The organism is Exiguobacterium sp. s150, from assembly GCF_018618435.1.
In the GTDB taxonomy this organism is placed as follows: domain Bacteria; phylum Bacillota; class Bacilli; order Exiguobacteriales; family Exiguobacteriaceae; genus Exiguobacterium; species Exiguobacterium alkaliphilum.
On record NZ_JACSMC010000007.1, the window covers coordinates 1 to 57,671 of the forward strand.

The 57,671-nt window shown below is 53.1% G+C and carries 54 protein-coding genes and 1 other annotated feature (1 of these 55 running past the window's edge); of the genes, 10 read left to right on the forward strand and 44 right to left on the reverse strand.

Features of this window, described 5'->3' with window-relative positions:
• Nucleotides 1–118 precede the first annotated feature (118 nt).
• From pheT to infC, 9 genes are all read right to left on the reverse strand, one after another.
• Nucleotides 119–2,491, reverse strand: coding sequence for a phenylalanine--tRNA ligase subunit beta (pheT, locus tag KNP76_RS05470; RefSeq protein ID WP_214843365.1), 2,373 nt, complete (start codon nucleotides 2,489–2,491; stop codon nucleotides 119–121).
• A gap of 12 nt (nucleotides 2,492–2,503) precedes the next feature.
• Entirely contained in the window at nucleotides 2,504–3,526 is a 1,023-nt protein-coding gene (pheS, locus tag KNP76_RS05475; RefSeq protein WP_034814798.1) for a phenylalanine--tRNA ligase subunit alpha, read from the reverse strand.
• 297 nt (nucleotides 3,527–3,823) lie between these two features.
• Nucleotides 3,824–4,570 (reverse strand): TrmH family RNA methyltransferase, encoded by a 747-nt coding sequence (locus KNP76_RS05480; protein ID WP_034814797.1) that lies wholly within the window; start codon nucleotides 4,568–4,570, stop codon nucleotides 3,824–3,826.
• A gap of 1 nt (nucleotide 4,571) precedes the next feature.
• Nucleotides 4,572–5,651, reverse strand: coding sequence for a M42 family metallopeptidase (locus KNP76_RS05485; RefSeq protein WP_034809358.1), 1,080 nt, complete (start codon nucleotides 5,649–5,651; stop codon nucleotides 4,572–4,574).
• Between the two features lie 23 nt (nucleotides 5,652–5,674).
• Nucleotides 5,675–6,157 (reverse strand): dUTP diphosphatase, encoded by a 483-nt coding sequence (locus KNP76_RS05490; RefSeq protein WP_034809356.1) that lies wholly within the window; start codon nucleotides 6,155–6,157, stop codon nucleotides 5,675–5,677.
• Between the two features lie 23 nt (nucleotides 6,158–6,180).
• Entirely contained in the window at nucleotides 6,181–6,435 is a 255-nt protein-coding gene (locus tag KNP76_RS05495) for a hypothetical protein (protein WP_034809355.1), read from the reverse strand.
• An 84-nt stretch (nucleotides 6,436–6,519) separates the two neighbouring features.
• The gene (gene rplT / locus KNP76_RS05500) at nucleotides 6,520–6,879 is read right to left on the reverse strand and encodes a 50S ribosomal protein L20 (RefSeq protein WP_021065642.1); all 360 of its coding nucleotides are present in this window, start codon (nucleotides 6,877–6,879) and stop codon (nucleotides 6,520–6,522) included.
• Between the two features lie 28 nt (nucleotides 6,880–6,907).
• Nucleotides 6,908–7,102 carry a 50S ribosomal protein L35 gene (gene rpmI, locus KNP76_RS05505; protein WP_012726697.1) on the reverse strand — a complete coding sequence of 65 codons (195 nt, stop codon included), beginning with the start codon at nucleotides 7,100–7,102 and terminating at the stop codon, nucleotides 6,908–6,910.
• A gap of 30 nt (nucleotides 7,103–7,132) precedes the next feature.
• Nucleotides 7,133–7,663: a translation initiation factor IF-3 gene (infC, locus tag KNP76_RS05510; RefSeq protein WP_034809354.1), complete on the reverse strand. Its 531-nt coding sequence runs from the start codon at nucleotides 7,661–7,663 to the stop codon at nucleotides 7,133–7,135.
• Nucleotides 7,664–8,001: 338 nt separating this feature from the next.
• Between infC and KNP76_RS05515 the strand changes: the two genes are divergently transcribed.
• On the forward strand, nucleotides 8,002–8,211 hold the full coding sequence (locus tag KNP76_RS05515; RefSeq protein WP_034809352.1) for a hypothetical protein: 210 nt from the start codon (nucleotides 8,002–8,004) through the stop codon (nucleotides 8,209–8,211).
• A gap of 29 nt (nucleotides 8,212–8,240) precedes the next feature.
• Here KNP76_RS05515 and KNP76_RS05520 read toward each other — a convergent pair whose 3' ends face one another.
• The 8 genes from KNP76_RS05520 to KNP76_RS05555 all read right to left on the reverse strand — a co-directional run bounded on the left by KNP76_RS05520 (nucleotide 8,241) and on the right by KNP76_RS05555 (nucleotide 16,387).
• Nucleotides 8,241–9,107, reverse strand: a complete 867-nt coding sequence (locus KNP76_RS05520; RefSeq protein WP_214843368.1) for a DUF1002 domain-containing protein — start codon at nucleotides 9,105–9,107, stop codon at nucleotides 8,241–8,243.
• A gap of 112 nt (nucleotides 9,108–9,219) precedes the next feature.
• Complete coding sequence (gene thrS, locus KNP76_RS05525) at nucleotides 9,220–11,157, reverse strand: threonine--tRNA ligase (protein WP_034809348.1); 1,938 nt, start codon at nucleotides 11,155–11,157, stop codon at nucleotides 9,220–9,222.
• A gap of 304 nt (nucleotides 11,158–11,461) precedes the next feature.
• On the reverse strand, nucleotides 11,462–12,376 hold the full coding sequence (gene dnaI, locus KNP76_RS05530) for a primosomal protein DnaI (RefSeq protein WP_214843377.1): 915 nt from the start codon (nucleotides 12,374–12,376) through the stop codon (nucleotides 11,462–11,464).
• Nucleotides 12,377–12,381: 5 nt separating this feature from the next.
• Nucleotides 12,382–13,734 carry a DnaD domain protein gene (locus KNP76_RS05535; RefSeq protein ID WP_211780853.1) on the reverse strand — a complete coding sequence of 451 codons (1,353 nt, stop codon included), beginning with the start codon at nucleotides 13,732–13,734 and terminating at the stop codon, nucleotides 12,382–12,384.
• A 40-nt stretch (nucleotides 13,735–13,774) separates the two neighbouring features.
• On the reverse strand, nucleotides 13,775–14,242 hold the full coding sequence (nrdR, locus tag KNP76_RS05540) for a transcriptional regulator NrdR (RefSeq protein WP_024371392.1): 468 nt from the start codon (nucleotides 14,240–14,242) through the stop codon (nucleotides 13,775–13,777).
• 15 nt (nucleotides 14,243–14,257) lie between these two features.
• A complete protein-coding gene (locus tag KNP76_RS05545) occupies nucleotides 14,258–14,596 on the reverse strand; it encodes a hypothetical protein (protein ID WP_251137362.1) in 339 nt (112 codons plus the stop codon).
• 141 nt (nucleotides 14,597–14,737) lie between these two features.
• Complete coding sequence (gene speD, locus KNP76_RS05550; protein WP_024371390.1) at nucleotides 14,738–15,124, reverse strand: adenosylmethionine decarboxylase; 387 nt, start codon at nucleotides 15,122–15,124, stop codon at nucleotides 14,738–14,740.
• Nucleotides 15,125–15,355: 231 nt separating this feature from the next.
• Nucleotides 15,356–16,387, reverse strand: coding sequence for a glyceraldehyde-3-phosphate dehydrogenase (locus tag KNP76_RS05555; protein WP_214843386.1), 1,032 nt, complete (start codon nucleotides 16,385–16,387; stop codon nucleotides 15,356–15,358).
• A gap of 154 nt (nucleotides 16,388–16,541) precedes the next feature.
• On the opposite strand from KNP76_RS05555, the gene KNP76_RS05560 reads away from it, so the two are divergent.
• A complete protein-coding gene (locus KNP76_RS05560) occupies nucleotides 16,542–17,024 on the forward strand; it encodes a site-2 protease family protein (RefSeq protein ID WP_034814791.1) in 483 nt (160 codons plus the stop codon).
• 45 nt (nucleotides 17,025–17,069) lie between these two features.
• On the opposite strand, the gene coaE is transcribed toward KNP76_RS05560, so the two are convergent.
• From coaE to dnaE, 15 genes are all read right to left on the reverse strand, one after another.
• Nucleotides 17,070–17,675, reverse strand: coding sequence for a dephospho-CoA kinase (gene coaE, locus KNP76_RS05565; RefSeq protein ID WP_214843388.1), 606 nt, complete (start codon nucleotides 17,673–17,675; stop codon nucleotides 17,070–17,072).
• Between the two features lie 12 nt (nucleotides 17,676–17,687).
• Nucleotides 17,688–18,512: a DNA-formamidopyrimidine glycosylase gene (gene mutM / locus KNP76_RS05570; RefSeq protein ID WP_214843390.1), complete on the reverse strand. Its 825-nt coding sequence runs from the start codon at nucleotides 18,510–18,512 to the stop codon at nucleotides 17,688–17,690.
• A 20-nt stretch (nucleotides 18,513–18,532) separates the two neighbouring features.
• Complete coding sequence (gene polA, locus KNP76_RS05575; protein WP_214843391.1) at nucleotides 18,533–21,130, reverse strand: DNA polymerase I; 2,598 nt, start codon at nucleotides 21,128–21,130, stop codon at nucleotides 18,533–18,535.
• 208 nt (nucleotides 21,131–21,338) lie between these two features.
• Nucleotides 21,339–23,066: a two-component system histidine kinase PnpS gene (gene pnpS / locus KNP76_RS05580; RefSeq protein ID WP_034814784.1), complete on the reverse strand. Its 1,728-nt coding sequence runs from the start codon at nucleotides 23,064–23,066 to the stop codon at nucleotides 21,339–21,341.
• Nucleotides 23,063–23,767, reverse strand: coding sequence for a response regulator transcription factor (locus tag KNP76_RS05585; RefSeq protein WP_214843393.1), 705 nt, complete (start codon nucleotides 23,765–23,767; stop codon nucleotides 23,063–23,065). Before KNP76_RS05585 ends, pnpS begins: the two co-directional genes overlap by 4 nt.
• A 185-nt stretch (nucleotides 23,768–23,952) precedes the next feature.
• The gene (gene mdh, locus KNP76_RS05590; protein WP_214843395.1) at nucleotides 23,953–24,888 is read right to left on the reverse strand and encodes a malate dehydrogenase; all 936 of its coding nucleotides are present in this window, start codon (nucleotides 24,886–24,888) and stop codon (nucleotides 23,953–23,955) included.
• Between the two features lie 30 nt (nucleotides 24,889–24,918).
• Nucleotides 24,919–26,187 (reverse strand): NADP-dependent isocitrate dehydrogenase, encoded by a 1,269-nt coding sequence (gene icd / locus KNP76_RS05595; protein ID WP_214843510.1) that lies wholly within the window; start codon nucleotides 26,185–26,187, stop codon nucleotides 24,919–24,921.
• Between the two features lie 113 nt (nucleotides 26,188–26,300).
• The gene (citZ, locus tag KNP76_RS05600) at nucleotides 26,301–27,413 is read right to left on the reverse strand and encodes a citrate synthase (protein WP_214843397.1); all 1,113 of its coding nucleotides are present in this window, start codon (nucleotides 27,411–27,413) and stop codon (nucleotides 26,301–26,303) included.
• A 185-nt stretch (nucleotides 27,414–27,598) separates the two neighbouring features.
• On the reverse strand, nucleotides 27,599–28,063 hold the full coding sequence (locus KNP76_RS05605) for a DUF441 domain-containing protein (RefSeq protein WP_214843399.1): 465 nt from the start codon (nucleotides 28,061–28,063) through the stop codon (nucleotides 27,599–27,601).
• Between the two features lie 66 nt (nucleotides 28,064–28,129).
• Nucleotides 28,130–29,872 (reverse strand): pyruvate kinase, encoded by a 1,743-nt coding sequence (gene pyk, locus KNP76_RS05610; protein WP_214843401.1) that lies wholly within the window; start codon nucleotides 29,870–29,872, stop codon nucleotides 28,130–28,132.
• Nucleotides 29,873–29,967: 95 nt separating this feature from the next.
• Nucleotides 29,968–30,936 (reverse strand): 6-phosphofructokinase, encoded by a 969-nt coding sequence (pfkA, locus tag KNP76_RS05615; protein WP_034814773.1) that lies wholly within the window; start codon nucleotides 30,934–30,936, stop codon nucleotides 29,968–29,970.
• A 160-nt stretch (nucleotides 30,937–31,096) separates the two neighbouring features.
• Nucleotides 31,097–32,032: an acetyl-CoA carboxylase carboxyltransferase subunit alpha gene (locus KNP76_RS05620; RefSeq protein WP_214843403.1), complete on the reverse strand. Its 936-nt coding sequence runs from the start codon at nucleotides 32,030–32,032 to the stop codon at nucleotides 31,097–31,099.
• Nucleotides 32,025–32,879, reverse strand: a complete 855-nt coding sequence (gene accD / locus KNP76_RS05625; protein ID WP_034814881.1) for an acetyl-CoA carboxylase, carboxyltransferase subunit beta — start codon at nucleotides 32,877–32,879, stop codon at nucleotides 32,025–32,027. The genes KNP76_RS05620 and accD overlap by 8 nt, the downstream gene beginning before the upstream one ends.
• Nucleotides 32,880–32,893: 14 nt before the next feature.
• Nucleotides 32,894–33,448: a FadR/GntR family transcriptional regulator gene (locus tag KNP76_RS05630; protein WP_214843412.1), complete on the reverse strand. Its 555-nt coding sequence runs from the start codon at nucleotides 33,446–33,448 to the stop codon at nucleotides 32,894–32,896.
• 77 nt (nucleotides 33,449–33,525) lie between these two features.
• The gene (gene dnaE, locus KNP76_RS05635) at nucleotides 33,526–36,696 is read right to left on the reverse strand and encodes a DNA polymerase III subunit alpha (RefSeq protein ID WP_214843414.1); all 3,171 of its coding nucleotides are present in this window, start codon (nucleotides 36,694–36,696) and stop codon (nucleotides 33,526–33,528) included.
• 101 nt (nucleotides 36,697–36,797) lie between these two features.
• On the opposite strand from dnaE, the gene KNP76_RS05640 reads away from it, so the two are divergent.
• Nucleotides 36,798–36,989 (forward strand): YtzJ family protein, encoded by a 192-nt coding sequence (locus KNP76_RS05640; protein ID WP_034809296.1) that lies wholly within the window; start codon nucleotides 36,798–36,800, stop codon nucleotides 36,987–36,989.
• Between the two features lie 16 nt (nucleotides 36,990–37,005).
• On the opposite strand, the gene KNP76_RS05645 is transcribed toward KNP76_RS05640, so the two are convergent.
• The gene (locus tag KNP76_RS05645) at nucleotides 37,006–37,971 is read right to left on the reverse strand and encodes a DHH family phosphoesterase (protein WP_214843416.1); all 966 of its coding nucleotides are present in this window, start codon (nucleotides 37,969–37,971) and stop codon (nucleotides 37,006–37,008) included.
• 77 nt (nucleotides 37,972–38,048) lie between these two features.
• Between KNP76_RS05645 and KNP76_RS05650 the strand changes: the two genes are divergently transcribed.
• On the forward strand, nucleotides 38,049–38,363 hold the full coding sequence (locus KNP76_RS05650; protein ID WP_034809293.1) for a YtpI family protein: 315 nt from the start codon (nucleotides 38,049–38,051) through the stop codon (nucleotides 38,361–38,363).
• A 41-nt stretch (nucleotides 38,364–38,404) separates the two neighbouring features.
• Here KNP76_RS05650 and KNP76_RS05655 read toward each other — a convergent pair whose 3' ends face one another.
• Nucleotides 38,405–39,715, reverse strand: coding sequence for a DRTGG domain-containing protein (locus KNP76_RS05655; protein WP_214843424.1), 1,311 nt, complete (start codon nucleotides 39,713–39,715; stop codon nucleotides 38,405–38,407).
• 160 nt (nucleotides 39,716–39,875) lie between these two features.
• Between KNP76_RS05655 and KNP76_RS05660 the strand changes: the two genes are divergently transcribed.
• Nucleotides 39,876–40,973, forward strand: coding sequence for a M24 family metallopeptidase (locus KNP76_RS05660; RefSeq protein ID WP_034814879.1), 1,098 nt, complete (start codon nucleotides 39,876–39,878; stop codon nucleotides 40,971–40,973).
• Between the two features lie 36 nt (nucleotides 40,974–41,009).
• On the opposite strand, the gene KNP76_RS05665 is transcribed toward KNP76_RS05660, so the two are convergent.
• Nucleotides 41,010–41,732: a metallophosphoesterase family protein gene (locus KNP76_RS05665; RefSeq protein ID WP_214843426.1), complete on the reverse strand. Its 723-nt coding sequence runs from the start codon at nucleotides 41,730–41,732 to the stop codon at nucleotides 41,010–41,012.
• Between the two features lie 10 nt (nucleotides 41,733–41,742).
• Entirely contained in the window at nucleotides 41,743–42,468 is a 726-nt protein-coding gene (locus KNP76_RS05670) for an SDR family oxidoreductase (RefSeq protein ID WP_211780843.1), read from the reverse strand.
• Between the two features lie 183 nt (nucleotides 42,469–42,651).
• Between KNP76_RS05670 and KNP76_RS05675 the strand changes: the two genes are divergently transcribed.
• Nucleotides 42,652–43,089, forward strand: coding sequence for a universal stress protein (locus KNP76_RS05675; RefSeq protein WP_034814761.1), 438 nt, complete (start codon nucleotides 42,652–42,654; stop codon nucleotides 43,087–43,089).
• Between the two features lie 49 nt (nucleotides 43,090–43,138).
• On the opposite strand, the gene KNP76_RS05680 is transcribed toward KNP76_RS05675, so the two are convergent.
• The 4 genes from KNP76_RS05680 to tpx form a co-directional block, all read right to left on the reverse strand.
• Nucleotides 43,139–43,678, reverse strand: coding sequence for a 3D domain-containing protein (locus tag KNP76_RS05680; protein ID WP_371816163.1), 540 nt, complete (start codon nucleotides 43,676–43,678; stop codon nucleotides 43,139–43,141).
• A gap of 493 nt (nucleotides 43,679–44,171) precedes the next feature.
• Nucleotides 44,172–45,383 (reverse strand): acetate kinase, encoded by a 1,212-nt coding sequence (locus KNP76_RS05685; RefSeq protein ID WP_034809278.1) that lies wholly within the window; start codon nucleotides 45,381–45,383, stop codon nucleotides 44,172–44,174.
• Nucleotides 45,384–45,508: 125 nt separating this feature from the next.
• On the reverse strand, nucleotides 45,509–46,396 hold the full coding sequence (locus KNP76_RS05690; RefSeq protein ID WP_034814755.1) for a class I SAM-dependent methyltransferase: 888 nt from the start codon (nucleotides 46,394–46,396) through the stop codon (nucleotides 45,509–45,511).
• A 98-nt stretch (nucleotides 46,397–46,494) separates the two neighbouring features.
• The gene (tpx, locus tag KNP76_RS05695) at nucleotides 46,495–46,983 is read right to left on the reverse strand and encodes a thiol peroxidase (RefSeq protein WP_034814753.1); all 489 of its coding nucleotides are present in this window, start codon (nucleotides 46,981–46,983) and stop codon (nucleotides 46,495–46,497) included.
• 152 nt (nucleotides 46,984–47,135) lie between these two features.
• Here tpx and KNP76_RS05700 point away from each other — a divergent pair, with 152 nt between their 5' ends.
• The gene (locus tag KNP76_RS05700; RefSeq protein ID WP_034814752.1) at nucleotides 47,136–47,954 is read left to right on the forward strand and encodes an NAD kinase; all 819 of its coding nucleotides are present in this window, start codon (nucleotides 47,136–47,138) and stop codon (nucleotides 47,952–47,954) included.
• Between the two features lie 40 nt (nucleotides 47,955–47,994).
• Here KNP76_RS05700 and KNP76_RS05705 read toward each other — a convergent pair whose 3' ends face one another.
• Together KNP76_RS05705 and ezrA are read right to left on the reverse strand one after the other, a co-directional pair.
• A complete protein-coding gene (locus KNP76_RS05705; protein ID WP_211780842.1) occupies nucleotides 47,995–49,566 on the reverse strand; it encodes an amidohydrolase in 1,572 nt (523 codons plus the stop codon).
• A 75-nt stretch (nucleotides 49,567–49,641) separates the two neighbouring features.
• The gene (ezrA, locus tag KNP76_RS05710) at nucleotides 49,642–51,372 is read right to left on the reverse strand and encodes a septation ring formation regulator EzrA (protein WP_214843434.1); all 1,731 of its coding nucleotides are present in this window, start codon (nucleotides 51,370–51,372) and stop codon (nucleotides 49,642–49,644) included.
• A 236-nt stretch (nucleotides 51,373–51,608) separates the two neighbouring features.
• On the opposite strand from ezrA, the gene KNP76_RS05715 reads away from it, so the two are divergent.
• Both KNP76_RS05715 and rpsD read left to right on the forward strand, forming a co-directional pair.
• Nucleotides 51,609–52,091: a GAF domain-containing protein gene (locus tag KNP76_RS05715; protein WP_214843436.1), complete on the forward strand. Its 483-nt coding sequence runs from the start codon at nucleotides 51,609–51,611 to the stop codon at nucleotides 52,089–52,091.
• A 222-nt stretch (nucleotides 52,092–52,313) separates the two neighbouring features.
• Complete coding sequence (gene rpsD, locus KNP76_RS05720; RefSeq protein ID WP_034814744.1) at nucleotides 52,314–52,913, forward strand: 30S ribosomal protein S4; 600 nt, start codon at nucleotides 52,314–52,316, stop codon at nucleotides 52,911–52,913.
• 42 nt (nucleotides 52,914–52,955) lie between these two features.
• On the opposite strand, the gene KNP76_RS05725 is transcribed toward rpsD, so the two are convergent.
• Nucleotides 52,956–53,582 carry a GTP pyrophosphokinase gene (locus KNP76_RS05725; RefSeq protein WP_214843443.1) on the reverse strand — a complete coding sequence of 209 codons (627 nt, stop codon included), beginning with the start codon at nucleotides 53,580–53,582 and terminating at the stop codon, nucleotides 52,956–52,958.
• Between the two features lie 102 nt (nucleotides 53,583–53,684).
• Nucleotides 53,685–54,932 carry a tyrosine--tRNA ligase gene (gene tyrS / locus KNP76_RS05730; RefSeq protein ID WP_214843445.1) on the reverse strand — a complete coding sequence of 416 codons (1,248 nt, stop codon included), beginning with the start codon at nucleotides 54,930–54,932 and terminating at the stop codon, nucleotides 53,685–53,687.
• 48 nt (nucleotides 54,933–54,980) lie between these two features.
• Nucleotides 54,981–55,178, reverse strand: a binding site (T-box leader).
• Between the two features lie 165 nt (nucleotides 55,179–55,343).
• Between tyrS and KNP76_RS05735 the strand changes: the two genes are divergently transcribed.
• Nucleotides 55,344–57,671, forward strand: partial view of a transglycosylase domain-containing protein gene (locus KNP76_RS05735; protein ID WP_214843447.1) — the 5' portion only. 87 nt of this gene lie beyond the right edge of the window; only the first 2,328 of its 2,415 coding nucleotides appear in the window; it begins with the start codon at nucleotides 55,344–55,346; its stop codon lies off the right edge, out of view.

A 57,671-nucleotide genomic window follows, 5' to 3' on the forward strand; every position in this document is an offset into this window, starting at 1 on the left:
GCAAAAACACCTCCGATGCTAGCACTTTTTTTAAGTGTACCACTGCGAAGGTGTTTTTATATTGTCTCAAAAATTTAGGTTAGCCCAATTCCTAAGCTTAGGAATCGCAGTTTTTGCGTTAAGCGCGAACGTCGGCGCCGTGTGTCGCTTTGACGGCGGCGATGATCGCCTCATACGAAGCTGTCACTTCTTCATCTTGAAGCGTGCGCGTCGGATCTTGATATTTAAGTGAAAAGGCGAGCGATTTCTCGTCTTCCCCGACGTTTTCACCTGTATAGACATCGAACAAGGCGAGGTCAATCAAGAGCGGACCGGCCGCTTGTTTCATCGTCGCCTCAACGTGACCGGCTGGGATGTCTCGGTTTAAGACGAGTGCCAAGTCTCGCGTGATGGACGGGTAACGTGGCACGTCTTCATAAATCGCTGTCGCTTCCGTATCGAACGCTTGGACATCGAGTTCGAAGACATAGACTTCTTTTAAACCGTAGATGTCTTTCGATACACCTGGATGCACTTGACCGACATAGCCGACGACCTCTCCGTCGACGAGGACGTTCGCCGTGCGGCCCGGATGCATGTCCGGAATCGAAGCGGCTTCATACGTGACTTCGGTGCGAAGCGTCTGTGCCAACGTGTCGACAATCCCTTTCGCGACGAAATAGTCGACCGGGACGCGTGTGCCTTGTGAACGATGGTCGTACCAAAGGCCTGTCACGACAGCGGCCACACGTTCTGTCTCGAGCGGTAACGTCTCCCCGACGTTCACATATACGCGTCCCGTTTCGTACAAGCCAACGTTCGCTTGTTGACGGGCCGTGTTATGTCGCACCGCTTCAAGGAGTCCTGGGACGAGTGATGTCCGAAGCACGGTACGTTCTTCACTCATCGGCATCGCCAATTGTACTTTTGTCGCCGATTCGCCGCCGAAGCGTGATGCGTGTGCCTCACTCGTCAACGAGTACGTAATCGCTTGCGATAGCCCTGCACCTTGGAGGATGCGGCGCACACGACGGCGCAAGACGTTGACATGCGGCAAGTAACCTTTCGTCGTCGAGGCCGGCAGTTTCGACGGTAGGCTGTCGTAACCGAACAGACGAGCAACTTCTTCTGTCACGTCCGCCGGTAGCTCGAGGTCGGGACGACGGGACGGGACGCGTACCGTCAACAGTTCGTCGCCTTCGACGTCGAGGCCGAGGCGGTTCAAAATCGAGACAATCGTCTCCCGGTCGAGCTCCATACCGAGACGTTCATTGATGTAAGCAACCGATACGTCAATCGTCCGTTCGGCCGACAGGATATCCCCGGACGTCACGGCGTCACTGACGGTCCCACCGCTGATTGACTGAATCAATTGCGCAGCCCGGTCGAGCGCACGCATGACACGCTCAGAGTCGACGCCTTTCTCGAAACGAGCGCTCGAATCGGAACGAAGCCCGAGCACACGACTCGTCTTCCGCACCGAGGCTGGAACGAAATAAGCGGATTCGAGCACGACACTCGTCGTCGTCGCGTCGACTTCGGTGCTCGAACCACCCATGACACCGGCGATGGCGACCGGCGCATTCCCGTCCGTAATGACCATCATCGATTCATCGAGCGTCCGTGTCACATCGTCAAGCGTCACAATCGTCTCGCCGTCGTGTGCTTGACGGACGCCGATGGCTCGGCCGAGCTTCGACGCATCGAACGCGTGGAGCGGCTGACCGAGTTCGAGCATGACATAGTTCGTCACGTCGACGACGTTGTTGATTGGGCGCACGCCCTCTGCGATCAAGACGTTCTTCAACCATTGGGGCGAGTCCTCGATTTTGACCCCATCCACGCGTCGCGTCGCGTAATACGGGCAGTTGTCTGTCTCAAGTGAGACCGTGACGTCATTATGACCAGTTGCCGCGACGTCCGTGTCCGGTAACGTGTACGGACGCTCCAAAATCGCTGCGACTTCGTGAATGATGCCATAGAGGCTGAGACAGTCCGAACGGTTCGGCGTCAAGCCGAGTTCGAGCACCTCATCATCGAGGTCAAGGAGACTGACGACGTCCGCACCGACTTCGACCGCTTCACGGAACGTATGGATTCCGTCTTGTTCGTCTTCGCGGATTTGCTTCTTCTCGAATCCGAGTTCCTCGAGCGAACAAATCATTCCGTGTGACTCGACGCCGCGCAGTTTGGCCTTCTTGATTTTCAAGCCAGGTAGCGTCGCACCGACCGTTGCGACGATGACGTGTTGACCAGCCGCGACGTTCGGGGCGCCACAGACGATTTGAGCCGTGTCACCACCGATGTCGACTGTCGTTACGTTCAACTTATCCGCTTCCGGATGCTTTTCGCACGTCAAGACGCGTCCGACGACGAGACCGCTCAATCCCTCGGCCCGATTCGTCACGCCTTCCACTTCAATCCCATTCTTTGTAATCAAATCGGCGAGCTGTTGCCCGCTCAAATCCGAGACGTCGATATATTGATTCAACCATTTTTTTGATAGTAACATGTGTGGTCCCCCTTAGAATTGCTCGATGAAGCGTAAGTCGTTTGTATAGAAGTGACGAATGTCGTCGACGCCGTGTTTGAGCATCGCCATCCGCTCGACACCGATGCCGAACGCGAAACCTGACATTTTCGTCGAATCGTAGCCCGCCATTTCGAGCACGCGTGGATGTACCATGCCGGCGCCCAAGATTTCAATCCAGCCAGTCCCTTTGCAGACGTTACAGCCTTTTCCGCCACACTTGAAACACGAAATATCGACTTCGACCGACGGCTCTGTGAACGGGAAGAAGCTTGGACGGAGACGAATCTCACGCGTCTCACCGAACAGTTGCTTGACGAACGCCTCGAGCGTCCCTTTCAAGTCGGCCATCGAGATGTGTTCATCGACGACGAGCCCTTCGATTTGCAAGAATTGGTGCGAATGGGTCGCGTCGTCCTCATCCCGACGATACACTTTCCCCGGGCAGATGATGCGAATCGGTTCACCGTTTGCGAGTAACATCGTCCGTGCCTGAACCGGAGACGTATGCGTCCGGAGTAACGTCTCGTCCGTGATGTAGAACGAGTCTTGCATGTCGCGGGCCGGATGGTCTTTTGGAAGATTGAGCATCTCGAAGTTATACAAGTCCGTCTCGACTTCTGGTCCTTCGGCAATCGTATAGCCGAGCCCGACGAACAAGTCTTCCATCTCGTCGACGATTTGCTGGAGTAGATGCGTATGCCCCGGGAGCGATGTACGTCCTGGTAACGTCACATCGATGGCCTCAGCGGCGAGTTTTGCTTCAAGCTCTGTCGCCTTCACCGACTCGATGCGTGTCTCGAGCGCTTCTTGGATTGCGGCGCGTACCGTGTTCGCAAGGTCGCCGACGACCGGGCGTTCTTCCGGTGAGAGCTTGCCCATGCCGCGTAACACCTCGGTCATTGGTCCTTTCTTTCCTAAGTACTTGATGCGGACTTCGTTCAACGCCTTTTGTGTCGAGGCGACCTCAATCTCTTGAAGGGCTTCCTGTTGTAACGCTTGTAATTGTTCTTTCATTAATAATTCCTCCTCTACAAAAAAAGTCCCTTCAGTCATTGACTGAAGGGACGAATCATCGCGGTACCACCCTACTTGGCCCGAAGGCCCACTTGAGAGCATCGGTATCGAGATGCCAACCCGGTGTTGTCTCCAACACGACTCCAGAGTGAATTCGGCGCCGCCCGAGGCGTCGGCTTCCAATCACGGCCGATGCTCCCTGTACTCGTTCGGTAGTTCGCGTACTATGCTCTTTCAACGTCTATCGTATATCGTTCAATATAATTAACCTATCATGAAACAGAATTGCTGACAAGATTAACGTAAGGCGATCCGGTACATGAGAATCCCAGCCGCGACCGCCGCGTTCAGCGACTCGGCGTCGCCGAGCATCGGAATGTGCACCCGGGTGTCACAGAGGGCAAGGACGTCCGCATGGACGCCTTGGGCTTCGTTCCCGATGACAAGCGCGACGCGGTCCCCAAAATCGATTTGGTCGTACGACTTGGCTTTTTCGAGCGCCGTCCCGTATACGTGGAACCCGTCACTTTTCAATTCCGGTAACGTCTCAAGTAAATCGACCGTGCGCACGTTCACGTGGAACAGTGAACCTTGCGTCGCCCGGACCGCCTTGGCGTTGTAGGGGTCGACCGTCCCTTTGCCGAGCAATACCGTATCGAACCCGGCGGCGTCTGCCGTCCGAATCATCGTCCCGAGGTTACCGGGGTCTTGAATCCGATCGAGGACGAGCACGTGTTTCATCTTCCGTTCGACCGGAGACATGTTGACGACCGCGAACACGCCTTGCGTCTTCTCCGTCTCAGACAAGATGTCCGCCACGTGATCAGAGAGCTCGAGGACGGGCATCTGATCAAGACGCCACGAACGCTTCGGCGTGTATGATTCGCCGACAATGAGCTGCACGAGCCGACCTGCACGAATCGCCTCGTCAACCAAATGCTCGCCTTCGACAAGGAACTGGCCGGACTCTTGTCTGCCTTTTTTCGTCATCAAGCGTTTCAATCGTTTAATCGTCTCGCTTTTCGTTGACGTGATTTTCGTCATATTATCCCTCTTTCAGCCATTGGACCGTCTTGTCGTCCAACCGTTTTGTGAGTGCGACGACGAGTTCGACGGCCGCCTCATAATCCGCTTTATGGATAATCGAGACGTTCGTATGCAAGTAACGGACCGGTACCGTGAGCGCGACCGCAGGCATCCCGATTCCAGATAAGTGGAAACGGCCTGCGTCCGTTCCGCCGCCTGGCGTCAAGTCGAGTTGATACTTGATGTCGTTTTCCTTCGCGACATCTACAATCAAGTCGATGAGTCGTGGGTTCGTGATGGTCGTCGCATCAAAGAAAATCACTTGAACCCCTTCGCCTAGCTTCGACAATCCTTCGGCAGCCGTCATGCCTGGCGTGTCACCCGGGATACCCGTGTCGACCGCGATGGCGACGTCCGGCTTGAGCATGTTGGCTGCCGTGACGGCACCACGCAATCCGACTTCTTCTTGAACGGTCGCGCCGGTGAAGACGACACCTGGGGCCTGATCTTCTTTTAATCGCTTCGCCGCCTCAATGGCGATGGCACAGCCGATTCGGTTATCCCACGCCTTGGCCATCAAGAAGTCTTCATTCTTCATGACCGTGAACTCGCAATGCGGCACGACCGTATCACCCGGACGAATGCCCCATTCCGCGACTTGCTCTTTTGACGTCGCCCCGATATCTAAGAACATGTCTTTGATCTCGACCGGTTTCTTCCGGGCTTCCATCGGCAAGACGTGCGGTGGTTTCGCCCCAATGACGCCAGGAATCTTTTCCCCAGAGCGCGTCACGACGTCCATCCGCTGGGCGAGCAGCACTTGATTCCACCAGCCCCCGAGCGCTTGGAAGCGAAGGAACCCGCCTTCTTCAATCCGTGTGACCATGAAACCGACTTCATCCATGTGGCCGGCAATCATGACACGTGGGCCATCGGCGTCTCCGGTCACACGACCGAACAAGCTACCGAGGCCGTCTTGTTCGAACGACTCGACGTGCGGTTCGAGGTATTCGCGCATGAGACTTCGCACTTCCCCTTCGTTCCCTGGTACGCCTGTCGCATCAGTCAATCGTTTCAACATATGTAAGGATTCATTCATCTCTAGATCGCTCCCTTGTCCGATTAATAGCCTTGATCTTGTCGCTCATGGTTTTGTTTATTTTTCGAGACATACGCCAACATAATCAATTCTTCATTGAAGCCTAACGTATATCCGAGTTCGAGATATGCCGCCATCAGCGTCTCGTACATCGCTTCCGTTTTCGACAAACCAAAGTTCGTCACTTTTCGGAATACGTCTAAAAAAGCATCAGTCGCATCAAGATACGAGCTACCGGCCGGGAACGACTCCCGTTCGTATCCGAGGGCGAGGCCGAGCGACAGTAAGAAGTGAATGCCGTCGACATACTCCTCTAAGATCACGTCTTGAGGCGACGGGCCTTTCGTCGACCAAAATTTAAAACTACGGGTCTCATTGGCGAGTTCCCCCAGTTCGACGAGCAAAGCGAGTAACCGCTCATCAAATTGGTTCCCGGATAATTGATGTTCTTCTTTGATCCGTTCGTCCAAACGACGTTGCTGATCAAATAATGTTGTCCAGTTCACCGGTTGCTCCTCCTATTCTCCACTTAAAGCAGTACTAAAATCATTAAAGACCAGCCCACTGCTAAAATCAATACTTGTAATTGGACGCTTTTTGGGGCATGAACGGACTTTTTCCGTGTCAAATGAAGCCCGAACAGCGCACCGATCGCGCCGCCCGCATAGGCGTATAGTATGTTGAATTCACCGTTGCCGTGCGTATAATTTTTCGCTTGGACGTACGTGAAGACGTTCAAGACGATGAGCGCTAACGCGACGATGGCCAGAACCGATTGATCCATGCGTTCCCCTCCTTCTCTTCATCTTAAGAAATTCACGAGAAAAAAGAAAGCGCCGAGATAAGGTCTCGGCGCTTTCGTTTGAACTTAAGCGTTCAATTTTGATTTAGCTGTGTCAGCGAGTGACGCGAACGCTTGTGCATCCGTCACAGCAAGCTCAGCAAGCATCTTACGGTTGATGTCGATCCCTGCAAGCTTGAGGCCGTGCATCATACGGCTGTATGAGAGGCCGTTCGTACGTGCTGCCGCATTGATACGTGTGATCCAAAGACGACGGAAATCACGTTTCTTCTGACGACGGTCACGGTATGCGTACATGAGTGACTTCATGACTTGTTGTTTTGCTACTTTAAAGAGAATGTGTTTCGAGCCAAAGTAACCTTTGGCCAATTTGATTTGCTTTTTACGACGTTGACGAGTCGTATATCCGCCTTTTACGCGTGGCATATGGTTTCCCTCCTAAATTCTTTCTGTATTACTTCGCGATCATGTTGCGAATGCGTTTGAAGTCTCCAGCTGATACGATAGCGCCTTTACGGAGCTTACGTTTTGCTTTTGTCGATTTGTTAGCGAACAAGTGACTTGTGTAAGCGTGCGAACGCTTGAGTTTACCTGATGCAGTACGTTTGAAACGTTTTGAAGCACCACGGTGCGATTTCATTTTCGGCATGAGTATTTCCTCCCCACTATGACTCGATGATTAATCTTCTTTCTTCGGAGCCAGCACTAAGAACATGCTGCGTCCTTCCATCTTCGGCTTTTGCTCAACAGTTGCCAAATCGGCACATTCCGCCGCCAATTTCTCCATGACGCGTTTCCCGATTTCAGAGTGCGTGATGGCACGTCCGCGGAAGCGGATTGACGCCTTCACTTTGTTTCCGTTCTCGAGGAACTTACGCGCGTTACGCAACTTCGTCTGGAAATCGTTTTCCTCGATCGTTGGGCTGAGACGCACTTCTTTCATCTGGATGACTTTTTGGTTTTTACGCGCTTCTTTTTCCTTCTTTTGAAGTTCGAAACGGTATTTCCCATAGTCCATGATTTTGGCGACCGGTGGGTTAGCTTTGTCGGCGACCAAGACAAGGTCAAGTTCAGCCTCTTCCGCTAAACGCAATGCCTCATTGCGCGATTGCACACCGAGTTGTGCACCGTCCGCTCCAATTAGGCGAACTTCACGGGCACGAATGTTTTCGTTGATAAAGAGCTCTTTGCTAATGGTTAGCACCTCCATCGTGCGAATGCACGAGTTTTAGATTGATAAGACAACATGGCAATAAAAAAAGCGTCGGCAGTTTCCCGCCCACACATCATTTCGGAGTCAACAGAGACGAATGCTCGGCTGCTTCACGTACATGATGGACCTGACCGAATCTGTTCGGACGAGGTGAGAAGCGGGCGCTTCTGCTTTGTTGTATTTAATCACTATGTCATCTTAACACTAGCAGGAAAAGATGTCAAGAATTCGCGCATGAATAATTGGTAGCTCACACTTTTATGATGATAACAGTCATTCCATCGTTTCGCAATACCTTTTGCGAGGGAATAAAAATAAAAAAGGGAGGGATGGCCATGAATTGGCGTAAAGATGTAGGCAGCGATCACGATTATCATGACCAAGTCGAACGCATCGTCACCGAGACGATGCGACACCATGGGTTAGAAGATGAAAAGTTAAAAGCCGTACTGACCGATTTATTAGAAGAGATGAACCGCATCACCCTTAAGATCGTCGATGACAACAAGAGCGCCCGCGACTACATTTATAAACGCTGGTATTAAAAAAGGGCTCGCGCCCTTTTTTTGTATAGTTAGTTCGTCAACGATTTGAAGAAGTTACTCAGTGCGGCGAACAACCGGGCGAAGAAGCCTTTCACTTCTTCTTGCTCGAGGAATGCTTGAACGTTTTGTCCGGCCCCTTTCAACCCGTCACTGATCGATGCCCAGTCAAGGTTCGCTTGTTGCATGTTTTCAAATAGCCCCGTCAATTGGTTCAACTGCGTGTCTGACAGTTGGACGTTGTTTTGATTGAGCACTTGAATGACGATGTCACGAATCTCGATGTTCGTCTCTGGCTTCTGGTTGGCGATCGCCGCCTTGATGTCGTTCATGAGCCCGGCGACATCCTCTTGTCCGACCGCTTTGCCGATCTCCGACGTGACGGCGAGCTCTTCTTGGGCGAGCGCCTTACGTTCTTCTGTCAGCTCGATGCCCGTCTCACTGGCGGTCACGTCATACGCCTTCACGATGCCTGTGAGAGCGGACGTACCGGTCACGCGAATCGGTGACGTGATGTAAATGTCCGCATCGGTCACGCCGGCCGTGACGAGTGCGTTCGCATACATGTCTTCTGTCACCCATGTGACGTTCTCTGTCTTAATGTTCAATCCGCTGCCTTCCTCCATCAATTTGATGCGGGCTGACGAGTACATGCCACCCCCGCGCTGGGCTTGTGGAACCGCGTCACCTAAATACTTCTCTTCATCGGCCACTGTCGTGATAATCGGGTCGATTCCGGCCGGTGCCTCGACACGTTCGAGCACCCACTGCTGCTGGTTCGAGGAAAGCGACTCCCCGAGCGTGACGATTGTATCGTCCACGATGGCTTCTGCGTTTACTTTTGGTATCATGCTCGTCGCGACGACCGAACCGACCGTCAGCGCTACGAATGGTTTCATAAAATTCAAAATGATCACTCCTTTCTTCTACCTTACGTGTTCTCACACCTATTCCGCATCCGTCTTTAGACCGAAAAGAAGACCATCCTTCGTCGAAGGACGGTCTCCTCAGTTAACGTGAACGGTTGGCGATTTCCGCAGTCAATGACGCGATAAATTCGTCAAGTGAAGCCGAAACTTGTTCTTGTTGGCCGTAACGGCGAATGTTGACCGCCCGCTCATCGCGCTCTTTATCGCCGAGCACGAGCGTCATCGGGATTTTCTTCATCTGTGCTTCGCGAATCTTATAGCCGAGCTTCTCGTCACGGAGATCCGTCTCGACGCGGACGCCGCGCTTGACGAGCTCCGCTTTCACTTCCGCGACATAGTCATCGTGGACATGCGAGACCGGAATCAATTTCACTTGAACCGGTGCGAGCCATGTCGGGAATGCGCCTTTATACTCCTCAATCAAGTAAGCGACGAAACGCTCCATCGTCGAGACGACCCCACGGTGAAGGACGATCGGGCGATGGTCTTTCCCGTCCGGTCCTGTGTACGTCAAGTCGAACCGCTCTGGGAGCAAGAAGTCGAGTTGAACCGTCGAGAGCGTCTCTTCTTTGCCGAGCGCCGTCCGGACTTGGACGTCAAGCTTCGGTCCGTAGAACGCCGCTTCGCCTTCGGCCTCGAAATACGGGAGGCCGAGCTCGTCCATCGTCTCTTTCAATTGACGCTGGGCCGTCTCCCAAATCGCATCGTTGTCGAAGTACTTCTCCTTGTCCGCCGGGTCACGGTACGACAAGCGGAAACGATAATCTTTAATCCCGAAGTCAGCGTACACTTCTTGAATCAAGTGGACGATGTCTTTGAACTCTTGCTTCATCTGTTCCGGTGTGACGAACGTGTGCCCGTCATTGAGCACCATGTAACGGACGCGCTGCAAGCCTGTGAGCGCCCCAGACATCTCATAACGGTGCATGCCGCCGAGTTCGGCGATCCGAAGTGGGAGTTCACGGTACGAACGTGGCTCGTGTTTGTAGATTGTCATATGGTGCGGACAGTTCATCGGACGAAGGACGAGTTCTTCGTTGTCCATCTCCATTTTCGGGAACATATCGTCTTGATAGTGGTCCCAGTGTCCAGACGTCTTATACAAATCGACCGAACCGAGCACCGGCGTATAGACGTGCTGATAACCGAGTTCGAGTTCTTTGTCGACGATATAGCGCTCGACCGTGCGACGAATCGAGGCGCCTTTCGGGAGCCACATCGGCAGACCTTGACCGACTTCTTGCGAGACGAAGAAGAGATCGAGCTCTTTCCCGAGTTTACGATGGTCACGCTCTTTCGCCTCTTCAAGGAGACGCAAGTGTTCTGCGAGCTGTTCTTTCGTCGCCCATGCTGTCCCGTAGATGCGTTGCAACATTTTGTTGTCGGAATCGCCTCGCCAGTAGGCCCCGGCGACGCTCATCAATTTGAACACTTTCAATTTCGATGTCGATGCGACGTGCGGTCCACGGCACAAGTCGAAAAATTCGCCTTGATGATACATCGTGAGCGTCTGGTCGGCCGGGATATCTTCGAGCAATTCGATTTTGAGTGGGTCACCGAGTGCCTGATAGCGGGCGAGCGCTTCGTCACGCGAAACGACTTCACGTGTGATGTCGAGGTTCTCATCGACGATGCGTTTCATCATCTTCTCGATTTCAGGCAAATCCTCTTCGTTGATACGACGGTCCATCTCGATGTCGTAATAGAAGCCGTTCTCGATTGTCGGTCCAATCCCGAGGTAAATCGAGCCTTCATCACCGTAAAGGCGCTTGATTGCTTGCGCCATCAAGTGAGCCGTCGAGTGGCGCATCAAGTCGAGGCCGTCCTCGGAGTCCGGCATGACGAGTTCGATGCGACCGTCTTGTTCGATCGGGCGACGATAATCGATCAATTCCCCGTCAATTTTTGCGGCGAGCGCTTTTTTACGGAGGCCCGGGCTAATCGAACCTGCTACTTCTTCTGCTGTGATGCCGGCTTCGAACTCCTTGACGGCACCGTCTGGAAATGTCAAATGAATCATGTAACTTCCCCTCTCTTTTCATAAAAAAATAAAAAAAGCCCATCCCTATGAAAGGGACGAGCTTTGATTCTCGTGGTACCACCCTCGTTCCCAAGCAGACGCTTGGCTCGAACACACGATAACGAGTGTGACTCGCCGCACGATTGACCCGTGCGGTGCTCGGAGGGAGTAAAACGTTCGGCGTGTCTAGGAAGCTCTCACCAACCTTCCCTCGCTTTGAAACCCGTGACGACGTCTCATGTCCTCTGTCATTGCATCCATTATATGCTATTAGTATAGTCAACCCGTTCGAGAAATACAATCCTTACCGGCGACGATTTTCACCTTTCAACTCGATTTGTGTCGTCGTCGTCGAGATGCGCTGCATGAGCCGTTGCGCTTTCATCTTATTTTGCGGGGATCCGTCAATCGAGAAATGGGTCTCGAGCTCTTCGCCACTGAAGTTCGAACTGTATAGCGTCGGTAACCGGTGCATCATCCGGTACTGCAAGATGATGCCGAACAGCTCGTCGCGCACCCACGGGCTAATCGCCTCGGCCCCGATGTCATCAATCAACAGCACGGGCACGTGTTGGAACGACGTCAAAAACGAATCGAACGAGTCGGTCCGGATTTTCCGTTTCGCTTCCGAAACGAAGCCAGGGGCGTGGACGAGAATCGTCTCGATGTCGGCCACTTTCAACTCGTTGGCGATGGCTGCGAGCAGATACGTCTTCCCGACGCCGAAGCTGCCGTGCAGATACAGACCGTTCACTTTCTGTCTCGTCTTCATCCCGGAGACGAACCGCATCGCCTCACGGAGTGCGATTTTACGGGCGTCATCCGACCAATCGAACGATTCAAAGCTCGCTTCACGCACTTCTTCCGGCAAGAACAGGCTCTTGAACTTTCGGTCCATCTCTTTTTGCCGACGCGCTTGACGATGTTTGACCGTTTCCTCGTAACGGATGGCGACTTGTCCGAGGTCGACATAGAGGACGGGCTGGTGGCCCGGAATGACGGCGTTCGCCTCGATGAGCACCTTTCCGTCCATCTGTTCGGCATACTCGCTCAGTTTCGTGAAGCCGAGCTCGATTGCCGCCTCATCTAGCTCCGGATGTTCCTTTAAGAAGGCGATCACGCCAGGATGGTCGAGGGTACGCCGACGAATCGACTCGTACGCTTCCCGAACTTCTTTCCGATTCATCATCTGGGCGAGCGTCTGATTGATACGTTCCATGTCCCTCATCCTTTCTCTTTCAACTCATTGAGCAACTTGACGAGTTCAGCGTCATCTGGCACCGACGCCTCGAGCTCTTGTTTTCGTTTCTGGTCGTACGAGCGTTGCTCTTTCGCGTCCTCTTCGAGCCACTTCGGCAGTTCGGTCTGCGGCGTCTTGCGGCGTGAGCCGACCGTCGTCCGTTGCACGTTCTCGCGCTTCTGTTGTTTCTTCTCAATCAACGCGTCTTGTGTCGCTTCTTGGTCGAGCGCATCTTTCGCATGCACATACCCGGCCGTCTTCCAGCTCGTGGCGATGCGCATCACGTAATTCTCACTAAGCCGCGTCTGCTTCTTCACTTCGATGCAGTAATAGAACAGTGCGTTGATGACGCCTGGGGCGAGTCCGAGCGTATCGACCATCTCGATGATGAGTTGTTCGTCGCTCTTCGATAATTGCGGCGTCTTCCGAAGCGTCGAGACGTATTGATGCGGATGCGCCGTCTCCATCACGTTCGGATCGTCCAAGTCCCCGAGTTCGGTCTTCGTCAACTCGTTCGCCTTCGCTTTTCGATGCCTTGTCTGCTTCTTCTTCAGCTGGAGCACCATCTGGCGACAGCCGTCTCGCTTCTCTTGTTCGCTGAGCGGCAGGTACGCTTCATGGACGAAATACTCTTTCAACATTTCGGCCATCAACTCTTCATCGATTTGAGAGACGTAGGCGAGTTTCGTGATGGTCTCATCCAACTTTTTCGTGAAAAAGCCTACCGGGAAGTTCGTCAACTTTTTGACGATGTCCATATCGAACGTATAGTTGATCTCGATTTTCGCACGGTCCGGTTTCTCATAGTTTTTTTGCGTGAACGCCATATGGTTGACGCCTTTGACGTCGAACACCTCGTTAAAATCTTTCGTCACTTCGACGATGCCGGCCGGAAGCGGGTCGATCGTGAATCGACCTTGCAACTGTTTGAAGCGGACCTCACCTACCTTGTAGAAGAGAAAACTCGACAACAGGCCGTCGTTCAAGAACGTGTGCGGCGCGAGCGGGACCCGCAACTGATACACGTACTGCGTGACGCGCGCGTCTTTCGTCTTATACGTTCGCACGAGTCCAATCGCTTCGAGCCGGAACAGGCTGTCCGTCAGCTCGTTAATCGAATACTCGAGCATTTCACATAAGGCGCTGTGTGACATATAATTCGATTTCATTTTCCCAGGTTTCAGTTCACTCCAAAGCGTCTGATAGAGCGCGAGCGCTTTTACCCCGATGACCGGTTGATACAGATGATAGAGCGATTGATAGGACTCGCGATCGACGAGCCCCGTGCTCATGATGAGCAGTTCATCGGTCCCAAAGATGGTCCGTTCTTTTTCCATAGTGATTCTCCCCTGAAAAAAGGCGACCAGAAGGCCGCCCTTAGTTGGTCGATTTTTCTTGCTTCATTAAATCTTCTAGTTCTTTAAAGAACACGGAAATATCTTTGAATTGGCGATACACCGAGGCGAAACGGACGTACGCCACTTCGTCGACGCGGGCGAGTTCGTTCATGACGAGTTCGCCGACTTGTTCACTCGGAATCTCGGACTGGCCGAGCGCACGTAACTGTTGTTCGACTTTCGTGACGACACCTTCAAGCTGTTCGAGCGTGACCGGACGTTTCTCACAGGCGCGAATGATCCCGCGAAGCACTTTCTCGCGACTGAACTCTTCTCGATTCCCATCTTTCTTGACGATGATGAGCGGCGTCTGTTCAACCGTCTCGAACGTTGTGAACCGATAGCCGCACTGCTCACACTCGCGGCGACGGCGAATCGAATAAAAATCCTGAACTGGACGGGAGTCGAGCACCCTCGTTCCGTTATGATCACATTTAGGACAACGCATGCTCAAGCCTCCTTATCATTCAACAGTTTTGTTTCCGATGGCTCGGAGCGGGAATTTTTGTTGTAACGCCTCATAATACGTCACCACGATTTGACGAAGGTCTGGACCGAAGCGGCTATCCCGGTTCAACGTGAAGTCGACCGCTGTCCGTCCCCCGTCGACTTGAATGACAGTCGCGAGTGCGTCCCATCCGTCACCTTGAAACGCGAGTTCACCTCGGTCTGCATCGACACGGCGAACCGTCTGCCCTTCTGTCTTGATTGTTTCCTCGAGCCACTTCAAGACGGCGTTCGGAGACGCGGCATAGTAACGGGTGCGCAACGCTTCCTGTTTATGCGAATCATCTGTCTGCATATGTGTTTGAAACTTATCGAATACTCCCATTTTCCACCTCAACAACTCATTTATATACGTTAAGCATATCAAAATTAAGGCGTTAACAAAACAATTAAAAGGGCTGACCGAAAATCGGCCAGCCTCAAAAGGTCAATCTGATTATTTGCTGATTGCCACTTGCGCTTCAGGAACACGGATTGGTCCCATTCCACGATCAAGTTTGACGTCTTCACGCACTTTCGCGTCCAAACCTTCAGCGATATACTGCGACGCTGTAGCCGGATCGATGCGGTCCCCACATGTGAACACATCGACTGATGCGTAGCCATGCTCCGGGAAGCTGTGAATCGTCAAGTGCGATTCTGAGATGATCACGACTCCACTCACACCGTGCGGCGCGAATTTGTGGAAAGCAACTTCACGGACTTCAGCGCCCGAGCGAAGTGCTGCATCGACGAACAAGCGCTCGATGTAGTCGATATCGTTCAATTTGTCGGGATTGCACTCCCAAAGTTCTGTAATAATGTGACGTCCCATAGTATCCATATTAGTGGATCCCCCTTTACATCAATGGTCTCAAAGTAGTTGATGATCACTCACTTTGTGCCTGAATCGCCCACAACCACGGGGGCAAGTTAGTCCAGAGAGGTCCTAACCCTTTAAGTTGCGTTTGTCAGACCAATTGAAGTTCACGAGTTAGAGTGTATCGTGTTTGGGACGTCGTTACAAGACATTTGTTTCATTTCTTTAAAAATATTTTTCGATAAATATATTTTTTTAGGCGTGGGTTTCTTGTTGCCCGATTTGAAGGTAGCTCGCGACCATGTCCAACAAATCGACGACACGGCATGAATAGCCCCATTCGTTGTCATACCACGCGAGTACTTTGACATGGTTCCCTCCAATCACCATCGTCGAATCCGCATCGATGATGGACGAGCGCTCATCGCCATTGAAATCGATGGAGACGAGCGGTTCGGTCGATACACCGAGAATGCCCGTCATCTCCCCATGGGCCGCACGTTCGAACGCTTCGTTCACTTCATCGACCGTCACGTCCCGGCGCAATTCGACGACGAGGTCGACGAGTGAGACGTTCGGGGTCGGCACCCGGAGCGCCATCCCGTTCAACTTACCTTGAAGCTCTGGCAGTACGAGGCCTATCGATTTCGCGGCCCCTGTCGAAGTCGGTATAATCGAAGTACCACAAGCACGGGCCCGACGTAAGTCTTTATGCGGGTTGTCGATGTTGTTTTGGTCGTTCGTGTACGCATGCACCGTCGTCACGAGACCGGTCTCGATCCCGAACGTCGAGTCGAGCACTTTGACGACCGGTCCGAGACAGTTCGTCGTACACGAGGCGTTCGAGATGATGTGGTCGTGCTCCGGTGTGTACTCCCGATCATTGACCCCCATCACGATCGTCCGCACGTCGCCTTTACCAGGCGCCGTCAAAATCACTTTCTTCGCTCCGGCCGTCAAATGTTTCGACGCACCGATGTCTGAATTGAACTTCCCAGTCGCTTCAACGACGATTTCAATGTCGAGCTCGCGCCACGGCAACTTCTCCGGGTCTCGCTCGGCCACGAGTTCGATTCGCTTCCCGTCGACGATAAGCGCATCCCCATGCGCTCGAACCGTCAACCCGAACGGTCCGTGGACCGTGTCATGTTTAATCAAATGCGCCAGCGTCTCGGCTGGATAACTCGCATTGATGGCCACGACCTCATGCCGGCCCTCAAGCATCAATTTCCGGAACACCATTCTCCCGATTCGTCCAAATCCATTGATCGCCACTTTCGTCCCCATTCTAGTTCCCCCTTTTTTCTGCGTTACGACACCATTATAACGGATAATTGGAAGCGTTTTCACTATCAATCGTCACATTTCTTTCACTTTTTTACAGTTTGAGTTTTATAAAAGAGGGAAATTCGTTCTAGAGCTCGGAAAGGAGCAATGTTTTATGTTTGGTTGGGGCGACATCGATAAATTCGTCATTTCATTTTTCATCATCTTGCCGATCGTGACATTGATTCATCAATTCGGTCATTTCTTTTTCGCGAAACTGTTCGGTGGATCACTCGACATGGAGATTGGTACGGGGAAAAAATTATTCAAAGTCGGCCGATTGCAGTTCAATCGCGTCTACTTTTATGATGCGTGGTGTCAATTCACCGATTTAAAAGTGAGCAATCGTCTGACGAGGAGCCTCGTCTACGCCGGAGGATCGCTTTTCAACTTGGCGAGCATCTTAATCGTGAACGGATTCATCTTGGCACGGGAAATCGAACCGACCATTTATACGTATCAGTTCGCCTACTTCTCGTTCTACTATATCTTCTTCTCACTTTACCCGATTTACTATTCCAACGGTCACCCGAGCGACGGTCGCGCCATCTATGACACGTGGCGAAAAGGTAGACCCGAATCCGACCCGCTCAATTAAAAGACGCACCCCTTGTATGAGGATGCGTCTTCACGAAAGAAGGCGTCAGACGCCTTCTTTTTTCGTGTCTCGAAACTGATTGACGAGCCGATCGACTTGAGGCGGCAGTTCACCGAGCGCCCCGTTATTGTTAATCAAGTAGTCCGCTTGATGTTTTTTCTCTTTAATCGGGATTTGGGCATGAATCCGGGCGAGTGCTTCCTCTTTCGTCAAGCCGTTCCGTTCCATGAGCCGCATCAATTGAATCTCTTCCCGGCAATAGACGACGACCGTGTAGTCGACAAGATCGCGCATCGTCCCTTCGAACAAGAGCGGGATGTCGAAGATGACGACCGTCTCGCCCGACTCTGCGTACCCTTTCATCTCTTCGACCATCTCTTCCCGGATGGCGGGGTGCATGAGTTGATTGAGGAGTTGACGTTTCGCATCGTCATGAAAAATCTCGCGCCCGAGCGCCGGTCGATTCAATCGATCCCCGTCGAAACACGCCGGGAACGCTTCACGGACTGCGGCGAATGCTTTTCCATTCGGCTCGATGACCTTACGGGCAATTTGATCGGCATCGATAATCGGGATGCCACGTTGTCGAAACAGGCGTGAGACGGTCGACTTTCCGGTCGCGATCCCGCCTGTCAAACCAATCTTCAACATCTTCTCCACCTCTTACTGTTGGCAGTGCGGACAGTAATGCGTACCCCGTCCGCCTAGTTTCATCTTCTCAATCGACCGGTCGCACTTCTGGCACGGGTTGCCGGTCTGTCCGTAGACGTAAAGTGTCTCTTGGAACGTGCCGGTCGCCCCGTCTGGATTCGTGTAGCTCCGAATCGTGCTCCCACCTCGCTCAATCGCCTCGGTCAAGACGGCAATCGCCTCTTGCCGGACCCTCTCGACTTCAGCATATGACAAGCTCGCTGCCGGTCGGGTCGGATGGACACCGGCCCGAAACAGCGTCTCATCGACATAGATGTTACCGAGTCCGACAAAAATGGATTGGTCAAGCAGCGCCGTCTTGATGGCGCGGACGTTCATCCGGCTCAGTCGTCTGTGTAACGCTTCGGCCGTGACTTCCGGATCGAACGGCTCGAGCGCGAGAAGCGACAGCGGGGGTGTGACGAATAGTTCCTCATTCGTCTTCAACTCCATCGTCCCGAACTTTCGGACGTCATTGTAATGGAGCGTCGTCCCGTCCGTGAACGTGAAGACGACATGCGAATGTTTGACCGGACTGACTCTTTCGTCATGCGGGAAGAATTTCCCTTCCATCCGTAAGTGCGAAACGAGATATCCGTTCGTCAATTTGAATAAGATGAACTTTCCACGCCGCTCGACGTCTAGAATCGTCTCACCGAGCAAGTGCTCGACGAACTGATCCGGCTCGTGCCCACGGATGATTTTTGCGTCAAACACGTCTACGGCTTCAATCGTTTTTCCGGAGACGAACGGCCGTAATCGACGACAGACCGTCTCCACTTCAGGTAGTTCAGGCATAACAAGTTCCTTTCTAGTCTTTATTTTGTATCAAACCACGTCTCGCCGAACGAACCGTCGGCGCGAAGCGGTACATCGAGTTGAATCGTGTGCTCCATCGCCTGTTTGACGAGCTTCTCGAGCGCCTCGGTCTCTTCTTTTGGTCCTTCAAAGATGAGTTCATCGTGCACTTGCAACAATAACTTCGACTGGAGTGTCGAAGTTCGAAGCGCCTGATCGACGTCAATCATCGCTTTCTTGATGATATCAGCCGCTGTCCCTTGAATCGGGGTGTTGATGGCTGTCCGCTCCGCGAACCCACGCAGATTGAAATTGCGTGAATGGATGTCTGGGATGTTGCGACGACGCTTCAGCATCGTCTCGACGTATCCGTGTTCACGTGCCCGTTCAATCGCCTCGTCCATGAATCGTTTCACGCCCGGGAACTGTTCGAAATACGTGTCGATGAACGTTTGCGCTTCTTTTCGACTAATCCCAAGGTTTTGTGACAATCCATAATCACTAATGCCATAGATGATACCGAAGTTGACCGCCTTCGCTTGGCGGCGCATGAGCGACGTCACATCCTCTTTGGCGACTTTGAAAACGTTCGCTGCCGTCGAGGTATGGATGTCTTCGTCATGCAAGAACGCATCGAGCATCTTCTCGTCTTGGGACATGTGCGACATGATCCGTAACTCGATTTGTGAATAGTCGACAGCGTACAGTACCCAGCCCGGTTCGCTTGCTGTGAACGCCTTACGAATCCGGCGTCCCTCCTCGAGTCGAATCGGGATGTTCTGTAAGTTCGGGTTGACCGAAGAGAGACGCCCGGTTTGCGTCAGCGTCTGCGTGTAACGGGTATGAATCTTCCCGTCTTCCTTCACGACTTTTTGCAACCCTTCGACATAGGTCGATTGGAGTTTTCCGAGCTCTCGGTAATGCATGATGTGTTCGATAATCGGATGGAGCGGTGCCAGCTTCTCGAGCACGTCCGCCGCCGTCGAATAGCCGGTCTTCGTCTTCTTGACCGGCGGGAGCGCCAACTTCTCAAATAAGATGACGCCGAGTTGTTTCGGCGAGTTAATATTGAACGCTTCGCCGGCAAGATGGTGAATCTCTGACTCAAGTTGTTCGATCCGGCCACCTAAATCTTGCTCCATCGCCTGCAACGTCGCCACATCGACGTGAATACCGGCCCATTCCATTTCGGCGAGGACCGAGACGAGCGGACGTTCTAAGTCTTCATAGAGCGACGTCTGTTCGTTCTCGACGAGCGCCGCGGCGACATGGTCGAAGAGCGACAAAATCGCCATCGCTTTCTCGGCGAGATGTTGCTCGAGCACGTCACGTTCCGGGATGTGGCGCTTCGCCCCTTTGCCGTAGACGGCATCGTCTTCCGGTAACGTGTGTTCAAAGTGGGCCGCAATCGAATCGAGCGTCGTCCCGCCTGACAAGTTGAGCAAATAACCGGCCACGAGCAAGTCCTCGTACCCGACAAGCTTGAGCCCGTTTCGTTTCAGCTGGATGATCGTCTGTTTCGCATCGAGACAGATCGTCCTGCGCGCTTCATCCGCCAGCCATTCTTTAACGATATCGGTCTTAAGGAGCGAGGCGTCACCGACCGTCACGCCCGCACTCGAGGCGATGGCGACACCGATCATCGGTTCTTCGAAATAATCTTCACGCAGTTGCTCGAGGAACAACACGGCACGCGACAAGTCCTGGGCGTCGAGCTCGATGTGCGTCACCTCCTGCCTCGGGGCAGGTTCGACTGCATCTTCATCCGTTTGAAGCTTGCCGATTAGCGATTTGAATTGCAGGCTCATGAAAAGTGGTTTCACTTTCGAGACGTCATACGGGTGGAACGCCAGCTGGTCGACGTCGACCTCAATCGGTACGTCCGTATGGATCGTGGCGAGCTGTTTCGACAGCTTCGCTTCATGCTCGTTCGCCTCTACCTTCTCTTTTTGTTTCCCTTTTAGTTCAGCCGTGTGGGCATACAACCCTTCGACCGATCCGTAGGCGTTCAATAGCTTCAGCGCCGTCTTCTCTCCGACACCCGGGATACCAGGAATGTTATCCGACTTATCGCCCATGAGTCCTTTTAAATCGATCATCTGGCGCGGGTTCAGACCGTCATAGCGCTCTTTAAAGGCCGTTTCATCCATCGTCTCGACATCGGTGATGCCCCGCTTCGTCAAGTAGACGGTGACGCGGTCATCAATCAGTTGTAACAAGTCTTTATCCCCCGTCACAATCGTCACGTTGTCGAACTCGTCTCGCTTCGAGAGCGTCCCGATAATATCGTCAGCCTCATAGTTGTCGAGCTCGAGCACTTGGATGCCAAACGCCTCACAAATCTCGCGGACGATCGGGAACTGTTCACGTAGCTCACCCGGCGTCTTCTCGCGTCCCCCTTTATAGTCCGCATATGTATCGTGGCGGAACGTCTTCTTCGAGGCATCGAACGCGACAGTGAAATGCGTCGGTCGCTCATCTTCCATCAATTTCAATAGCATCATCGTGAACCCGTACACCGCATTCGTGTTCCGGCCCGATGCATCCGTCATCGGAGGCAGCGCGAAAAATGCACGGTACGTCAGAGAATTCCCATCAAGGAGCAGCAATTTATTCATTCTAGTAACCTCCATTCGCTTCTGACTCCATCATATCATACGGGCACATGCGTTCGAAAAAAAAGACCCTTTTCTAGTGACTAGAAAAGGGTCTCCTTCGCGCCCGTGTGGAGATGAGCACCGGACACGACACGAGATGATGAAGAGGTCTCGTCTATAGAATAGCAAGTCTTTGTTAAGACGGTATGAACAGAACGTGAACTCCTTGTTAAGGCAAGGGGAATTCAATCGTGAACGTCGTCCCTTCCCCTTCCACGCTATCGACTTGAATCGTCGCATGATGGAGGTCGACGATGTGCTTGACGATAGCGAGTCCGAGTCCCGTCCCACCGGAGTTCCGACTCCGCGCCTTATCGACGCGATAGAACCGCTCAAAGATGCGGCTTATCTCTTTCTCGGCGATACCAATGCCATTGTCTTTGACGATCAACCTTCCTATCGCGTCATTTCGTTCGACAGCGATTTCGACCCGGCTGCCTTCCGGTGAATAGTTGATCGCGTTCGCGACGAGGTTTAAAATCACCTGCTTGATTCGGTTCATGTCGGCTTGGAGCATCACTTCCCCGTCGTGCCGCGTCTCGAGTTGAATCGATTTCCGCTCAGCCTTCTGGCTCAAGACGAGACTTACTTCTTCTACAAGTTGATTCAACTGCACTGGCGTGAACTCCAAATGAAAATCTTCCCGTTCGAGCCGCGACAATTCGAGTAAATCTTCGACGAGCATCTGCATCCGAGTCGCTTCTTTTTGAATGATATCGAGGAACTGGTCTCGCAGCTCCGGCACTTCTTTCGCCCCGTCGAGGAGCGTCTCACTGAAGCCACGAATCGACGTGAGCGGCGTCTTCAACTCGTGACTGACGTTGGCGACGAAGTCTTTGCGCATCTTCTCGAGCCGCTTTAGTTCACTAATATCGTTGAACAAGAGAGTCGTGCCACGGAGCATCCCCGTATCGCTGAAGATCGGCGCCGCCGATACCATATACGTCCGTTGATTGAATCCGGTCCGAATCGACAATTGACGCCGATGCGGTTCTTCGGTCAAATAGACGTCTTCGATTAACGTCTCGACGTCCGGACTCGGTAAAATCCCGTGATAAAACTGGCCAATCATCAACTCATCGTATTGGAACATGTCCCGATACGACCGGTTCACGAGCGTGACGATGCCGCGTTCGTCGACGAGTAAAAGACCGGCCCCCATATATTCGATGAGCGATTCGAGCCGTGCCCGCTGGACCGCCTCTCCGAGTGAAATCGTTTCGAGGTTCCGCGCGAGGACGTTAATCGATCCGGCCAGACTCCCCGTCTCGGCATCGTTTCGCAACTCATAGACGCGGGCCCGATAGTTCCCATCGGCGAGTTCGCGCAAGACGATCGTCGCCTCATCGATTGGCCGAATGAATTGGTTCGTCAAATTGTGGAGCACGAACAAGATGATGAAGAATGAAAAGAACAAGGCAAAAGCGATCGTCATCCAAATGCGGTTGTATACACTCTCTAAATCCGAGACGTAACGGATGAAGCTGAGGTACACCGTTTCCTCCGACGACAACGTGATCGGTTTCGTGAACTGAATCAAGTCGTCACGTGTGGCGTTCCCGAACTCCCCGTCACTCGAGATCGTCTCCGGGTCAACGCGATATTCGAACGACCCGACACGGAACGGGGTACCCGCGATGACTTGCATGTTTCGATTGAGCAGTAAGATATCGAAACTGCTCTCGTCATCGATTTGGCCCACATAATCTTGAATCTCGTTCAACTCCCCGCCATCGAGATATAGGGCGGCGAGTTTCGTATCTTCTTTCAAACGGTCGCGCTCCGAGTCCAAGTAGAAATCTTTGAACAGCTGACCGAGCACGATCCCGAGCGTGAGCAACACACCCGTGACAAGCAGGATGAGCGTCGTTAAAAAGCGCGAGCGATACGTCTTCATTCGGACATCGGCTCTTCCATCTTATAGCCGAGTCCACGAATCGTCTTAATATATGACGGTTTCTTCGTCACCGGCTCAATCTTTTCGCGCAAGTGGCTGATGTGCACATCGACGATTCGCGTGTCCCCGACAAAGTCGTAATTCCAAATCGCAGACAAGAGTTGATCTCGCGTCAAGACACGCCCTTTGTTCTTCGCCAAATAAGCGAGGAGTTCGAACTCTTTCGGGGTCAGTTCGAGACGTTCCCCTTTTTTGAACACCTCGTAATTCGATGTGACGATCTTCACGTCACCAATCTCGATGACATCCTCATCGACCGCGGCGACCTCGGCCGGGGCCGAACGTCGAAGAATCGCTTTCACGCGGGCGACGACTTCTCGTGGGCTGAACGGTTTCGTCAAATAATCGTCCGCCCCGAGCTCGAGACCGAGCACTTTATCAAACTCATCATCTTTTGCTGTCAGCATCAAGATTGGAGTATTTACTTTTTGTTGACGCAGTCGCTTGCATACCTCGAGCCCGTCTATCTCCGGCAACATCAAATCGAGCACGATGAGTACCGCGTCTTGTCTCTCCGCAAGCTCAAGACCGGTCTTCCCGTCATGGGCAGTCTCCACTTCAAATCCTGCTTGCTCCAAGTTAAATTTCAACAACGTCGCAATCGACACTTCATCATCGACAACAATCACTTTATCGGCCACACGTGTTCCTCCTCTAATGTCTTCTTCATGTTCCATTTTACAAAGCAATCGCGCCCGACACCAACTTCAAAGCAAATCTTTACAAAAACAAAACAAATCCACGTTCTATCCCAAGTGTAGCACGATCCAATCCGTTTCATCTCCACAAAAAAGTCCTGCCCACGATTGTGGACAGGACTTCCTCGTCATGTAAGGACGTTCAAGACAGACCGGACGGAGTCGGCTGAACGCTGAAGCGCAGCCGTCTCGTCTTCCGTCAACTCAAGTTCGAGCACACGCTCAATCCCGTTCGCGCCAAGAATCGTCGGGACACCAAGGTAGAGGTCGTGGAAACCGTATTCGCCGTCGAGATACGCGATGGCCGGCAAGATTCGACGCTGGTCTTTTAAAATCGCTTCGACCATCTCGACGATGGCGGCAGCCGGCGCATAGTAGGCCGACCCGTTCCCAAGGAGCTGGACAATTTCTCCGCCACCTTTTCGAGTCCGATTCACAATCGCTTCGATTTGGTCATGCGACAACAGTTTCTCGAGCGGGATGCCCCCTGCATACGAATAGCGGATGAGCGGGACCATGTCATCCCCGTGCCCACCGAGCACGAAGCCGGAGACGTCTTTCACCGAGACGTTCAACGCCTCGGCGACGAACGTCCGGAATCTTGCCGTATCGAGGACACCCGATTGTCCGATGACACGTTCTTTCGGGAAGCCCGACTCTTTGAACGCGGCATACGTCATCGCGTCGACCGGGTTCGTCAAGACGATCAAAATCGCATCTGGTGAATATCGTGCCACTTCTTTCGTGACCGCTCGCATCACGTTGGCGTTCGTCGAGACGAGGTCGTCCCGACTCATGCCTGGCTTGCGCGCGATGCCTGCCGTGATGACGACGATATCTGACCCGGCCGTGTCCGCATAGTCTGACGTCCCGGTGATCCACGCATCAAACCCTTGAATCGGCGCCGTCTCTTGCATATCGAGCGCCTTTCCTTTCGTCGGGTTTTCGTTGTCTTTCATATCGAGCAGGACGACGTTACCGAGTTCTTTTTGAGCCAAATACAGTGCCGTCGTGGCGCCTGTGAATCCGCTACCGATCACCGAGATCTTATTGCGACGAATCATTGTGCTCTCCCCCTTGGTTTGGCTGATGTCTTACATGTTTTTGATCAATTCATCCGCAAACTCTGAACACTTCACTTCTGTCGCGCCGTCCATGAGACGGGCAAAATCGTACGTGACGACTTTTGAAGCGATCGTTTTCTCCATCGAGTTGATGATGAGGTCAGCCGCTTCGTTCCAGTTCATATGACGGAGCATCATTTCTCCAGACAAGATGACCGATGACGGGTTGACCTTGTCGAGGCCGGCATACTTCGGTGCCGTCCCGTGTGTCGCTTCGAAAATGGCGTGGCCTGTCACGTAGTTGATGTTCGCTCCAGGTGCGATCCCGATTCCGCCGACTTGGGCAGCGAGTGCGTCCGAGATGTAGTCACCGTTCAAGTTCATCGTCGCGACGACATCGAACTCACGCGGACGTGTCAAAATCTGTTGCAAGAAGATGTCGGCAATCGAATCTTTTACGATGATTTTACCTTCTGCCTCGGCTTTAGCTTGTGCATCGTTTGCAGCCGCTTCGCCTGACTCTTCTTTGATGCGGTCATACTGTGCCCATGTGAAGACTTTGTCGCCGTATTCTGCCTCAGCGAGCTCGTAGCCCCAGTTTTTGAAGGCGCCTTCTGTGAACTTCATGATGTTGCCTTTATGGACGAGCGTGAGCGATTTACGGTTGTTCGCGATCGCGTACTCGAGCGCGGCACGAACAAGGCGTTTCGTTCCTTCAGACGAGACCGGCTTGATGCCGATACCAGATGTTTCTGGGAAACGGATCTTGTTGACGTTCATCTCTTCTTTCAAGAAAGTAATCAACTTCTTCACTTCGTCGCTGCCTGATGCGTACTCGATCCCTGCGTAGATGTCTTCTGTGTTCTCGCGGAAGATGATCATGTCTGTATCCTCTGGGCGTTTGACCGGTGAAGGAACGCCTGTAAAGTAACGGACCGGGCGCAAGCATGTGTACAAGTCGAGTTCTTGACGGAGTGCGACGTTGAGTGAGCGAATCCCGCCGCCGACCGGCGTCGTCAATGGACCTTTGATGGCAATCAAATATTCACGGATTTCATCAAGCGTCTCGTTCGGGAGCCATTCACCTTTTTGGTTGAACGCCTTCTCCCCAGCGTACACTTCCATCCATTCGATTTTCTTCTCGCCGCCATATGCCTTCTCGACAGCTGCATCAAAGACGCGAACTGCTGCGTTCCAAATATCAGGACCTGTGCCGTCCCCGATGATGAATGGAATCGTTGGTACGTTTGGTACGTTGAGCGCACCGTTTTCTACAGTAATTTTCTGACCTTGTGTCAACATATGAATCCCCCTAAGTACATTACTGTAGGCCGACGCTTGCGCCGACCTACGTCACTTGTTAGTTTACCAAAGTTTATGTCTAAATTGTGACTCGATCTTTTTCGTTCGCCTTAGCGCTCGTTGACCGGCACGTAAGAACGATGCGCTTCGCCGACATATTCCGCACGTGGACGGATGAGACGGTTGTCTGCGTATTGCTCGAGGATGTGGGCGATCCACCCAGACATCCGTGACACGGCGAAAATCGGCGTGAACAACTCTTCGTCAAGACCGAGCGCATAGTATGTGGATGCCGAATAGAAATCGACGTTCGGCTTCAAGCCTTTTTCCGTCTCGACGAGGTGGTCGATTTTCTCCGACATCTCGTACCATTCCGGCTCACCGATTTGGGCTGTCAATTGACGACTCATCTCTTTCAAGTGTTTCGCCCGTGGGTCGCCGTCCTTGTAGACGCGGTGACCGAAGCCCATGATTTTCTCACGACGCTCGAACTTGCCGCGAACGTAATCCTCGACTTTATCGACCGATCCGATTTCATGCAACATCTTCATGACCGCCTCGTTGGCACCGCCGTGGAGCGGGCCTTTCAATGCACCCATCGCCGCCGTCACGCCCGAATACATATCCGAGAGTGTCGCGACACAGACGCGGGCCGTGAACGTCGATGCGTTCAATTCATGGTCGGCGTGCAAGATGAGCGCTTTGTCGATCGTCTTCTCAGCGACTTCACTCGGCTCTTCTCCGTTCAACATGTAGAGGAAGTTGGCCGCATACGACAAGCCTTGCTTCGGCGCGACGGGTTGCTCCCCTTTACGAAGTCGTGCGAACGCCGTCACGATCGTCGCGATTTGCGCTTGAAGCCGAATCGCTTTACGCATGTTCGCCTCGTCACTCATATCTTCTGACTCGTCGTCATAAAGAGCGAGTTGCGAGAGCGCTGTGCGAATCGTCGCCATCGCGTTCGCCGATTTCGGCACCCGTTCGAGCGTCCCGATGACGTCTTCTGGTAATTTGGCTTCTTTCACGAGCGCTTCAGAGAGCTCAGTTAATTCATCTGCTTTTGGAAGACGGTCGTTCCATAATAGGAAAACAACCTCTTCAAAAGTGGCGTGGTCCGCCAAATCGTCGATTGTGTATCCTCCGTAAGTCAATTGTCCGTCGATGATCGAACTGACTTTTGAGGCCGCTGCCACAATTCCTTCTAATCCTTTTGTCGTTGACATCAATAACTCCCCCTCAGTCTTTAAAAGTGATCGACCGCATCATACAGTCTGTTGTGTAGGGAATAAGGGCGGGAAGTCGAACACTTTCCCCAATCCGTTTCGAGCTCGCTCCACCCTGTCCTTTATCTAGTATAAACAATTTACTGAAAAAAAGAAATGTAAGCGTATCCAACCGTCAAAAAATGTCAGAACCATTTTTCTAACAGGCTAAATCCACCTAAAATCAAAGCGGCGATCCCGGCTCCAATCAGCGGTCCAACCGGCACGCCTTTCATGAAACCGACGGCTAGGATGGTACCGGCGAGGAGTGCCGTCGTCACGACCGGGTCGACGCGCATGAGTTGAACGCCCTGGGCCGCGGCGAGCGCGACGAAGATCCCGGAAGCGAACGCGATGATGCCGACCGGCCCTTTAATACTATTCCACAATTCCCTAAACCCGATGTCACCGGTCGCAATCGGGACGAGCACGGCAATCGTGATAATCGTCACGCCCCAATGGATACCTTTTGAGGCGAGCGTCGGGAACAGTTGGTCGCCGAACCCAACGGCTTTAATAATCAATAGGACGCTGCTGGCGATGATGACCGACTGGTTATGGGAGATAACCCCGATCAACACGAGCAGCAATAAGAATAAATACGCACTCATCATAGACTCTCTTTCTGAATGGAAAAAGAACCGACTCATGAGAGAGTCGGTTCGATTGGCATTCGATTACGCGTTGTAGATTTTACCAGTAAGTGGGTCGATCGAAATCATCTGACCGTCACGGAGCGTTGATGTCGCAGACTCGACACCGACGATGACTGGTTTACGAAGCGATGGTCCGACGATGCCGGCATGGCTCGTCAATCCGCCGTCTTCCGTGATGATTCCAGCCGCTTTTTCAATCGCTGGCATCATTTCTTTATCTGTGAACGGTGCGACGAGGATCATACCCTCTTTCGCTTTCGCGTTCGCTTCTTCCGCATTGTTCGCAACCACGACTTCGCCGACGAGACCGCGCTCACCGATGCCGCGTCCGTTCGCGAGGGCGTGACCGACGATGTGAACTTTCATCATGTTCGTCGTTCCAGCAGTCGCAGCCGGGATACCAGCCGAGATCACGACGAGGTCACCGTCTGTAACAAATCCAGCGTTACGAGCTGCTTCTGAAGCTTGTACCAACATCTCATCCGTGTTGTTTGGCATCGTGTCAGCCACGATTGGGTACACGCCCCAAACGAGGTTCAATTGACGTGCCACACGCTCTGACTCTGTGACCGCGATGATGTTCGCCTCTGGACGATACTTCGCTGTACGAGCAGCCGTGTAACCTGATTGTGTCGGTGTCAAGATCGCTTTCGCGTTCAAGTTGATTGCCGTGTGGGCAACCGCTTGTGAGATCGCATCCGTCACCGTGTGCTCACTGCGCTTCTGACGATCTTTGAGCAAGTTTTTGTAGTCGAGCATTTGTTCCGTGCGAACAGCGATCGCTGCTTGCATTTGAACTGACTCGATTGGGTAGTCCCCGGCAGCCGTCTCACCAGAGAGCATGACTGCATCTGTCCCATCAAGGATGGCGTTGGCAACGTCAGATGCTTCCGCACGTGTCGGACGTGGGTTGCGTTGCATTGAGTCGAGCATTTGTGTAGCCGTGATGACCGGTTTCCCGAGGTCGTTACACTTCTTGATCAATTCTTTTTGAACTGGTGTGACTTCTTCTGTTGGGATCTCGATTCCGAGGTCACCACGAGCGACCATCAAACCGTCAGAGATTGCCAAGATTTCGTCGATGTTGTCGACACCTTCTTGGTTCTCGATTTTCGGGTAAATCTTGATGTGTGACGCGTTGTTGCGTTCAAGAAGTTGACGAATCTCAACGACGTCAGACGCACGGCGGACGAACGATGCCGCGATGACATCGATGTCTTGTGAAATCCCGAACTCGATGTCGGCGATGTCTTTGTCTGTAAGGGCAGGAAGGTTTACCTTGACGTTAGGCAAGTTGACACCTTTCTTCGTCTTGATAACGCCTTCGTTTTCGATGACGCAGCGAAGATCACGGTTCGGGAGCTTCTCAACGACAAGGAGACCGATGAGTCCGTCATCGAGCATGATGCGTGACCCGACTTCAACGTCTTCGTAGAGACCTTCGTACGTGACCGAGAAACGATCTTTCGTTCCGACGATTTCTTCTGTCGAGACGATGATGACTTCTTTTCCTTTTTCGAGGAGTGCTTTTCCGTCTTCAAACGTATGTGTACGGATTTCAGGACCTTTCGTGTCAAGAAGAACCGTCACGACTTTGCCGGCAGCTTTTGCTGCTTCGCGGATGTCGCGGATACGTGCGCCGTGCTCTTCATAGTCACCGTGTGAGAAGTTGAGACGGGCGACGTTCATACCGGCTTCAATCATTTCCGGAAGACGTTTCTCTGAAGCTGGTCCAATCGTACATACAATTTTCGTTCTACGCATAAATAAAAACCTCCTAGGGGATGTATTACATTTACACACAGAAAACGGGGGGTCAACCGACCTGATCCCGTCTCTGTGGAGTTCACTGGTACTCGTTAAATCGAAAGTTGGTTCGAAAGATCGATCAACTGCATATCGAGCGTGTGCTTGTTGTGATCGAGCGCTTCGTCGATATCGAGATCCATCAACTTACCGGCACGAATGCCGACGACACGTCCTGCCTTGCCTTCGAGTAAAATCTCGACAGCGTAAGCACCCATGCGGCTCGCAAGCACGCGGTCCGCAGCAGTTGGGGAACCGCCACGTTGAATGTGTCCAAGAATCGTCACGCGTGTCTCTGAGTTTGTCTTCTCAGCGATCATTTTTCCGATCTCTTCCGCACTGCCGGCGCCTTCAGCGACGACGACGATCGAGTGTTTCTTACCGCGAGCCACACCATGGTTGATGCGTTCCACGATCGCACTCAAGTCTTCTGGACGTTCTGGGACGAGGATTGACTCGGCACCACCGGCAAGACCGGCATAAAGTGCGATATCACCTGCGTCACGGCCCATCACTTCAATGACATACGTCCGTTCATGCGACGACGCCGTGTCACGGATTTTGTCAATCGCATCAAGCGCCGTGTTGAGCGCTGTGTCGAATCCGATTGTCGCATCTGTACCCGGGATATCGTTGTCGATCGTTCCCGGCAGACCAATTGTTGGGAAACCGAGTTCTGTCAACTTTTGGGCGCCACGGTATGAACCGTCTCCACCAATTACTACGAGCGCGTCGATGTCGAATTTCTTCAACTGCTCGACCGCTTTCGCACGACCCTCTTCCGTTCTAAACTCAGGGCAACGGGCCGAACGTAAGAATGTTCCTCCGCGTTGAATGATATCGCCGACCGAACCGAGGTTCAATTCGACGAGATCTCCTTCGATTAGACCTTGATAGCCGTTATACACACCGTACACTTCTAGACCTTCGAAAATCGCTTTTCGGGTCACGGCACGGACTGCAGCGTTCATTCCGGGGGCGTCTCCCCCACTTGTTAATACCGCAATTCGTTTTAAATTCACGTCACTCACCTCTTATGTGTTTTAACGAAATCTGAAAATAAAATACCATGCCTGACCTTTGTTTTACAACACAAGTATGTGAAAAAAAAACATGGGGTACGTTCGGAAACGGTCAACCGGTGAACGATTGAACGGTTTGGCTATGCGGTTGTTACCGTTTTCACGAGCCAATTGTGCCAATTTGATGATATTTGGCGGCACGAGCGCTTAACAGCTCGTCTCGACTCTGTTGTCCTAAGTCTTTGATGTGTTGTGTTAATACAGGCTTCAGAAGTGAAGACTGTAATGACACATCCATATGCGCGCCTCCGAACACTTCCGTGACGACTTCATCGACGATCCCCAATCCATACAAGTCTTGTGCTGTAATCTTCATCGTCTCAGCAGCACGTTCCGCAAGTTTCGCATCCTTCCAGAGCAATGCGGCCGCCCCTTCCGGCGAAATGACGGAGTACGTGCTGTTCTCGAGCATGAGCAGACGGTCGCAAACACCGATGCCGAGCGCACCGCCAGATCCGCCTTCCCCGATGACGACGGAGACGATTGGCGTCTTGAGCGTCGCCATCTCGAACAAGTTGCGCGCAATCGCTTCACTTTGTCCGCGTTCTTCGGCGGCTCTACCCGGATACGCCCCTTTCGTATCGATGAACGTGATGATCGGGCGATTGAACTTCTCCGCTTGTTTCATGAAGCGCAATGCTTTTCGATACCCTTCCGGATGGGGCATCCCGAAATTCCGCGCCATGTTCTCTTTCGTGTTCCGCCCGCGTTGGTGTCCGATAATCGTGACCGGTGCACCGTCTAGCGTCGCAATCCCTGCGACGATAGCCGCATCGTCATATCCGTGCCGGTCACCGTGAAGTTCAATGAAATCTGGGAATAGTTGATTGATGTAATCGAGCGTCGTCGGCCGTTTCGGGTTCCGAGCCAACTGGACGCGATCCCACGGTTTCATATTCCCATAATTGTCTTTTTCTAATCGGTGTAACTTCGCTTCGAGATGGCGAATCTCACGAGACAAATCAATACCTTTCGTCTCGGCCGTCTCGCGAAGTTTATAAAGTTGTTCGTTCACTTCTTTGATTGGATCAAACACGGTTTACACCTCCACCATGTAACGTGATCATGTTGTGTAAAAACGTACGCATCTGTTCACGATGCACGACGGCGTCAAGCTGACCCGCCTCTAATAAAAACTCAGCGGTTTGGAAGTTTTCCGGAAGCTTTTCACGAATCGTCTGTTCGATAATCCGGCGACCGGCGAACCCGATGAGCGCGCCCGGCTCGGCTACGTTCAAATCGCCGAGCATCGCGAAGCTCGCGGAGACCCCGCCCGTCGTCGGATGCGTTAAGTAAGCGATATAAAGAAGGCCGGCCTCATCATGTTGCTTCAATGCGATTGACGTGTTCGCCATCTGCATGAGGCTGACCATCCCTTCTTGCATACGCGCGCCGCCAGAAGCGGTGAACAAGACGACCGGCAAGCGTTCGGCGGTCGCTCTTCTTACGGCTGAAGCGATCGCTTCCCCGACGTAGGCGCCCATCGAACCCATCCGGAAGCGTGCGTCCATGACGCAGACGACGAACGGTTGACCAGATATCGTTGCCCGTCCGCAGACGATGGCTTCTTCGATTCCGGTCCGCTCTTTGTCTTTCGCCAACTTTTCTTCATATTCAGGAAAGTCGAGCGGATTTCGCAACACATTCGGTCCTGCAAACTGTTCAAACGAGCCGCTGTCGACGAGCATCGCGATGCGTTCATCGGCACTGAGCGGGAAATGATACCCACAGTCGCATACTTTATGGTGTTCGTTCAACTGTTTCGTGTAATGCATATATTTACAAGCTGGACATTTTGTCATCAACCCTTGCGGCGCATCAATCTTTGGTTCGCGTTGGCGCAACGGCATGTATCGTTTTGGTTTCTTGAAAAAAGCAGTCATCGCTTCCCCCTCGTTCATTCCGGCATCCCCACTTTACGCCACATTTCAAACAGTTCCGTTCGTTCGTCTAGGCTATATAAGTCACCTGTCTCCGTCCCATCATAAAAGCGGTTGACCTCGCTCCAAATGCGGATGAACAACTCGTTCTTCAAACTGAAGATGAGCTGTTGACGGAACAGGCGGTCCGAGGTCAAGACCGCTTCGAGCGCCTGCACGCGCTCTCTCGTCGGTTCGACTTCTGAGAACGCCAATCGTTCGAGCAAACGGAGCATCTCGACAATGTCGGTCGCTTTCGTCTGCTTCGTCACGATAAACTCAGACAAAATCTCGATGTAGCGATGTCGATCTTGCTCACACAAGAACGTGCCGCCACCGTGCCGCGTCTCGACGATCCCTAAAAAACTGAGGGCGCGCAACGCTTCTCGGACCGAGGACCGGCTAGTCGACAACGTCTCGGCGAGTTCGCGCTCTGACGGGAGACGATCTCCCGGTTTCAATGACGCCTGAACGATTAACGAACGTATTTTCGAAATGTTTTCGTGAAATGAGGATGCGTGTTTTCCATGCATCTGACCGTTCAACTCCCTTATTTAACATGGCATTCTCTCTAAAGTGGTCAGACCAATTAATCAGATTATACCACTTTTTATGACTTGGTACTAGTTTTCGTACCAGCCACTTTCGAGTCCACTCGTTTCAAGACGACTTCCGTCTCACCGAACCGTTTCTTCAACGCCTGCATCAACGATTCCGTCGGATTGACCGAATACGCGGAAGCGAGCTGCTTCACTTCTTTCGAGTCCGAAAAGCGACAAACGACCGGCACATCGCCCGGTGACGCATGTAGCAACTCTTCGAGCTCCGCGAACGTCTCGCGCCGAAGACGGACGAACAACGCCTGCCCGTGCAATGGCCGCACGCGTTCGACGATCCATTGGCGGCGGCCGTCCCGCTCATTCGAATGGACTTCGAGCAATAGGACGTTGCCGCTATAGAGCGATCGGCCGAACGCTTGGAACACGCGCGGGAAGATGACGACTTCGTCTTGGGTGACGCCGTCGTCGACCATCATCACACCCATGTCCTCATGCTTCTTCGTTTTGAACGTGCGAATCGCATCGACGTATACGACGACAAATCCCCTTTCCCCCACTGATACTTCATCGAGCGTCACGGTCGTCACATTGAGCGGTGCGACTGTCATTAATGGTGAATGGACGATCCACGTCCCGAGCGCCTCCCGCTCTTCTTCCGACCAGTTCGGTTCGACCGGCTCTGTCCGTTTCAAACCGAGCGCGGACAGTTCATCCGGCAAGAGATGGGTATCCGCTTGTTCGCGTAGACGCGTCACGGCGAGGAACGCTTGTCTACGCTCACCGTGATAGAGGCGATCGAGCGCACCGGCACCGAGCAATCGCCGCAGCTTCAACTCGTCTTTTGCGCCCCACTCCATCAACTCTCGCAACTGTCCTACATCCTTAAACGTTTCATGATGCGCTATTAAACGCTCGACGTCCCGCTTCGTCAAGCCTAGGATCGCCTTGAGCCCGAGTCGCACGCCCGGACCTTCAAGGAACGGGCCGGCTTGTCCGTGTAACACGTCAGGCGGATAGATTGGGATTTTATCTTTTCGCAACATCCGTACGAGTTGACTCGTCTTGTCATAGGTCGTGACATAAAACACCCGTTGAAAATGGGCTTTCACATAGGCGAGCCGGTAGCTGATCAGGCTGTATGCGACCGCGTGCGAACGGTTGAATCCGTAGCCGGCAAACTTCTCGATCCACGAGAACACTTGACGCATCGAGTTCTCTCCGTAAGAAGCGGCAGACCGCTCGAGAAAACGCACCTTCTCGACTTCGATCGTCGCGACATCTTTTTTGGCGATGGCCCGTCGTACCAAATCCGCCTCGGCGTACGAGTAACCGGCCAGTTCACGCAATAGACGCATCACTTGCTCCTGATAGACGAGGACGCCGTGCGTCGTCGTCATCAGTTCACCGACGACCGGGTGGACCGGCTGATAGGGCATGCCGTGCTTGCGCTTCGCGTACGTCTCGATAAACTGCATCGGTCCCGGACGATAGAGCGACATCGTGACGACGATATCTTCGAATGCGGAAGGCTTCACTTGACGGAGCGCCTGTTTCATCCCATCCGACTCGAATTGGAAAATGCCATCCGTGTCACCACGGGCCAACAGACGAAGCGTCTTCGCATCGTTGAGTGGGATCGTCTTCAACGAGAACATCGCGTCGGACTCACGGATGAGCGTCTCCATCTGCCGGAGCCGGGTCAAGTTCCGCAAGCCGAGTAAATCAATTTTCAAAAGACCGAGCGCCTCGAGATCCTTCATATTATATTGCGTCACTTGTTCGCCATCCGTCGGTTGGAGCGGCGTGACGTTCTCTAACGCCTCCCGGCTGAGGACGAGTCCGGCGGCATGGATGGAGGCTTGGCGGGGCAATCCCTCGAGCTCCGAGGCGATCTTCAATAACCGGGACCGCTTCTTACTGCCGGCGAACCATTTCATCTTCGTCGGATTAGACCGCACGCCTTGAAGACCGTCATCGCGCACTTGTTTGCTGGCCGCCTGCCCTTCTTCGAGCGTCATGCCGAGGGCACGGGCGACGTCGCGGAGTGCCGCTTTCGCCCCGAACGTGGCAAGCGTCCCAATCTGGGCGGCATGATGTGCCCCGTACTTCTCGAGCACGTAGCGGACGACTTCCTCACGGCGCTCGTCTTCGAAGTCCAAATCGATATCAGGCATCGATACACGTTCCGGGTTCAAGAAACGCTCGAACAGCAAGTCAAACTGAACCGGGTCGACCTCGGTGATGTCGAGGGCGAAACTAACGAGCGAACCGGCCGCAGATCCGCGCCCCGGCCCGACTTCAATCGCTTCACCCTTGGCGAAACGAACGATGTCCTCGACGATGAGGAAGTACGAGGCGAAGCCGGTCCGTTCGATGACCTCGAGTTCATAGCGCGCCCGCTCGAGATACGGTTCACGGAGCAACCCCTTCTGCTTTAGCCGTTCGGCGACGAGCCGCTTCAATCGTGGATAGGCTTCCGACAATTCAGGGATGGCAGCAGCCGCTTCCGGCAACTGAATCGGCTCGACGCCTGCCTCGAAACGCTCCAATTCGGCGAGCTCGTCTGCATCGAACCAATCGTTCATCTCGCTAGGCAGACGCACATGGCGCCCTCGGTGATGGATGTCCTCTTCCGAGATGACGTCCCCTTCCCCGATCGCTACCAAAGCGCGATACGCCTCAAAGTCGTCCTGGCGCATATACCGCGTCTCCGGAGCGGGGATGAGCCGGACACCGAGTTCCTCACGCATTGCCCGCAGCTGCTTCAACACGAGGACGTGCTCTGTCGTCTGCGGTGCAGGCAGACCGAGCCATAGTCGGTCCTCTTTTACGTGATTGAGCAATTGATGGAAGAGGCGACGACGATGCATCGGGTCGCTCGTCTTCCAATTATCAGGTAAGACGACGATGGCGAGTTCCGTCGTTTCGGTGATTGCCCCTCCCCCAACGTACCGGTACAACTGTTCGATGTGGCTCGCCTTGACAGCGTAAGCGAGCACCGCCACGTCCAGCCCGTCGACCCGTAGCACCGTACGCAAACCTATGACCGGTTTGACGTTATAACGCGCACACAGCCGAAAAAATTGAGGGACGCCGTAATATGCGTCGTCGGCGAGCGCCACGGCACGGCTACCACGTTCGGCCATCTGTGCCACATAGGCTTCCAACCGAACCGTGCTCTGCATCAGACTATACGCCGATTGGACATTCAAATGAAGCATCTGACCCCTCCTCTCTTTTTTGATTATTGTCAAACTCCTATCACCACTTCTCTGATACAATAATTATAGACAAAAGTCATCGTAAAAGGGGGTAAAAGCGTATGATTATTAATCGGGGACAAATCGCGCGCGATAAACTGGCAGATTTGCAAAATGGACAGACCGTGTTCGCCGACAGCCCGGAGATCATCGAACGGCTCCGCAAGTACATCACCGAATATCAACTCGATGTCGTCGAGGACGTGACCGATCGCGGCACGTGGTTCATCCCAAAAGCAGACGAGACAAAATGAAGAGAGCTGACCGCGGTCAGCTCTCTTCATTTTCGAACGTATACGGATGCGCCACCTCGTCAAGCGCCGCAATGACGTCATCCATCTCTTCCCACTTGTCAATCGTCGCTCCGGCGGCCATTTGATGCCCGCCGCCACGATACCGCTTCGCCACCTCGTTGATGACCGGGCCTTTCGAACGGATGCGGACGCGAATCTCATCCTTGTTCTCGACGAACATGACCCAACACTTTAAGCCTTCGAGCCCCGAGAAGCTGTTGACGAGTTGTGACGCCGCCTCGGGCGTCGCATGAAACGTCCGGAGCACATCCGCATCGATTTTCACATAGCCGACCCCCGCGTCCGTCACGTGGACGTTTTGTAAGACGTAACCTTGAAGTTGCAACGTCGCCAAATCGGTCTTATACATTTGACGATATAGCCGGCCCGTGTCAATGCCGAACGATAACAGCTTCGCCGCCACTTCGAACGTCCGTGGCGTCGCGTTACGGAACTGGAAACGCCCCGTGTCCCCGACGATGCCGGCAAACAAGAGGAAGGCTGATTCTTCGTCGAGCGCGAGCCCCCACGCCTCTGCGAGCTCAGCAATCATCTCAGACGTCGAACTGACCGACGTGTCGACGATCTGTTGTGTCGCGTACGGATCTTCATCCGGGTGATGGTCGATTTTGACGACCCTCTTCCCTTTGAGCGCATGTGGCCCGTCAATTCGCTCGTGGTTGGCCGTATCGAGGACGAGGACGAGCGCTTCGTCGTACATCTCCGGTTCGACGTGTTCCATCTTCCCTAAAAACTCTAAATCGCGCACGATTCCACCGACGACATACACGTCCTTCTCTGGATACGCGCGTTCGATGATGCGTTTTAGCCCCAACTGACTGCCAAGGGCATCCGGGTCCGGACGGACGTGTCGGTGAATCAAAATCGTCTTCGCCTCTTCGATTGCTTGTTTGATGCTTGCTGCTTCTGGCCAATGTGCCATAGCCATTCCTCGCTTTCTTGAACGTTATTCTATGGTATGATGATAACAGATTACTTGTCTGAAAGGGGTTTCTTCACTTGGCTCAACTTGTTCTGATCGGGCTCATCCTGTTTGCCCTCGGCGCTTACTTCGTCTATAAACGACGTGCCTATCTTACGAAAACGCCGTATCGAAAAGCATTGTTCAACACGCAGGCCCTCATTTGGCTCAGCATGTTCCTCGCCTTGTTCGCGATCAACCAAATGATTGGCGGGTTCATTCTCGACTCGACCGTCGGCTGGATTGTCAGCATCGTCATGCTCGTTCTCGGTGTCGGCAATGCCATCGTCGGGTTCATCCGCTACCGGAAACTCTATCCGCTCGCTGCCGATGAACCGATTCACCAATCGTGATGATATAAAAATGAGCTGATGAATCCATCAGCTCATTTTTATTAGCGGTCAATCAATTGTGCCGTCACAAGCGCCTTGGCGACGAGTTGCGTCCCTTGCGTCATCTCGACGTCAACTTTCCCGAACTTCCGTCCGAGATCGAACACGTTGGCCGAGACGCGGATTTGACTCTCGATTTGAATCGGCTTCATGAAATAGACGGTGATGTTCTCGACGACGAGATCCCCTTTTTTCATGTGACGCAAGCTTCGCGTCGCCCCCTCGACGAGGAGCGTCGTCAACACGCCTGACGATGCCGTCCCCATATGGCTCGTCATCTGCGGTGCCACTTCGACGGTGAACGCCGTCCCGTTCGAGGTCGGGTCTTCTTTCAACTGGTTCGTGATCATGTTGTCGAACGTCTCGCCGACTTGTGGCTGCCGGTTGGCGAGCTGGAGCGCTTTTAACACATCCTGTCGACTGATGATGCCGAGTAGACGGCCATAGTTGTCGACGACCGGCAACATCTCGATGCCTTCCCATACCATCTGATGGGCGGCGTTTGTCACGCTCGTCTGGACGCCGACGGTGATCGGGCTTCTCGTCATCACTTTCTCAATCTCCGTGTCATGAGACCGATCGATGATGTCCTTCGCCGTGATGACCCCGACGACTTTCATTTGGTCATCGATGACGGGATAGCGGTTATGTTTCGTCCGCTCGTTCAAGTCGTGCCAACGCTTCACCGTATCGTCCGCCTTCAAGTAGAACGTGTCGTGCAGCGGGATGACGATATCGGATACGAGTAAAATCTCCTTTTTAATCAAACGGTCGTAGATGGCCCGGTTGATCATCGTCGCCACCGTAAAGCTGTCATACGACGTCGAGATGACCGGCATGCTGTATTTATCGGCCATTCGCTTCACTTCGTCCGTCGTATCGAAGCCCCCGGTGATGAGGACGGCTCCGCCAGACTGCAAGACGAGCTCGTGTGCTTTCTCCCGGTTCCCGATGATGACGAGCGAATCGACGTCGATATAACGCATCATCGCCTCGAGCTTCATCGCACCGATGACGAATTTCGAGAGTGTCTTATGAAGGCCGTCGCGACCGCCGAGCACTTGCCCGTCGACGATGTTGACGACTTCGGCGAACGTCAGCTTTTCAATGTTCTCTTTATGCTTCCGCTTGATGCGAATCGTGCCGACCCGTTCGATTGTCGAGACGAATCCCAAGTTCTCGGCTTCTTTGATGGCCCGGTAAGCCGTTCCTTCTGAGACCGCCAACTCTTTTGCGATTTGGCGAACAGAAATCTTGGCTCCCACATCGAGCGACTCGATATGTGCAATGATCTGTTCATGTTTTGTTGTCATGTCACGAGTCCCTTCCCTTAATACATTTTCTGTCACTTTTAGTATACTGTATCAGTCCAACTTGTTCAAACTGTACTAATGAAATGGTTACATTTCCTTTCTGATTTTGAAAACGATATAATGAGTTCGAACATCATTGAACGAGAAGGAAGGGATCGACTTGAACCAACGAACGAACCAAATCGCACAATCTTTGGCGACGAAAGGGTTGGACGCCGCGTTCATCACCTCGAAAGCGTCCGTCTTTTATTTCTCAGGCGTCTACGCCGAGGCCCACGAACGGCTCATTGCCATCCTCGTCTTGAAGAACGGGACGACGGCCATCGTCTGCCCCGCCCTTGAGAAAGGGATTGTCGAGGCGAGCGACTGGACGGGCGACATCGTCACCTATATGGACCATGAGAACCCGTGGGACAAAGTCGTCAAACTGTTCCTCGACCAACAAATCGTCCCAGAGCGCATCGGCATCGAAGGCGAGCATTTGACATATAACCGGGTCGAACAACTCCGGGCCGGTTTCGCCGGACTTTCAATCATCGATTTGACCGAGGAGTTGCAAGCGCTCCGCATGATCAAGTCGCAAGACGAGGTCCGTGTCATGAAGCGCGCCGCCGAACTCGCCGACATGGCCATCGAGGCGGGGATTCGCGCCCTCCTTGAAGGCGTGACCGAGCTCGAGGTCATTGCCGAAATCGAGTATGCGATGAAGAGACAAGGCGTCCGTGAGATGTCCTTCGACACGCTCGTCCTCTTCGGCGAGAACAGCGCCGACCCGCACGGTGTACCGGGAAACAACCGGTTGAAGCAAGGTGACTTCGCCTTGTTCGACCTCGGTGTCGTCTGGCAAGGGTACTGCTCCGACATTACGCGGACCGTCGTATATGGCGAGGCCAGCACGAAACAGCGCGAGATATACGAGACGGTCCTCCAAGCAGAGCTCGCCGCAATCGACGCGGCGAACCTCGGCGCGACGCTCGGCTCGATTGACATCGCAGCCCGTCAAGTGATCACGACGGCCGGATACGGTGAATACTTCACGCACCGCGTGGGCCATGGGATTGGCATCGAAGTCCACGAGTTCCCATCGATGGCAGCCAACAACGACATGACCGCCCAAGCCGGGATGACGTTCACAGTCGAACCTGGCATCTACCTTCCAGGCGTCGGCGGTGTCCGTATCGAGGACGACGTCGTCATGACCGAGAGCGGCCCGATCTTGTTGACGAGTTATCCGAAAGCACTTCAAGAGATCAAATAAAAAAACCAGCCCGCGCGGCTGGTTTTTCTTATGGACTTAATAAAACAAACGATACATGACGTCCCGTTGTGGCACATCAAACCGTTCCATCCGTTCGAGAAACGCACGCTTATCATACGGTACGGCCTGTAGCGCGATCGAGACCCCGGACTCATCGAGTGAGAGGATGCCGTATCGAGCCAAGTCGTCCCGCGCGACGCCGAGCGCACCTGGGTTGAGGTAGCGCTTCGACTCGTCCTCGAACGAATGGATCGGGTGATGATGTCCGAAGCAGATGATGTCCGCCTCATAGTCGCCGAACAGTTGTTGCATGTTCGGAAGCGTCGCCTCGAGAATCTCATGGAACGGGTCCTCGACAATCGGCGCCGCTCGCTTCGCCAAAGGAATATGATAATGGATACCATAAACCCGCTCGTTGCCTACGACTCGGTCTATCGTTCGCGGTAACTGAAATAAAACATCGGTGTACTCCGGACGCAACGTCCGGGCGACCCACTCGTGGTGCGGGCGCGTATGCGCATAGCTCGCAGGATGGCCTTTCCCTTCAAGGAGCGACAGCACGGCCTCATCGTGATTCCCCGTGATCATCTGGACGCCGCGGTCGAGCAGACGGGCCATGACCTCGTTCGAGTCTGGCCCCATCGCAATCATATCCCCGAGACTCCACACGTCCGTGACGCCTGCCGCGTCCAACTGGTTGAAGACGGCATCGAGCGCCTGGACGTTCCCATGGATATCCGTCAAGATGGCCAATTTCATCTGAATCCCCTCACTTCCGGTATTGATGGACGACGTTCACGCCCCCGGTCACATCGATGACTGCTCCCGTGACCATGTCCGACTCTTCGGCGAGCAAGAACAAGATCATCCGGGCGATGTCCTCGCCTGTCCCGTGCCGACCGACCGGTGTCTGGTCGTCGGCCTCGGCTGCGTCAATCCGCATTTCTTTTTGCGCCCCGACGATGTTCCCCGGGTTGATCATATTCGCCGTGATTCCATGGGCCGCCTCTTCGAGCGCCACCGACTTCGTCAAACTGACGAGACCGGTCTTCGCTGCGGCGAAGGCGGAGCGATGCAGCCAGCCCGGGGCCGTCGCGCTTTCCGGAAAGCCGTACGTGATGATGCGCCCGAACCGTTTCGCGCGCATCGCGGGGATGGCCCGCCGCATGAGCCAAAACGAGGCCGACAAGTTCCCAGTGATGACCTCGTCCCACTCTTCGTCCGATAAGTCGATGAGACATTTGCGGTCGAAGATGTAGGGCCCTGCATTCAAGATGAGCGCATCCGGCTCACCGAACCGCGCCACAGCCTGCTCGAAACCGTCAAGCACCGCTTCTCGGTCCGTGAGCGGCGCTTCAATCATATGTAGCCGTTCGTGCGTCCAATCAATCGGACTCCGTTGTAGCACGCTGACGTGCCATCCTTCCTCTAACAACCGTTCTGTCACAACCCGGCCGATCCCTTTGGCCCCGGCCGTGATGACCACGTGTTTCATCGTCATCCCTCCTCTGTAACATCTTACCCGTTCCCGCGCCCCATTTCCAAACTTCAACCTGCTCGCGAAGAAAGTTGTGAAATTTTCACACAATCTCGCCAGAAGCGGGCGTGAATTTTTATAGAAGTGGTATACTATACATGTAAGCCGCACGTACATTTCAAGCGAAAGGTTGGGATTTACATGGCAATTGTCTACAAACATATCCTCTCTGCCGTCGACGGCTCGAAAGAGGCGGAACGTGCATTCGAAACAGCTATCGACGTCGCGCTTCGTAACGATGGGAAGCTGTATATCGGTCACGTCATCGATACGCGGACGTTCGCCACGGTCGAGGCGTATGACCGGACAATCACCGAGCGCGCCGAGACGTATGCGAAAGAGTTGCTCGATGACTACGTCAACCGTGCCCGTGAGCGGGGCGTCAAAGAAGTCGAGACCGTCATCGAGTACGGCTCCCCGAAAGTGACGATCGCCAAGAAGATTGCACCGAACAATGAAATCGACCTCATCATCTGTGGCGCGACTGGTTTGAACGCCGTCGAGCGCTTCTTCATCGGTAGCGTCTCCGAGAGCATCGTCCGCTATGCCAAGTGCGACGTCCTCATCGTCCGTCAATAAAAAAGAGATCAGCGCCGGCGAACCGCACCGGCGCTGATCTCTTTTTTATTTATAACACTTTGACGGTGACCGTCTTGCGCCCAAACTTGAGCGCTGCACTTTGCGAGTACATCAAGATATCGATTTTGTTCCCTTTAATCGCGCCACCCGTGTCTGCCGCCGTGTAAGTCCCCATCAACTTCCCGCCGACGTACACTTGTACTTTCGAACCGAGCGGGATGACGCGCGGGTCGACCGCGACGACGTTATGTTTTTGCGTGCGAACGTTCCAGCCGAGTGCCGTCTTGCCCGAGCAGCCTTTGCAGTAAGGCGTGTAGGCCGATGCGTTCATCGTATACGTTTTCACGCTCGACTTGGCGACCGGTTTGACCGTGCGTAAGTATTTCGTGGCGATCCAGGCCGTCTTCCCTTTATAGTTGACGCGAATCCAAGCGCCCTTCGAACCGGTGCGCTCCAACTGGTGCCCTTTATTGATCTTCCCGAGTACTTTCCCTTCCACGTGCGCCGCCGCCCGAACGTTCAACCCGTTCACTTGGCTTTGGACATACGTTTTAGAAGCTGCCTCGACTTGTTGTTGTGGTAATAGCATGGCAAATGTCATGACCGTCAGTAATAAGACCGTTCCAATTTTTTTTAGCATGTGGTTCGTCCTTTCCTAGTCGGTTTGTTTGTCGTTGTTCATGTTGTCATGTTCTAAGGTGTTCGATACGCGTACAGTAATCCGATGAGTCAAGACGAGTATGTTTCGTCCAGATAACTATATGACGAATCTAGACGATGTGCGTTTACAACTAAACTTCATTTGAGTGACATGAAAGTTACGGTTATGTTACAAAAGTTCTTGTTTTTAAAGAATGATGACGTTATTACATCGAGGATTGAACTTTCGTAATATTAATTTACATTTAATGGTTTTATTATGACGTGATCGTTACAAAGTTTCGTTTTTTCGTCCTGATTGTTACAAACGAGGATCACTAAGCTGACCATTCTCCTATCGAGAATTTGCGCGAATTAGGTCCACAGCACTAAAAAAGGCCATCTTGTTCCATGTGAACAAGATGGCCTTACGTTACGATTGATTAGGCGTGTGTCTCGACGAGGTTCGCGATGCGGACCGTGTCGCGCGCGATGACCAACTCTTCATTCGTCGGGATGATGATGACTTTGACTGGTGAATGCGGATAGTTGATAAACAACTCTTTGCCGCGTGCACCGTTGTTGAGTGATGGGTCCCAGTAAACGCCCATGAACTCGAGGCCACGGAGGATACGCTCACGGATGACGTCCGAGTTTTCCCCGACGCCGGCTGTGAAGATGATGGCGTCAACACCGTTCATCTCTGCCGCGTATTGTCCGATATAGCCGTGGATGCGGTTCGAGAAGATTTTGAGTGACACTTCGGCACGATGGTTGCCTTCAGCTGCCGCCTGCTCGATGTCACGCAAGTCACTCGAGATCCCCGAGAGACCGTAAACGCCCGACTCTTTGTTCATGACGTTCAAGACGTCTTCAGCTGACTTGCCCGTCTTCTGCATGAGGAACGGGATGAGGGCCGGGTCAAGCGATCCCGAGCGCGTTCCCATCGTGATTCCTTCGAGTGGTGTGAAGCCCATCGTCGTATCGATTGAACGACCACCGGCTACCGCTGCGATTGACGCACCGCTACCGAGGTGGCACGAGATGAGGCGCAAGTCTTCGAGCGGACGTCCGAGAAGCTCGGCCGCACGTTGCGTCACGTACTTGTGGCTCGTCCCGTGGAAACCGTATTTCCGGACACCGTGCTCCGTGTAATACTCGTACGGGAGGCTGTACAAGAAGTTCTCTTCCGGCATCGATTGGTGGAACGCCGTATCGAACACCGCGACTTGCGGGACGTTCGGCAAAATCGTCTGGAATGCACGAATCCCTGTCAAGTTCGGTGGGATATGGAGCGGTCCGAGTTCGACGAACGATTCGATGTTCTTCATGACTTCCTCGTCGATGACGACCGAATCTGCGTACAACTCTTTTCCGTGAAGGACACGGTGCCCGACCCCTGCGATTTCATCGAACGATGCGATGATTCCGAGATCAATCAATTTTTCGAGCGCGAGCTCGACCGCTTCTTTGTGCGTGTGAAGCGGTGTCACGACGTTGAACTTCTGTCCTTCGCCGTATTTGATTGTGAAGATTGCATCGTCTTTCCCGACGCGCTCGACGAGACCGACCGCGAGCATGTGTTCAGACGGCATTTCGAGAAGTTGGAACTTCAATGACGAACTACCTGCGTTGACTGCCATAATTTTTGTCATGTCATACACCTCTTACCTTTCGATTTAAACGGGTATCTTTATCTGTTCTTTTGAAAACCGATAACTGTATCATAATGAAGATACTTGATATGACATATGTTTTTCAAGTCTTTTGCCTAATAAAATTATGTTGTTTTAAACCAATCATCAATCTGTTTCACGATATTGGCGACAGCGCGGACGTCCGTGAACGATGGCAGTTCGACGAGGAGCGCTTGTTTCGGTCGTTTGACGCCTTCTCCGAGCTTTTGAAGCAGGAGCAAACTCTTCGCATACCGCTCGTCTTTAAACATCGTCGTAGGCAACTGAAGCACGCCTTTGACGACGGCCTCTCGGTCCATCCACTGTTTTAATTTCCCTTCGTCATCTTGTTCAAACAAATTGTTCGGGATGACGAAAAGGCCGTGACCACCCGGAACCGTATGCCGCATCGCCTGTTCCATCATCAGAAAGTGAGCGTACGCGTGGCCGTCGGTCCGGTGCAGATCGTACGTCTTCGCCACCTCATCATTCGGATAATAGCCGATTGGTAAGTCGACGAGCGTCAAGTTTGCTGGTTCAACGAACAGCGGCTCGAGCGCGTCTTGATGGAAATAGGAAACCGGCTTCTCGAGCAGGTTACTGATGGCATAAGACAAGCGGAGCATCGTCTCATCGACTTCGACGGCCTGTGCCGTCGCCTCGTTCAATTGCGACAACACGGCATGGACGAGCGTGCCCGTGCCGCTGCCGAGCTCGAGTAGCGTCGCCTTGTCCTCGACGAGCTTCGTCGCCAAATACCCGATAAACAGACTGACCGCATCCGGCGTCGGCTGATGGTTCGGGGGGAGCGTCGTCGTCTCCTCGAGGACGAGCAGGCTGACCGCCTTCCGTACATCATCCATGTCCTCTGACGCCACGTCGACGCGCTCTAGCACTTCAATCAACGCTTCGAGCGGTAAGACATCTAGGTCAGCCACCAATTTTTTCACATCTTGTTTCCAATCTCGGTACAGTTGTTCGAATCGTTCCATCTTCGTTCATCCTTTCCATACAAAACCGGCTCTCTAACTGAGAGCCGGTCGTTTCACTTCTATTAGTGTAGACGATTCCGGAGAATTCGCCAAGCGAATCAGTTTGCTGCCGCGAACGCTGCGAGCGCTGAATCGAAGTCAACTTCGTCCGTCATCTCGTCCATATACTGCACGTATTGGACCGTGCCGTTTGAATCGACGACAAAGACAGAACGGGCCAAAAGACGAAGTTCCTCGATCAAGACACCGAACGATTTTGCAAAGGAGAGATCACGATGATCCGAAAGCGTGACGACGTTATCAATTCCCGCTGCCGAGCACCAGCGACGCTGTGCGAACGGCAAGTCGTTCGAGACGGTAAGTACCGTTCCGCCAAGCGATGACGCCTTCTCATTGAACGCACGCGTCTGCGCATCGCACACACCTGTGTCGATTGACGGGATGACGCTAATCAGCTTTTTCCCCGGATAGGCCGCGAGTGTCACTTCGTCTAATGAAGTCGTCAGTGCCGTGAAGTCAGGCGCTTGGTCGCCTACTTTCACTGGATTCCCTTGAAGCGTTACGTTGTTCCCTTTAAATGTTGGCATTGTTCCATCCCCTTTTAGCGGAATTGTACGTCCCCATCATATCGATGGCACACGCGTCATGACAAGCATCCTGCTTCGACGCTGTTTCAGTTTTTCCCTATATCCAATTAACAAAACACGGTATAATAGGGAAGACACATACGACAAAGGGGATGACTCAAATGAGAAACAACGTGTATTTGTATCACCGAAACGTCAACGATTTCACAAAAGAAGTGAAAAAACTACGGGAAATCGGGGAAAAGCACGGCTTTAACGTCGTCGAACGCCCTGAGGATGCCAACATCATCGTCGCCATCGGGGGAGATGGCGCGTTTCTCCAGGCCGTCCGCTATACCGGGTTCCGCCAAGATGCGATTTACGTCGGCTTCGGCCGCGGCTTGAACGAGTTTTATTGTGATTTCGACATACATAAACTCGATGAAGTCGACCGCTTGTTCTCGGACAACACGGCCCGCATCGAGGCCGGGCTCGAAGTGCGCAAATATCCGCTCCTTTCGGCTTCCATCAACGAATCGACACCGCTTCTCTGTCTGAACGAGGCGTCAATCAAATCGAGTATCATCAAATCGCTCGCAATCGAGGTATACATCGACGATCTTCATTTCGAGACGTTCCGTGGAGATGGAATGGTCGTCTCGACACCGACCGGTTCGACGGCTTACAACAAATCGCTTACAGGCGCCGTCGTCGACCCGCTCATCCCATGCATGCAAGTGAGCGAGATTGCCTCGGTCAACAACAACCGTTACCGGACGCTCGGTTCTTCGTTCATCGTCCACGAGTCACGCAAACTGTCGCTCCGCATCATCGAGGACGGCAACGACTATCCGATTATCGGCATGGACAATGAAGCGCTCAGCCTGAAGTATACCGACCGCATCGACATCGAACTGTCGGACAAGGTCGTCAAGACAGTGAAGCTCCGCAACAACTCGTTCTGGCATAAAGTTCAACGTTCATTCTTCTAATCCCTAAAGAAAGAGCCTCCTGCGCGGAGGCTCTTTCTTGTTACGTCGTGATGACGTCCGCTTCATATACCGGCGTCCCTTCGACGACGGTCATGACGAGACGGTTGTTCAAGATGTCCATCCCCCGAAGGTCAAAGAAGTCTTCCTCCCATACGGTGAACGTCGCATTATAGCTTTGGATGAGCAAGCCGTCACGTCCGTGCGTGTTCGTGGCGACGCGTGGCGAGTACGTGAAGCTCCGGAGCGCCTCATACATCGACAGACGCTCGTTCGGCGCGAGCGTGCTCGAGCCGGCGAATGACTGGCGGGTGACAGCGGCGTAAAGCCCCTTTCGAACGTCGACGTCCGAAATCGGGGCGTCGCTCCCACCGAGGAACAACGCCCCCGTTGCCACCATCGATTTGAAGCGATAGGCGTTGTCGACGCGTTCGTTGCCGAGGCGGTCGAAGAGTAGTTCCATGTCGTCGGACAGGAAGACCGGCTGCGCATCAATCAAGACCGGCAACGCCGAGATGCGCTTCAACAGCGCGTCATCGAGGAGCGACGCGTGAATGATACGATCGCGCGTCCCCCGTTTGGCCGGATATTTCTCAAGCAAGCCGATGAACTGTTCAGCTGCTGCGTCACCGATCACGTGGGCCGCCACGTTCATCCCGTAGGACCGGGCTTTTTTCACGAGCGCCTCGAGATGGTCCGGCCGATGCACTTCGATGCCACGTTGGACCGGGTCGTCCGTATACGGTTCGGACAACAGCGCCGTCCGGCCGCCGAACGAGCCGTCGACGAACAGTTTCATCGCCCCGAAGTCAAAGCGCGGTCGCTTGTAGAGCGCATCGTGTTGAAGCACACGGTCGACGATTTGTTCATGGACGAGCAGATGTGCGTGAAATGGGACGTCACCGAGCACGTCTTCATACGCCTGAATCGTCTCGAGCGGGTCACCGTGATAGAATAAGTCCTCGGTATGGGCACCGACGATGCCGTGACTGAACAAGGCGTCGACGGCCCGTCGAATCGAGGCGACGTTCTTCTCTTTGTTGCCACCGAGTTCGCGGTGCAACAAGTCGAGCGCTGCGTCATAGAGCACCCCGTTCAGCTTCCCTTCCGCATCGCGCCCGAGCTTTCCGCCCTCGATAACCGTATGATGAATCAAGCCGAGCCGCTCGAGTCCTTTCGAGTTGACGACGGCCACGTGGCGGCACACCCGCTTCAAGACGACGGGACGGTCCGGGATGACCGCATCGATCATCTCGCGCGTCGGCATCTCGCCGAGCAGCCGATCGTTGAACCCTTCCGCGACGAGCCAATCATCCCCGCTCGCCTTTTGTTTCATCGTCTCAAGCAACGCGTTCAAATCGGTCGTCTCCGTCGCATCGACCCGATCGAGCGCTTCCCCGTATCCGATTAAATGGATATGTGAGTCTGTGAACGCCGGATAGACGCTCTTTCCTTCAAGATTGACGATGTCCTGAATACGCCCCGCATATGTACGGCGCAGCTGCCCTTCTTCCCCCATCTTCAGGATGCGGCCATGTTCGACATACATCGCCCGACTCATCTCGCCTTCTTTATTCAACGTATAAATCTTTCCGTTCACCCATAACGTTCCCATCACATAACTCCTCCTCGATTCAAAAAAGATTGACGTCTACGTTAATTCCCGTTTACGTCAATCTTCATGCATAGATTATTTTCGAAGCAATTCTTGGTGCTCGATTCCCTTTTCGACACGTTGACGAATCTGACGCGGCGCCGCTTCATCGAAACGGCCGAGTACGCGCTCGCCGATTTCGACGGCCGTCCCATACTCCCCGTGCAAGAACTTGTTCTCAGCGAGCGTCAAGGCGATGTGCACCTCGTTGTCACGACGGCGATAGCGGTTCGCATACTGTAACAGCTGTTCGGCGTACGTGACTTGACGAAGAAGCGCCTTGACCCGGTCCCGGAAGTTGTCCATCGTCTCTTCGATGTCGTGGCTCAAGCCGACGATGTACGTCATGTTGAAAGGCGCCTTCTCGAACTGCTCATCGAGCGACTGGACACTCTTTTGCAGTTGGCGCATGTCGTTCATCAAATCGTTCGGCACGACCGGCATCGCGCTCTTGGCGAGAAGACGACGATGGGCGGACAGTTCACGTTTCCAGCCTTCGAGCTTGTTGCGCACTTCGAGTTCTTCTTTTCGGAGCGAGTTCGTGTTGTCGATAAACCGTTCATGCATGGCCGCGAATTGATCGAGTGACCGTTTCGCTTCCTGCACTTTCGATTTAACGAGGCTGAACGGAAGCATTTGGGCGCTGAGCGCTTGCTCGATGTCATGGACGTTCGCCGAGAGCGTCGTCCGTTCCCGCTCGAGCTGCTCGAACTCTTCGCCGACCCGGGCGTTAATCTCATAGTTACTGATTAGGCGAGACATCTCTTCGTTCAATCGCGTCATGAGTTCTGTTGTCTTCTCATCACGTTCACGGACGGTCGCGAACTCTTTTTTCACGTATTGGCGCGCGTCGACCTCGGTGCGGAACGCTTCGAACAGTTGATCGATATCCGAGCTCAATTGTTGCATGTCCGTCTCGAAATGGTCGAACTCGAGTCGTTCGATGCGTTCCATAAGCGCTTGACGTCGGTCTTCCGCCTGTTCGATTTCTTCCATTAAACCGAGCGGTTCAAGGGCGTATCCGTCCATCTGCATCTCTTTATGACCCGAACGGAGCTGGTTGAGCTGCTGACGCAAGTCGACTTGGACGGTCCGCACGAACTGCGGGATGACGCCGACGAGTTCACGGATGTGCGTGACTTTCGCCGATAAGTCCTGTCCGGCTAAGAACGCATCCGACACTTGGCCTTCTTGCTTGAGTGTCATCATCTCGTTTCGCTTCGCCTCAGCGGCTGCAATCTCGGCTTCGACGAGAGGATACGTCGGTCCGAAGGCGTTGTTTTGCGAAACGAGTGTCTTCCGTAGCTGGTATAGCTCTTTTTCGTCTTTCTTGACGATGTCGAGGAGCGAGTCATGATGTTGATTGAACTCATCCATCTCGTCGAGCATGGCGTGTACCATCGTCTCGAGTTCTTCAATCAACTGTTCCGTCGCGTCCAAGTCCGATTTCACTTTCAAGAAGCGGTACTTATCGAGATCTTCTTCCGACCGATAAAGCGATTCATCGATTTGGCCGGTATGGACGCTGACGAGCTCGTCCCACGACTGATGCCAGCGATCGAACTTCTCTTTTGTCTCGCCTTCCATCGGCCACTGCTTGAACTTTTGAAGCTCGGCCGGGATACTCGCACTGAGAATACTTTGTTTGCGAATATCCAAATCATCAATTTTTTGGTAATACTTTCTTCGAATGAGCATACTAGCGAGCATGGCCCCTAGCGCGATGACGATGATTCCAATTAAAATCCCGTATAATCCGTAATCCATCTTTGTCACAACCTCCAAGCCGCTTTCATGGACTTATGTATCGTAAAGAAGAAAATGATGTATTTTATAAGTATAGATATACTTAATCATATTATACAACAGTGGATTTGCATAGGTTTTCCAATGGTTTGACGTGAGAATGTTGCGCGCTCATAAAAACATTTCGGAAGACAAATTGAAAAAATGCGTGTACGATGATGCATATCTGAGCTTGTATTCATATAGGAGGGAATCATATGTTTCAAACGACTGCTTACTCTGGCGACTTGGCCGCCGGCTATGAACTGCTGAACAAACAACTCGCTGCACTGTTAGAAGGCGAAACGAACGAAGTCGCGAACCTCGCCAACGCGAGCGCGCTCCTTAACCAATTTCTAGATCGGATCAACTGGGTCGGCTTCTATATGAAGAACGGTGACGACGCGCTCATCCTCGGCCCGTTCCAAGGTCTCCCAGCTTGCGTCCATATCGCATTTGGGAAAGGCGTATGCGGGACAGCCGCTTCAACGCAAGAAACGCAACTCGTGGCGGACGTCCACAAGTTCCCAGGGCATATCGCCTGTGACGCCGCATCGAACTCAGAGATCGTCGTCCCGCTCGTTCGCGACGGCGAGACGATCGGCGTGCTCGATATCGACAGCCCCGAGTTCGATCGCTTCTCAGAAATCGACCGTCAAGGCCTCGAGCAATTTTGCCAGACATTACTTCGCTTCATCTGATTGACAAGCTGTTTTATTCATCGTATACTATTTTTTGTGCATGAAATGACGATAGCAGTCATCGACAGACGTATCCACCTTTCGGGCCTCGACGTTGTCGGAGGAGCATCTCGTAGCTTCGCTATCAAGTGAAGGTGCTTGAACCTTGAAAGGGGCGTCACCCGTCTTTGACACCGTTGTTCTTTTGTGCAAAATACATGAACAACAAGGAGGAGTCCAAACATGGCTCGTTACACAGGTCCAGCTTGGAAACTCTCGCGTCGCTTAGGCATCTCGCTTAGCGAAACGGGTAAAGAATTAGCAAAACGTCCTTACGCACCAGGCCAACACGGCAATGGTCGTCGTAAAATCTCTGAATACGGTCTTCAGCTTCAAGCGAAGCAAGCACTCCGTCACATGTACGGAATCAACGAGAAGCAATTCCGTCGCATCTTCAACGATGCAGGGAAAATGCAAGGAATTCACGGTGAGAACTTCATGTTCTTGCTCGAGTCACGCCTTGACAACCTCGTTTACCGTATGGGCCTCGCTCGCACACGTCGCGGCGCGCGCCAACTCGTCAACCACGGTCACATCCAAGTTGACGGTTCACGTGTAGACATCGCGTCTTACCGTGTAAAACCAGGTCAAGTCATCTCAGTTCGTGAGAAGTCTAAAAACTTCAAAGCGATCGCTGAAGCGCTCGAAGTAGCACCAGCTACAAAAGACTTCGTCACGTTCGACGCTGAAAAGCTCGAAGGTACGTACGTACGTCTTCCTGAGCGCGCTGAGCTCAACGACCAAATCAAAGAGCAATTGATCGTCGAGTACTACTCACGTTAATGCTTTTATCCCCTTTCCCGCCTCGGCAGGAAAGGGGATTTTTCATTTCTTTAAAATCTGTTCACGAATCCGGCCCATCTGGGTATCGAGCGCATCCGCCATGTTCGCCGCCTCGGTCAGCTCATGCCGGGACGCCTCAGGGATTTGCTGCTGATACTTGTATTGGAGTTTATGTTCCGTCGCCGCCCAAAAGTCCATCGCCAGTGTCCGGATTTGAATCTCGGCCGGCACCCAGATGACGCGCTCGGCCAAATATACTTTCGTCCGGACGATGAGATGGAGGCTCCGGTATCCGCTCGGCTTCGGATGCTTGATGTAATCTTTGATTTCATCGATTTGAAGGTCGTCCCGCTTCTTCAAATGGTCTAGAATCGCATAGATGTCGTCCCGGAAACTCGTGACGATGCGGACACCGGCGACGTCATGCACGTGATCCCAAAGCGCGTCCACTTCGAGCGGCAATTCTTTTTGCTTCATCTTCCGGACGATGGACGGAAGTGTCTTCATTCGCGTCTTCACATGCTCGATTGGGGAGTAGCCGAGCCGCGTTTGCCAGTCGAGGTCGATAATCCCAAGGTCACTTTCAAGCTCTGTGATCGCCATCTCATAGTAGCGGAATCGCTCTCGCCAATGATGAAACTGCTCGCCGAAAAACTCTTCGATTTCCATAGTCTCTCCTCCTCTTTTCTCTTTCCATCGTACCAAACAAACGTACGTTCCATACATAAAAAACCGTCCATTCTCGTAACGTGACGAGAATGGACGGTTGCATCAGACGTGGCGAATGACGAAGTATTTTTTCTTACCACGACGGATGATCGTGAACTCACCGAGCGTATCGGCGCGTGTCACCGTCTTATCGAGCGCTTGTTCACGCTCGCCGTTCAAATAGATGGCACCGTTTTGCACGTCTTCCCGTGCCTGACGTTTCGATTGGACGATCCCCGCCTCGACGAGAAGGTCGACGAGGTTACGCTCACCATCGAGTTCGTACTGCGGCATCCCTTTGAACGCCGCGTCCATGTCTTCCGGTTTCAGTGACGCGAGGTCTCCGCTGAAGAATGCGTTCGTGATTCGCTCAGCCTGTTCAAGACCGGCTTCCCCGTGGACGAGCTTCGTCATCTCTTCGGCGAGACGGCGCTGGGCAGCACGTTTCTCCGGAGCAGCTGCAACTTCTTCCGCGAGCGCATCGATCTCTTCGTGCGTCATGAACGTGAAGTATTTGATGAACTTGATGACGTCGGCGTCATCGACGTTAATCCAAAACTGGTAGAACTCGTACGGTGTCGTCTTGTCAGCATCGAGCCAGACCGCGCCGCCAGCCGTTTTCCCGAACTTTTGACCGTCCGACTTCGTGACGAGCGGCACGGTGAGACCGAACGCCTTTTCTTGATGACCGAAACGGCGGATGAGTTCGAGTCCAGCTGTGATGTTCCCCCACTGGTCGCTCCCACCGACTTGAAGGCGGCAGTTCTCTGTTTCGTATAACTTCAAAAAGTCGAACGATTGCAATAACATGTACGAGAATTCCGTGTACGAGATTCCGTTTTCCAATCGTGAATCGACTGAGTCTTTCGCGAGCATGTAACTGATCGGGAAATGCTTTCCGACATCACGTAAAAAGTCGATAATCGATAGTTCCGCCGTCCATTCGTAGTTGTTTCGGATCGTGATCGGGTTCTCCCCTTCTAACGGGAGGAAACGGCTCAATTGATCCTTGATGCGGTCCGAGAATTCTTTGACCGTGTCGAGCGTGTTCAGTGACCGTTCGTCCGAGCGTCCAGACGGGTCGCCGATCATCCCCGTCGCTCCACCGACGAGGGCGATGACTTGATGTCCCGCCTCTTGAAAACGTCTGAGCGTCAAAATCGGCAACAAGTGCCCGATATGGAGCGAATCCGCTGTCGGGTCAAATCCCGTGTAAAGCGTCGTCGGCTTCTTCAACTGTTCTTTCAATCCTGCTTCATCCGTCATTTGGTTGACGAGTCCTCGAAATGCTAAATCATTCAATAATTCCATTTGTCCCACTCCTTCGATTGACATAAAAAAACGCCCCTTCTCATATCGAGAAGGGACGGAGATTCCGCGGTACCACCCTAATTGCCACAGCTGTGGCCACTTTACATGAGAGATAACGGTCTCGACCCGGCCGAACGGCATGCTCCAAAAGTGTAATTCATCAGTTGACATTGGCTAGTTCACAGCATCCACTAGCTTTCTGGACAAGCGGTCCACCGACTACTTCGCTTTCTTCATTGCATCGATATAATGACTATGCCATTCATTTTATAAGTTTGGTTTCCACGTTGTCAATAACAAGATTGAAACTTGCAACGAAAGGTCGATTCACGATAAGGTGGGGAAAGACTTGTGCTATAATCGAATATATTACTGTCTGCAATCGATTTACACCATATGAAGGAGGCTGTCATGCTGCAAAAGATTCGAGACTTATGGAACAATCCAACGTCCTTGAAAGCCCGCCGTTATGCCAATGTATTTTACGATGTGTCGTGGAACGTACTCCTGCTCACGATCATCTCCGTTGTCCTCATCGGTTTTTTAGGCGCCGGAATCGGCGCCGGGTATTTCGCATCGCTCGTCAAGGACATGCCAACCCCTGCCTATAAGACGATGACGTCCCAAATCAACACGTACTCGTCGACCTCTGACATTTACTTCGGAAGCGGAGAACGGATCGGGAACTACACGACCGATGAAGTGCGTACGCCGATTCCAGTCGATAAAGTATCGCCGTTCGTCATCGACGCGTTGTTAGCGACCGAGGACGTCGAGTTTTACGAGCATGACGGGGTCGTCCCGAAAGCGACGCTCCGTGCCATCTTGCAAGAAGCGACCGGTTCAGAAGAGCGGACCGGCGGCTCGACACTCACCCAACAGCTCATCAAGAACCAGATGTTGACGAACGAAGTGTCGTTCGAGCGGAAAGCGAAAGAGATTTTGCTCGCGCTCCGCCTCGAAAAAGCGATGGATAAAGATGAGATTTTGAACGCCTACTTGAACGTCGTCTCGTTCGGACGCAACTCGATGGGACGCAACATCTCCGGGATTGAAGCAGCGTCTCGCGGCGTATTCAACACGTCGGCAGAGAACTTGACACTCCCGCAAGCGGCATTCCTTGCCGGGATTCCGAAAAACCCGTTCCTCTACACGCCATATTATCAAGGCGGAGTCATTAAAGAAGACGTCACCGCCGGTATCAACCGGATGAAGACGGTACTGAATCGAATGTACGTCGCCGGGAAAATCACACAAGAAGAATATGATGCGGCGTATAACTACGATATCACGCAAGACTTCATGAAGACACAATCGAAGCCGCGCGACCGTTATCCGTATCTCGTTGACGTAGCGGAACGTGAGGCGCTCGCTATCGTGACGAACCACTTCTTACAAGAAGACGGAATCAACCTGAACGAACTCGGACCAAACGAACGGAACGAAGTCCGTTCGACTTACGGGAAACGGGCGCACAACGCGCTCCGTCAAGGCGGTTATAAGATTCACTTGACGCTCGATAAGCAAATCCACGAATCGATGCAACAGCCGGCTAAAAATGCCGATAACTTCGGTCCGAACCAAAATGCGGACGGGACGAGCTATCCGGAACAGACCGCCGCGGTCATGCTCGAGAACAAGACGGGCCGTGTGCTCGGCTTCGTCGGTGGACGCTATATTAACGGAAAGACTGAAGAATATAACCACGCCACGCAGATGACTCGTCAAATCGGATCGACCGCAAAACCGATTCTCGTTTATGCGAATGCGATCGAGGCAGGCATGATCACACCTGCGACGACGATTATCGACGAAGAATACTTCTATCAATATGATTACAGCGAACGGAAAGACCCGGTCAACAACGAAGGGAAAACGTACCGCGGCCCAGTCACTGTCCGCGACGCGCTCAAACTATCATTGAACGTTCCTACCGTCAAAATTTATGAAGAACGGAACCAAATGGAGGCTGACACACAGAAACTCATCGATATGGGCATCGGCGTATCGGATACGAACCGAAAAGCCTCCTCGATGGCACTCGGTGTCGGTGAAGTCAGCCCGGTCAACCTCGCGTCGACGTATGCGATGCTCGCCAACTACGGCGAACACGTCAGCCCGTACTTCGTCGATAAAGTCGAGTTCCAAGGCGAGATCATCTTTGAGGCCCAGCCTGAGAAGAAACGGATCTACTCCGATCGCACGGCCTACCTCGTCGTCGATATGTTGCGTGACGTGTACACGTCAGGTACGGCGACGTACGCCAAGTCACTTTTGAACGCCCCGGGCGACTGGATGGGCAAAACTGGAACGACACAAGAGAAACGAGATTCGTATCTCGTCGGCTCGACGCCAGACGTCACACTCGCAGTCTGGTCCGGTTACGATAACCAAAAACTCGGGATGACCGATGCTTACCCATACGGCCCATACTACCAGCGGACGCAACGGATTTGGTCACAAATCGTGAACCGCGTGTATGCGGATAAGCCGGAGACGTTCACGAACGCACGCTTCACGCAACCATCTAGCGTGACGTCAAAAGACTTCCAAGACTCTGGAACGTTCTCAGAGAAGAAGAAAGTCGAAGAGAAGAAGAAGGAAGAGGAAGCGAAGCAGAAAGCAGAAGAAGCGAAACAAGAGGCGGAAGAAGCGAAACGCGAAGCTGCTGAACAAAAAGATGCCGAGGCGAAGAAAAAAGCCGAGGCGGAAGCGAAGAAGAAGGCAGAAGACGCGAAG

Coding starts and splice junctions, on each gene's coding strand:
- coaE (WP_214843388.1), bottom strand. CDS start 17,675: ATGTTGAAGATTGGTTTGACAGGCGGGATCGCGACCGGAAAGTCGACC.
- KNP76_RS05715 (WP_214843436.1), top strand. CDS start 51,609: ATGTTTCAAACGACTGCTTACTCTGGCGACTTGGCCGCCGGCTATGAA.
- speD (WP_024371390.1), bottom strand. CDS start 15,124: ATGGATACTATGGGACGTCACATTATTACAGAACTTTGGGAGTGCAAT.
- rpmI (WP_012726697.1), bottom strand. CDS start 7,102: ATGCCGAAAATGAAATCGCACCGTGGTGCTTCAAAACGTTTCAAACGT.
- polA (WP_214843391.1), bottom strand. CDS start 21,130: ATGAATAAATTGCTGCTCCTTGATGGGAATTCTCTGACGTACCGTGCA.
- KNP76_RS05655 (WP_214843424.1), bottom strand. CDS start 39,715: ATGACAACAAAACATGAACAGATCATTGCACATATCGAGTCGCTCGAT.
- KNP76_RS05555 (WP_214843386.1), bottom strand. CDS start 16,387: ATGGGGACGAAAGTGGCGATCAATGGATTTGGACGAATCGGGAGAATG.
- dnaI (WP_214843377.1), bottom strand. CDS start 12,376: ATGGAACGTATCAATCAGACGCTCGCCCAGATGATGAATCGGAAAGAA.
- KNP76_RS05605 (WP_214843399.1), bottom strand. CDS start 28,063: ATGAGTGCGTATTTATTCTTATTGCTGCTCGTGTTGATCGGGGTTATC.
- rpsD (WP_034814744.1), top strand. CDS start 52,314: ATGGCTCGTTACACAGGTCCAGCTTGGAAACTCTCGCGTCGCTTAGGC.
- KNP76_RS05520 (WP_214843368.1), bottom strand. CDS start 9,107: ATGAAACCATTCGTAGCGCTGACGGTCGGTTCGGTCGTCGCGACGAGC.
- KNP76_RS05515 (WP_034809352.1), top strand. CDS start 8,002: ATGAATTGGCGTAAAGATGTAGGCAGCGATCACGATTATCATGACCAA.
- KNP76_RS05545 (WP_251137362.1), bottom strand. CDS start 14,596: ATGCAGACAGATGATTCGCATAAACAGGAAGCGTTGCGCACCCGTTAC.
- KNP76_RS05690 (WP_034814755.1), bottom strand. CDS start 46,396: ATGGAACGATTCGAACAACTGTACCGAGATTGGAAACAAGATGTGAAA.
- KNP76_RS05640 (WP_034809296.1), top strand. CDS start 36,798: ATGATTATTAATCGGGGACAAATCGCGCGCGATAAACTGGCAGATTTG.
- KNP76_RS05675 (WP_034814761.1), top strand. CDS start 42,652: ATGGCAATTGTCTACAAACATATCCTCTCTGCCGTCGACGGCTCGAAA.
- KNP76_RS05535 (WP_211780853.1), bottom strand. CDS start 13,734: ATGGAAAAAGAACGGACCATCTTTGGGACCGATGAACTGCTCATCATG.
- pheT (WP_214843365.1), bottom strand. CDS start 2,491: ATGTTACTATCAAAAAAATGGTTGAATCAATATATCGACGTCTCGGAT.
- KNP76_RS05480 (WP_034814797.1), bottom strand. CDS start 4,570: ATGACGAAAATCACGTCAACGAAAAGCGAGACGATTAAACGATTGAAA.
- citZ (WP_214843397.1), bottom strand. CDS start 27,413: ATGTCAACGACAAAAGGATTAGAAGGAATTGTGGCAGCGGCCTCAAAA.
- infC (WP_034809354.1), bottom strand. CDS start 7,663: ATGGAGGTGCTAACCATTAGCAAAGAGCTCTTTATCAACGAAAACATT.
- tyrS (WP_214843445.1), bottom strand. CDS start 54,932: ATGGAATTATTGAATGATTTAGCATTTCGAGGACTCGTCAACCAAATG.
- KNP76_RS05560 (WP_034814791.1), top strand. CDS start 16,542: ATGTTTGGTTGGGGCGACATCGATAAATTCGTCATTTCATTTTTCATC.
- pnpS (WP_034814784.1), bottom strand. CDS start 23,066: ATGAAGACGTATCGCTCGCGCTTTTTAACGACGCTCATCCTGCTTGTC.
- ezrA (WP_214843434.1), bottom strand. CDS start 51,372: ATGGATTACGGATTATACGGGATTTTAATTGGAATCATCGTCATCGCG.
- dnaE (WP_214843414.1), bottom strand. CDS start 36,696: ATGCTTCATTTGAATGTCCAATCGGCGTATAGTCTGATGCAGAGCACG.
- thrS (WP_034809348.1), bottom strand. CDS start 11,157: ATGATTCATTTGACATTTCCAGACGGTGCCGTCAAGGAGTTCGAAGCC.
- pheS (WP_034814798.1), bottom strand. CDS start 3,526: ATGAAAGAACAATTACAAGCGTTACAACAGGAAGCCCTTCAAGAGATT.
- KNP76_RS05665 (WP_214843426.1), bottom strand. CDS start 41,732: ATGAAATTGGCCATCTTGACGGATATCCATGGGAACGTCCAGGCGCTC.
- KNP76_RS05700 (WP_034814752.1), top strand. CDS start 47,136: ATGACTCAAATGAGAAACAACGTGTATTTGTATCACCGAAACGTCAAC.
- mdh (WP_214843395.1), bottom strand. CDS start 24,888: ATGATTCGTCGCAATAAGATCTCGGTGATCGGTAGCGGATTCACAGGC.
- KNP76_RS05705 (WP_211780842.1), bottom strand. CDS start 49,566: ATGGGAACGTTATGGGTGAACGGAAAGATTTATACGTTGAATAAAGAA.
- KNP76_RS05645 (WP_214843416.1), bottom strand. CDS start 37,971: ATGGCACATTGGCCAGAAGCAGCAAGCATCAAACAAGCAATCGAAGAG.
- KNP76_RS05485 (WP_034809358.1), bottom strand. CDS start 5,651: ATGAATGAATCCTTACATATGTTGAAACGATTGACTGATGCGACAGGC.
- rplT (WP_021065642.1), bottom strand. CDS start 6,879: ATGCCACGCGTAAAAGGCGGATATACGACTCGTCAACGTCGTAAAAAG.
- KNP76_RS05495 (WP_034809355.1), bottom strand. CDS start 6,435: ATGGATCAATCGGTTCTGGCCATCGTCGCGTTAGCGCTCATCGTCTTG.
- pyk (WP_214843401.1), bottom strand. CDS start 29,872: ATGCGTAGAACGAAAATTGTATGTACGATTGGACCAGCTTCAGAGAAA.
- KNP76_RS05725 (WP_214843443.1), bottom strand. CDS start 53,582: ATGGAAATCGAAGAGTTTTTCGGCGAGCAGTTTCATCATTGGCGAGAG.
- KNP76_RS05630 (WP_214843412.1), bottom strand. CDS start 33,448: ATGCATGGAAAACACGCATCCTCATTTCACGAAAACATTTCGAAAATA.
- accD (WP_034814881.1), bottom strand. CDS start 32,879: ATGACTGCTTTTTTCAAGAAACCAAAACGATACATGCCGTTGCGCCAA.
- KNP76_RS05670 (WP_211780843.1), bottom strand. CDS start 42,468: ATGAAACACGTGGTCATCACGGCCGGGGCCAAAGGGATCGGCCGGGTT.
- mutM (WP_214843390.1), bottom strand. CDS start 18,512: ATGCCTGAACTACCTGAAGTGGAGACGGTCTGTCGTCGATTACGGCCG.
- KNP76_RS05680 (WP_371816163.1), bottom strand. CDS start 43,678: ATGCTATTACCACAACAACAAGTCGAGGCAGCTTCTAAAACGTATGTC.
- nrdR (WP_024371392.1), bottom strand. CDS start 14,242: ATGCGTTGTCCTAAATGTGATCATAACGGAACGAGGGTGCTCGACTCC.
- KNP76_RS05685 (WP_034809278.1), bottom strand. CDS start 45,383: ATGACAAAAATTATGGCAGTCAACGCAGGTAGTTCGTCATTGAAGTTC.
- tpx (WP_034814753.1), bottom strand. CDS start 46,983: ATGCCAACATTTAAAGGGAACAACGTAACGCTTCAAGGGAATCCAGTG.